The sequence below is a fragment of the Nocardia heshunensis genome (assembly GCF_054782115.1).
The window spans coordinates 225,969-277,318 of the sequence record NZ_BAAGTC010000027.1 but is presented as its reverse complement, the minus strand read 5'-3'; the positions used below and the strand labels follow the sequence as shown (position 1 = coordinate 277,318).

Annotated in this window: 53 protein-coding genes (1 of these 53 only partly in view); 34 read left to right on the top strand and 19 right to left on the bottom strand. The window is 67.8% G+C overall.

What is annotated here, in order from left to right:
• Positions 1-184: 184 nt before the first annotated feature.
• From ACYVN4_RS42275 to ACYVN4_RS42265, 3 genes are read left to right on the top strand one after another with little or no spacing between them, the layout of a single operon-like run.
• Entirely contained in the window at positions 185-919 is a 735-nt protein-coding gene (locus ACYVN4_RS42275) for a rhomboid-like protein (protein ID WP_460729423.1), read from the top strand.
• Positions 920-942: 23 nt separating this feature from the next.
• Complete coding sequence (nucS, locus tag ACYVN4_RS42270) at positions 943-1,620, top strand: endonuclease NucS (protein ID WP_460729422.1); 678 nt, start codon at positions 943-945, stop codon at positions 1,618-1,620.
• A 9-nt stretch (positions 1,621-1,629) separates the two neighbouring features.
• The gene (locus ACYVN4_RS42265) at positions 1,630-1,935 is read left to right on the top strand and encodes an ATP/GTP-binding protein (RefSeq protein WP_460729420.1); all 306 of its coding nucleotides are present in this window, start codon (positions 1,630-1,632) and stop codon (positions 1,933-1,935) included.
• A gap of 267 nt (positions 1,936-2,202) precedes the next feature.
• On the opposite strand, the gene ACYVN4_RS42260 is transcribed toward ACYVN4_RS42265, so the two are convergent.
• Together ACYVN4_RS42260 and mce are read right to left on the bottom strand one after the other, a co-directional pair.
• The gene (locus tag ACYVN4_RS42260) at positions 2,203-3,171 is read right to left on the bottom strand and encodes a coiled-coil domain-containing protein (RefSeq protein WP_379358247.1); all 969 of its coding nucleotides are present in this window, start codon (positions 3,169-3,171) and stop codon (positions 2,203-2,205) included.
• 86 nt (positions 3,172-3,257) lie between these two features.
• The gene (gene mce / locus ACYVN4_RS42255; protein ID WP_460729438.1) at positions 3,258-3,686 is read right to left on the bottom strand and encodes a methylmalonyl-CoA epimerase; all 429 of its coding nucleotides are present in this window, start codon (positions 3,684-3,686) and stop codon (positions 3,258-3,260) included.
• A 181-nt stretch (positions 3,687-3,867) separates the two neighbouring features.
• Between mce and ACYVN4_RS42250 the strand changes: the two genes are divergently transcribed.
• The 3 genes from ACYVN4_RS42250 to ACYVN4_RS42240 all read left to right on the top strand — a co-directional run bounded on the left by ACYVN4_RS42250 (position 3,868) and on the right by ACYVN4_RS42240 (position 6,589).
• Positions 3,868-5,052, top strand: coding sequence for an acetyl-CoA C-acetyltransferase (locus ACYVN4_RS42250; protein WP_460729417.1), 1,185 nt, complete (start codon positions 3,868-3,870; stop codon positions 5,050-5,052).
• Positions 5,053-5,301: 249 nt separating this feature from the next.
• Positions 5,302-5,673, top strand: coding sequence for a DUF3817 domain-containing protein (locus ACYVN4_RS42245; protein WP_460729415.1), 372 nt, complete (start codon positions 5,302-5,304; stop codon positions 5,671-5,673).
• 58 nt (positions 5,674-5,731) lie between these two features.
• A complete protein-coding gene (locus tag ACYVN4_RS42240) occupies positions 5,732-6,589 on the top strand; it encodes a tetratricopeptide repeat protein (protein ID WP_460729436.1) in 858 nt (285 codons plus the stop codon).
• 71 nt (positions 6,590-6,660) lie between these two features.
• Here ACYVN4_RS42240 and ACYVN4_RS42235 read toward each other — a convergent pair whose 3' ends face one another.
• Positions 6,661-8,022 (bottom strand): TrpB-like pyridoxal phosphate-dependent enzyme, encoded by a 1,362-nt coding sequence (locus tag ACYVN4_RS42235; protein WP_460729413.1) that lies wholly within the window; start codon positions 8,020-8,022, stop codon positions 6,661-6,663.
• 120 nt (positions 8,023-8,142) lie between these two features.
• On the opposite strand from ACYVN4_RS42235, the gene ACYVN4_RS42230 reads away from it, so the two are divergent.
• Entirely contained in the window at positions 8,143-8,763 is a 621-nt protein-coding gene (locus ACYVN4_RS42230) for a TIGR03086 family metal-binding protein (protein WP_460729412.1), read from the top strand.
• 50 nt (positions 8,764-8,813) lie between these two features.
• On the opposite strand, the gene ACYVN4_RS42225 is transcribed toward ACYVN4_RS42230, so the two are convergent.
• The 4 genes from ACYVN4_RS42225 to ACYVN4_RS42210 all read right to left on the bottom strand — a co-directional run bounded on the left by ACYVN4_RS42225 (position 8,814) and on the right by ACYVN4_RS42210 (position 14,002).
• Positions 8,814-9,026 (bottom strand): hypothetical protein, encoded by a 213-nt coding sequence (locus ACYVN4_RS42225; protein WP_379358240.1) that lies wholly within the window; start codon positions 9,024-9,026, stop codon positions 8,814-8,816.
• Between the two features lie 122 nt (positions 9,027-9,148).
• Positions 9,149-11,320, bottom strand: coding sequence for a 1,4-alpha-glucan branching protein GlgB (glgB, locus tag ACYVN4_RS42220; RefSeq protein WP_460729410.1), 2,172 nt, complete (start codon positions 11,318-11,320; stop codon positions 9,149-9,151).
• Entirely contained in the window at positions 11,317-13,320 is a 2,004-nt protein-coding gene (locus tag ACYVN4_RS42215) for an alpha-1,4-glucan--maltose-1-phosphate maltosyltransferase (protein ID WP_460729408.1), read from the bottom strand. The genes glgB and ACYVN4_RS42215 overlap by 4 nt, the downstream gene beginning before the upstream one ends.
• 22 nt (positions 13,321-13,342) lie before the next feature.
• Entirely contained in the window at positions 13,343-14,002 is a 660-nt protein-coding gene (locus ACYVN4_RS42210; protein ID WP_460729406.1) for a PaaI family thioesterase, read from the bottom strand.
• A 91-nt stretch (positions 14,003-14,093) separates the two neighbouring features.
• Here ACYVN4_RS42210 and glgP point away from each other — a divergent pair, with 91 nt between their 5' ends.
• Entirely contained in the window at positions 14,094-16,661 is a 2,568-nt protein-coding gene (gene glgP, locus ACYVN4_RS42205) for an alpha-glucan family phosphorylase (protein WP_460729404.1), read from the top strand.
• A gap of 14 nt (positions 16,662-16,675) precedes the next feature.
• On the opposite strand, the gene ACYVN4_RS42200 is transcribed toward glgP, so the two are convergent.
• Entirely contained in the window at positions 16,676-18,730 is a 2,055-nt protein-coding gene (locus ACYVN4_RS42200) for an AMP-binding protein (protein ID WP_460729402.1), read from the bottom strand.
• A 271-nt stretch (positions 18,731-19,001) separates the two neighbouring features.
• Here ACYVN4_RS42200 and ACYVN4_RS42195 point away from each other — a divergent pair, with 271 nt between their 5' ends.
• Both ACYVN4_RS42195 and ACYVN4_RS42190 read left to right on the top strand, forming a co-directional pair.
• Complete coding sequence (locus ACYVN4_RS42195; RefSeq protein WP_460729400.1) at positions 19,002-20,369, top strand: NCS2 family permease; 1,368 nt, start codon at positions 19,002-19,004, stop codon at positions 20,367-20,369.
• A 144-nt stretch (positions 20,370-20,513) separates the two neighbouring features.
• On the top strand, positions 20,514-21,041 hold the full coding sequence (locus ACYVN4_RS42190; protein WP_460729398.1) for a DoxX family protein: 528 nt from the start codon (positions 20,514-20,516) through the stop codon (positions 21,039-21,041).
• A 164-nt stretch (positions 21,042-21,205) separates the two neighbouring features.
• Here the strand turns inward: ACYVN4_RS42190 and ACYVN4_RS42185 are convergent, their stop codons facing one another.
• Positions 21,206-23,257 (bottom strand): ATP-dependent DNA helicase, encoded by a 2,052-nt coding sequence (locus ACYVN4_RS42185; RefSeq protein WP_460729396.1) that lies wholly within the window; start codon positions 23,255-23,257, stop codon positions 21,206-21,208.
• A gap of 90 nt (positions 23,258-23,347) precedes the next feature.
• Positions 23,348-23,917: an isochorismatase family protein gene (locus tag ACYVN4_RS42180; RefSeq protein ID WP_460729394.1), complete on the bottom strand. Its 570-nt coding sequence runs from the start codon at positions 23,915-23,917 to the stop codon at positions 23,348-23,350.
• Between the two features lie 114 nt (positions 23,918-24,031).
• Here ACYVN4_RS42180 and ACYVN4_RS42175 point away from each other — a divergent pair, with 114 nt between their 5' ends.
• Both ACYVN4_RS42175 and ACYVN4_RS42170 read left to right on the top strand, forming a co-directional pair.
• A complete protein-coding gene (locus ACYVN4_RS42175; RefSeq protein ID WP_460729392.1) occupies positions 24,032-24,241 on the top strand; it encodes a hypothetical protein in 210 nt (69 codons plus the stop codon).
• A gap of 40 nt (positions 24,242-24,281) precedes the next feature.
• Complete coding sequence (locus ACYVN4_RS42170; RefSeq protein ID WP_460729390.1) at positions 24,282-24,590, top strand: hypothetical protein; 309 nt, start codon at positions 24,282-24,284, stop codon at positions 24,588-24,590.
• Here ACYVN4_RS42170 and ACYVN4_RS42165 read toward each other — a convergent pair.
• The gene (locus ACYVN4_RS42165; RefSeq protein ID WP_460729435.1) at positions 24,520-25,830 is read right to left on the bottom strand and encodes a nicotinate phosphoribosyltransferase; all 1,311 of its coding nucleotides are present in this window, start codon (positions 25,828-25,830) and stop codon (positions 24,520-24,522) included. The genes ACYVN4_RS42170 and ACYVN4_RS42165 overlap by 71 nt on opposite strands.
• Before the next feature lie 138 nt (positions 25,831-25,968).
• Here ACYVN4_RS42165 and clpS point away from each other — a divergent pair, with 138 nt between their 5' ends.
• The 10 genes from clpS (at position 25,969) to ACYVN4_RS42115 (ending at position 33,092) form a co-directional block, all read left to right on the top strand.
• The gene (gene clpS, locus ACYVN4_RS42160) at positions 25,969-26,325 is read left to right on the top strand and encodes an ATP-dependent Clp protease adapter ClpS (protein WP_460729388.1); all 357 of its coding nucleotides are present in this window, start codon (positions 25,969-25,971) and stop codon (positions 26,323-26,325) included.
• 22 nt (positions 26,326-26,347) lie between these two features.
• The gene (gene aosR / locus ACYVN4_RS42155; RefSeq protein WP_460729386.1) at positions 26,348-26,917 is read left to right on the top strand and encodes an oxidative stress transcriptional regulator AosR; all 570 of its coding nucleotides are present in this window, start codon (positions 26,348-26,350) and stop codon (positions 26,915-26,917) included.
• A gap of 33 nt (positions 26,918-26,950) precedes the next feature.
• A complete protein-coding gene (locus tag ACYVN4_RS42150) occupies positions 26,951-28,012 on the top strand; it encodes a P1 family peptidase (protein WP_460729384.1) in 1,062 nt (353 codons plus the stop codon).
• An 89-nt stretch (positions 28,013-28,101) separates the two neighbouring features.
• Entirely contained in the window at positions 28,102-28,521 is a 420-nt protein-coding gene (locus ACYVN4_RS42145; protein WP_460729382.1) for a M67 family metallopeptidase, read from the top strand.
• 17 nt (positions 28,522-28,538) lie between these two features.
• Positions 28,539-28,817 carry a MoaD/ThiS family protein gene (locus ACYVN4_RS42140; RefSeq protein ID WP_460729380.1) on the top strand — a complete coding sequence of 93 codons (279 nt, stop codon included), beginning with the start codon at positions 28,539-28,541 and terminating at the stop codon, positions 28,815-28,817.
• Positions 28,818-28,819: 2 nt separating this feature from the next.
• Positions 28,820-29,782, top strand: a complete 963-nt coding sequence (locus ACYVN4_RS42135) for a PLP-dependent cysteine synthase family protein (RefSeq protein WP_460729378.1) — start codon at positions 28,820-28,822, stop codon at positions 29,780-29,782.
• Positions 29,783-30,116: 334 nt separating this feature from the next.
• Positions 30,117-30,809 carry a rhomboid family intramembrane serine protease gene (locus ACYVN4_RS42130; RefSeq protein WP_460729433.1) on the top strand — a complete coding sequence of 231 codons (693 nt, stop codon included), beginning with the start codon at positions 30,117-30,119 and terminating at the stop codon, positions 30,807-30,809.
• A 69-nt stretch (positions 30,810-30,878) separates the two neighbouring features.
• Complete coding sequence (locus ACYVN4_RS42125) at positions 30,879-31,643, top strand: cyclic nucleotide-degrading phosphodiesterase (RefSeq protein WP_460729377.1); 765 nt, start codon at positions 30,879-30,881, stop codon at positions 31,641-31,643.
• 73 nt (positions 31,644-31,716) lie between these two features.
• Positions 31,717-32,487, top strand: a complete 771-nt coding sequence (gene rph, locus ACYVN4_RS42120; RefSeq protein WP_379358203.1) for a ribonuclease PH — start codon at positions 31,717-31,719, stop codon at positions 32,485-32,487.
• Positions 32,484-33,092 carry a non-canonical purine NTP pyrophosphatase gene (locus ACYVN4_RS42115; RefSeq protein ID WP_460729374.1) on the top strand — a complete coding sequence of 203 codons (609 nt, stop codon included), beginning with the start codon at positions 32,484-32,486 and terminating at the stop codon, positions 33,090-33,092. The genes rph and ACYVN4_RS42115 overlap by 4 nt, the downstream gene beginning before the upstream one ends.
• Before the next feature lie 67 nt (positions 33,093-33,159).
• Here the strand turns inward: ACYVN4_RS42115 and ACYVN4_RS42110 are convergent, their stop codons facing one another.
• Genes ACYVN4_RS42110 through ACYVN4_RS42100 form a run of 3 tightly spaced genes read right to left on the bottom strand, consistent with a single transcriptional unit; the run spans position 33,160 to position 34,959 of the window.
• On the bottom strand, positions 33,160-33,570 hold the full coding sequence (locus ACYVN4_RS42110) for a DUF3817 domain-containing protein (protein WP_460729372.1): 411 nt from the start codon (positions 33,568-33,570) through the stop codon (positions 33,160-33,162).
• Positions 33,567-34,040 carry a transcriptional regulator gene (locus ACYVN4_RS42105; RefSeq protein WP_460729370.1) on the bottom strand — a complete coding sequence of 158 codons (474 nt, stop codon included), beginning with the start codon at positions 34,038-34,040 and terminating at the stop codon, positions 33,567-33,569. Before ACYVN4_RS42105 ends, ACYVN4_RS42110 begins: the two co-directional genes overlap by 4 nt.
• A gap of 43 nt (positions 34,041-34,083) precedes the next feature.
• Positions 34,084-34,959, bottom strand: a complete 876-nt coding sequence (locus ACYVN4_RS42100; protein WP_460729368.1) for an oxidoreductase — start codon at positions 34,957-34,959, stop codon at positions 34,084-34,086.
• A 122-nt stretch (positions 34,960-35,081) separates the two neighbouring features.
• On the opposite strand from ACYVN4_RS42100, the gene ACYVN4_RS42095 reads away from it, so the two are divergent.
• Together ACYVN4_RS42095 and ACYVN4_RS42090 are read left to right on the top strand one after the other, a co-directional pair.
• Positions 35,082-35,738, top strand: coding sequence for a TetR/AcrR family transcriptional regulator (locus tag ACYVN4_RS42095; RefSeq protein WP_460729367.1), 657 nt, complete (start codon positions 35,082-35,084; stop codon positions 35,736-35,738).
• A 76-nt stretch (positions 35,739-35,814) separates the two neighbouring features.
• On the top strand, positions 35,815-37,851 hold the full coding sequence (locus ACYVN4_RS42090; RefSeq protein ID WP_460729365.1) for an MDR family MFS transporter: 2,037 nt from the start codon (positions 35,815-35,817) through the stop codon (positions 37,849-37,851).
• Positions 37,852-37,906: 55 nt separating this feature from the next.
• Here ACYVN4_RS42090 and ACYVN4_RS42085 read toward each other — a convergent pair whose 3' ends face one another.
• Positions 37,907-39,106, bottom strand: a complete 1,200-nt coding sequence (locus ACYVN4_RS42085; RefSeq protein ID WP_460729363.1) for an FAD-dependent monooxygenase — start codon at positions 39,104-39,106, stop codon at positions 37,907-37,909.
• Positions 39,107-39,310: 204 nt separating this feature from the next.
• The gene (locus ACYVN4_RS42080) at positions 39,311-39,973 is read right to left on the bottom strand and encodes a PadR family transcriptional regulator (RefSeq protein WP_460729361.1); all 663 of its coding nucleotides are present in this window, start codon (positions 39,971-39,973) and stop codon (positions 39,311-39,313) included.
• Between the two features lie 122 nt (positions 39,974-40,095).
• Here ACYVN4_RS42080 and ACYVN4_RS42075 point away from each other — a divergent pair, with 122 nt between their 5' ends.
• A complete protein-coding gene (locus tag ACYVN4_RS42075) occupies positions 40,096-41,631 on the top strand; it encodes an FAD-dependent monooxygenase (protein ID WP_460729359.1) in 1,536 nt (511 codons plus the stop codon).
• Here the strand turns inward: ACYVN4_RS42075 and ACYVN4_RS42070 are convergent.
• Complete coding sequence (locus tag ACYVN4_RS42070; protein ID WP_460729357.1) at positions 41,628-42,428, bottom strand: helix-turn-helix domain-containing protein; 801 nt, start codon at positions 42,426-42,428, stop codon at positions 41,628-41,630. The genes ACYVN4_RS42075 and ACYVN4_RS42070 overlap by 4 nt on opposite strands.
• A gap of 121 nt (positions 42,429-42,549) precedes the next feature.
• On the opposite strand from ACYVN4_RS42070, the gene ACYVN4_RS42065 reads away from it, so the two are divergent.
• From ACYVN4_RS42065 to ACYVN4_RS42055, 3 genes are all read left to right on the top strand, one after another.
• Positions 42,550-43,593: a zinc-dependent alcohol dehydrogenase family protein gene (locus tag ACYVN4_RS42065; protein WP_460729355.1), complete on the top strand. Its 1,044-nt coding sequence runs from the start codon at positions 42,550-42,552 to the stop codon at positions 43,591-43,593.
• Positions 43,594-43,767: 174 nt separating this feature from the next.
• A complete protein-coding gene (locus ACYVN4_RS42060) occupies positions 43,768-44,271 on the top strand; it encodes a hypothetical protein (protein WP_460729352.1) in 504 nt (167 codons plus the stop codon).
• 42 nt (positions 44,272-44,313) lie between these two features.
• On the top strand, positions 44,314-44,730 hold the full coding sequence (locus tag ACYVN4_RS42055; RefSeq protein ID WP_460729350.1) for a hypothetical protein: 417 nt from the start codon (positions 44,314-44,316) through the stop codon (positions 44,728-44,730).
• Here the strand turns inward: ACYVN4_RS42055 and ACYVN4_RS42050 are convergent.
• Complete coding sequence (locus ACYVN4_RS42050; RefSeq protein ID WP_460729349.1) at positions 44,727-45,464, bottom strand: VIT1/CCC1 transporter family protein; 738 nt, start codon at positions 45,462-45,464, stop codon at positions 44,727-44,729. The two genes, ACYVN4_RS42055 and ACYVN4_RS42050, sit on opposite strands and share 4 nt — an antisense overlap.
• A gap of 97 nt (positions 45,465-45,561) precedes the next feature.
• On the opposite strand from ACYVN4_RS42050, the gene ACYVN4_RS42045 reads away from it, so the two are divergent.
• Positions 45,562-46,689: a calcium:cation antiporter gene (locus ACYVN4_RS42045; protein ID WP_460729347.1), complete on the top strand. Its 1,128-nt coding sequence runs from the start codon at positions 45,562-45,564 to the stop codon at positions 46,687-46,689.
• A gap of 16 nt (positions 46,690-46,705) precedes the next feature.
• Here ACYVN4_RS42045 and ACYVN4_RS42040 read toward each other — a convergent pair whose 3' ends face one another.
• Positions 46,706-46,921: a nuclear transport factor 2 family protein gene (locus ACYVN4_RS42040; RefSeq protein WP_460729345.1), complete on the bottom strand. Its 216-nt coding sequence runs from the start codon at positions 46,919-46,921 to the stop codon at positions 46,706-46,708.
• A gap of 395 nt (positions 46,922-47,316) precedes the next feature.
• Between ACYVN4_RS42040 and ACYVN4_RS42035 the strand changes: the two genes are divergently transcribed.
• The 5 genes in view from ACYVN4_RS42035 to ACYVN4_RS42015 are tightly spaced (at most 3 nt apart) and all read left to right on the top strand, a layout consistent with a single transcriptional unit that may run on beyond the window.
• On the top strand, positions 47,317-48,171 hold the full coding sequence (locus ACYVN4_RS42035) for an ABC transporter permease (protein WP_460729343.1): 855 nt from the start codon (positions 47,317-47,319) through the stop codon (positions 48,169-48,171).
• Positions 48,171-49,034, top strand: coding sequence for an ABC transporter permease (locus ACYVN4_RS42030; RefSeq protein WP_460729341.1), 864 nt, complete (start codon positions 48,171-48,173; stop codon positions 49,032-49,034). Before ACYVN4_RS42035 ends, ACYVN4_RS42030 begins: the two co-directional genes overlap by 1 nt.
• A 3-nt stretch (positions 49,035-49,037) precedes the next feature.
• Positions 49,038-50,066 carry an MlaD family protein gene (locus ACYVN4_RS42025; protein WP_460729339.1) on the top strand — a complete coding sequence of 343 codons (1,029 nt, stop codon included), beginning with the start codon at positions 49,038-49,040 and terminating at the stop codon, positions 50,064-50,066.
• On the top strand, positions 50,063-51,061 hold the full coding sequence (locus ACYVN4_RS42020) for an MlaD family protein (RefSeq protein ID WP_460729337.1): 999 nt from the start codon (positions 50,063-50,065) through the stop codon (positions 51,059-51,061). The genes ACYVN4_RS42025 and ACYVN4_RS42020 overlap by 4 nt, the downstream gene beginning before the upstream one ends.
• 2 nt (positions 51,062-51,063) lie before the next feature.
• Positions 51,064-51,350, top strand: partial view of an MlaD family protein gene (locus tag ACYVN4_RS42015; protein WP_460729335.1) — the 5' end (the start) only. The gene runs 718 nt beyond the window's last position; 287 of the gene's 1,005 nt are visible here — the first part of the coding sequence; it begins with the start codon at positions 51,064-51,066; its stop codon lies beyond the right edge, outside the window.

The following is a 51,350-nucleotide window of genomic DNA, read 5'->3' as shown; positions in this document are numbered from 1 at the left end:
ACTGCACTCGACAGGGTGTGGGAGAGTAGGACACCGCCGGAACATCATTCGCGAAACCCCCGACCTTCTGGTCGGGGGTTTCTGCGTATCCGGATACTTTCGTGTATCCCGGGTACATACCTAGATATATGGATCCACAGAAAGCTCACAGCGGACCGGCAGTTCCGTCTGGGATGGAACGACAATGATCGACAGCATGGTCCTCGAGGCAGCACCCGCCCCTCCGGCAGTCACCCGCCGGCGGTTTCGGCTGGGCGCGTTCTGGCTGCCCGCGACCTACAGCTATGTCGGCCTGCTGACGCTGGTCGCCGTGGCCCTCACCATGGTGAGCGCCAAGTCCGAGTCGCGAATCGTGCTGCATGCCAGCACGAATCTGCACAACCTGGCCAAGGGCCGCCTGGGCACGTTGTTCTCCAGCGCCTTCCTGGTGGGTGAGGGCGCGGCGACGGTCTTCATCATCGTCCCGCTGCTGGCCTGCCTGCTGGCCTTGGCGGAGCGCCGTTTCGGCGCGGTGAAGTTGGTGCACACCTTCTTCATCGGCCATATCGGCGCGACCGTCCTGGTGGCCGTCGGCCTGTGGGTGGCGGTGGCCTCGCATGTGATCCCCAGCAGTATCACCACCGTCGAGGACGTGGGTGTCAGCTACGGCGCGATGGCGGTGGTCGGCGCGCTGATCGCGGTGCTGCCGCCGCATCGCAGGTTCGTCTGGGCGGCAAGCTGGCTCACGCTGGCGCTGGGCGGCGTGCTGGTGTGGCACACCTTCACGAATGTCGGGCATTTCCTGGCGCTGTGCCTGGGCCTGGGTATCGGCCGGCTGATGATTCGCCGCCAGGTGGCCCCGTTGCACCCGTTCAACTGGCCGGATTGGGTACTGCTGGCGGGTGGTTCGCTTTTCGCCTGCCTGATGCTGTTGGGTTGAATCGCGCTTACTAGACTCGACCGGTGCGCCTTGTGATTGCTCGATGCCAGGTCGATTACGTTGGCCGTCTGACCGCCCACCTCCCCATGGCCCGTCGTCTGCTGATGATGAAGGCCGACGGTTCGGTGCTGGTCCATTCCGACGGCGGCTCCTACAAGCCGCTGAACTGGATGAGTCCGCCGTGCTGGCTGGAGGAGCGCGAAACCGACTCGGAGACAAGTCAACTCTGGGTGGTCACCAACAAGGCCGGTGAGGAACTCCGCATCACGGTGGAGGACATCGAGCTGGATTCCAAGCATGAGCTCGGCGTGGATCCCGGCCTGGTGAAGGACGGCGTGGAGGCGCATCTGCAGGCGCTGCTGGCCGAGCACATCGAAACCCTCGGCCCCGGTTACACATTGATCCGCCGCGAGTACATGACCGCGATCGGCCCGGTCGACATCCTGTGCCGGGATGCGGACGGCTCGACCGTGGCCGTGGAGATCAAGCGCCGCGGTGAGATCGACGGTGTCGAACAGCTGACCCGCTACCTCGAACTGCTCAACCGCGACCCGCTGCTGGCTCCGGTGGCCGGCGTCTTCGCCGCCCAGCAGATCAAGCCGCAGGCGAAGACGCTCGCCAACGATCGCGGTATCCGTTGCCTGACGCTGGATTACGATGCCCTGCGCGGCACGGAGTCCGACGAATTCCGCCTGTTCTAACCTCGAACCATGCCCCGTCGGAAACCCCGTCCCAAGGACTCCGCGCGTTCCCACCAGGAGCCGCGGCCCGTCGGCGATGTCTTCGGCCGCACCGAGCACGGCCCGGGAACCGACGAGACGTTCATCGTCCGCACGGTCCCCGGCACCCGCGCCACCAAGCCCTACCGCTGCCCCGGCTGCGACCAGATCATCCCGCCCGGCACCCCGCACATCGTGGCCTGGGCTGCCCACGACGGCGAGGACGACCGCCGCCACTGGCACACCGGCTGCTGGAAGGGCCGCAACACCCGAACCATCACCCGCCGCTGGTCCTGACCCCCGGTGCGGGAGTGGTATGCCGGGCATCCGGAGAACTCGGGTGGGCGGCGCACCATGTCGTTGCGACACAGTACAAGTCGGACGGATCGGTCCTCAGCACCATGTCCAGGGACGTGAACGTCGCTACGTTGCCGGGGCAGTCGACGAGCTGCGGGAGTGCCGGGCTGCCGTTCGGGTCCTGAGCGGGTCGGAGCAATAAGGAAGGCCGCTTCCGGATCTGGAAGCGGCCTTCGAACGGCTTCGGGTTGTCGCCCGGTTGATGAATTAGCTGGAGACGTCGGCGTTTTCGCGCTCGTCGACGTAGTCGTCGTCATCGCGGGCATCGGAGATGGCCTTGCGACCGCCCTTGAGGGAGCGTTGTTCCGGTGCGCCATCCAGCAGTTCGCTTTCGCGGTTGACGGCGGCGAGCATGGCCGGCACCGAATCGAGCTGGCCGCGGATGCCGAGCAGCTGGGCCAGGACGCGGCCGCGGAGGACGCGCATTTCCTCGGCAAGTTCCTTGGCGTGCGCGATCTTTCGATCGGCGGTGTTGGTCGCCGAGGTGATGAGGCGGTTGGCCTCGTCGGTGGCGTCCTTGATGCGCTGGGCGGCCTCGGCGCGCGAGGTGGCCTCGAGCTCCTCCATGGCGCGGGTCAGCTTGGTGCGACGCTCGGCCATGGTGACCTCGAAGTCCTGCTGCGTCGCCTTGCGCTTGGCGTCGGACTCCTTGGTGAGGCGGTCGGCCTCGGCATTGGCCGCTTCGACGATCTTCGCCGACTCGGAACGGGCATTGGCGAGAGTCTGCTCGAATTCGATTTCGAGCGCTTCGCGCTTCTCTTTGGTTTCAGAGAGGAGCGATTCGTACTTCCCACGCATTTCGGTCGCCTGCTGTTCGGCGATCGAGATCATCTCCGCGGCCTCGGCCTGGGCCTGCGCGCGCACCTCGGAAGCCTCGTCGGAGGCCAGGCGCAGCATGCGGGAGATGCGATCGGACATGCCTTCGGCGGTGGTCGGCGGCACCGAAAGCCGGTCGACCTCCTTACGGAGCTCGTCGATCTCGTCCCGGGCGTCCTCCAGCTGGGCCGCCAGGTTGCGGGCCTGGGCTGCGGCGGCATCGCGATCGGTAGCGGTGACCCTTAGCTCGGCATCGAAACGGTCGAAGTAGTTACGCACCTCGTCACGGTCATAGCCCTTCCGCACAACGGTAAAGGGCAGTGCAACGAAGCGATTACGATCGGGCTCAGTGGACGACATGACCCACAAACTACAGCGTGACGACCACTGATGGTGACCCGACCGCGAATGTTGTTACAGCCTCTTTAGGGGGCCGGAACCCGGTACTAGTGGGTAGTTTTCGCCGCCGGTTCGACGAGTTCCACCAGCACACCGCCAGCATCCTTGGGGTGGATGAAATTGATGCGGGAACCGGCGGTTCCGCCGCGCGGCTCGGCGTACAGCAAACGCAAGCCCCGTTCACGAAGTTGCGCGGAAACCGCCTCGACATCGGTGACCCGATACGCGAGCTGCTGCAGGCCAGGCCCGTTTCGATCGATGAACTTCGCGATCGTCGACTCCTCGTTCAGCGGAGCCAGCAACTGCAGAGCAACCGACCCCGTCGGCGTGCCGGGCACGGACAGCATGGCCTCGTGCACGCCCTGCGCCGCATTGATCTCGCGATGCGTCTCGACCATGCCGAGATTGTCCCGGTACCAAGCGACCGCCGAATCGAGATCCGGCACAGCGATACCCACATGATCGACGGCGACGATGTATTCGGACGGGATGAATTCGGTGCTCGTTGACGGCACCGCCGTCGTGTTCTCGGTGTTGCTCACCCCACGAAGGTAGCGCGCACCCACATACCCTCGCCGAAGTGCTGCGAGTTACCGTGGAGTACTGCTCCGATGGTTGGCGGAGCGGCACCCATACGACGTAAGCGAGGCCCTCATCGTGTCCACCACCTCCGTCATCGTCTCCGGCGCGCGCACCCCGGTCGGCCGACTGCTCGGTTCGCTGAAGGACTTCAGCGGCTCGGATCTGGGCGGGATCGCCATCAAGGCGGCGCTGGAGAAGGGTGGGGTCGCGCCCGAGCAGGTCGATTACGTGATCATGGGCCAGGTGCTCACCGCGGGCGCCGGCCAGATCCCGGCGCGGCAGGCCGCCGTGGCCGCGGGCATTCCGATGGATGTCCCGGCGCTCACCATCAACAAGGTGTGTTTGTCCGGTATCAATGCAATTGCGCTGGCGGATCAGCTGATTCGCGCCGGTGAGTACGAGATCGTGGTCGCCGGTGGCACCGAGTCCATGTCCCAGGCCCCGCACCTGCTCGAGCGCAGCCGCGAGGGCTACAAGTACGGCGACGTGAACCTGCGCGACAGCATGGCCTACGACGGCCTCTACGACATCTTCACCGACCAGCCGATGGGCGCACTCACCGAGCAGCGCAACGACGTCGAGCCGATCAGCCGCGAGGACCAGGACGCCTTCGCCGCCGCCTCGCACCAGAAGGCCGCTGCCGCTTGGAAGAACGGCGTCTTCGCCGACGAGGTCACCCCGGTCTCCATCCCGCAGCGCAAGGGTGACCCGATCGTCTTCGCCCAGGACGAGGGCATCCGCGCCGACACCACCGCCGACTCGCTGGGCAAGCTGCGCCCCGCCTTCCGCAAGGACGGCACCATCACCGCGGGTTCCGCCTCGCAGATCTCCGACGGCGCGGCCGCGGTCATCGTGATGTCCAAGGCGAAGGCCGAGGCGCTCGGCCTGAGCTGGATCGCCGAGATCGGCGCGGCCGGTGTGGTCGCGGGCCCCGACTCGACCCTGCAGGACCAGCCGGCCAATGCCATCGCGAAAGCCTGTGCCAAGGAGGGCATTTCGCCCACCGATCTGGACCTGGTCGAGATCAACGAGGCCTTCGCCGCGGTCGGCATCGCCTCGACCCGCAAGCTGGGCATCGACGCCGACAAGGTGAACGTCAACGGCGGCGCCATCTCCATCGGCCACCCGCTCGGCATGTCCGGCGCCCGCATCGTGCTGCACCTCGCCCTCGAACTGAAGCGCCGCGGCGGCGGCGTCGGCGCGGCCGCCCTGTGCGGTGGTGGCGGCCAGGGCGACGCCCTCATCATCCGCGTGCAGTAAGCGGATTCAGCTATGAATGAACGGCCCCGGCTCGAAAAGAGCCGGGGCCGTTCGGCTTTGGGTCGCGCGCGGCTCGGTGCTCGGGGATTGGCAGCGCAGGGGCTTGGTCGTGGGGGTTTGGGGGCGGAGCCCCCGAAATCTCTTCGTGGGGGTTTGGGGGCTTGCCCCCAAGAATCCTCCCCACCCGCAGAAAGCGGGTGTGACCAGCTCCACTACGGAGCGTCGTAGCCGTGCGGCAGAATAGACCGCATGGGTGACTTGTTCGACCTGTCTACGGTCGCGAAGCGTGTGCGGTTCTTCGGTCTGCTGGAAGTGCCGTCCTGGGTGCTGCTGTTCATCGGCTCGGCGCTCAAGCGCGCGGATGCGATCGGCATTGCCGATCAGCCGATCAAGTGGCCGGTGATGGTGTTCGGCATGCTGCACGGCATCGTCTTCCTGGCTTACGCCATCAACTGCCTGTTGGCCTCACGCGAATTCGAATGGCCCGGCAAGACCACGGGTCTCGCCCTGCTGTCGTCCGTGGTGCCGTTCACCTCGGTGTGGTTCGAGCGCTGGGCGATCAACTCCGGTCAGCTGGGGGAACTGAGCGCAGCCGCGGCACCCGCCGCCGCGCGTTCGTGACAAACTGGATGTCGTGACTCGACCCGCACGCCGTCCCTCAGCCGCCGCAGCCGCCGCCATGTCGGGCGCGGTTGACCTGTCCGCCCTCAAGCAGCCCGCCGCTTCCGCCGCGGATGTTCCGGGTGATCACGCCGTCACCGAGGCCAATTTCGAGGAGCGAGTGCTGCGGCGCTCCACCCAGGTGCCGGTGGTGGTGGCGCTGTACTCGCAGCGCAGCCCGGGCAGCATCGATCTGGTGAAGCTGCTCGAGAAGCTGGTCGCGCAGGGCGGCGGTGACTGGGATCTGGCCACCGTCGAGGCCGAGGCCAATATGCGCATCGCGCAGGCCTTCGGCGTGCAGGGCATTCCGACCGTGGTGGCCGTGGCCGCCGGTCAGCCGCTGGCCGACTTCACCGGCAATCAGCCCGAGGAGCAGGTCACCCAGTGGATCGCCGCCGTGCTCGACGCGGTGCGCGGCAAGCTCCCCGGTGTCGGTGCGGGTGAGGCCGACGAGCCCGAGGTCCCCGAGGACCCGCGCTTCGTCGCCGCCGAAGAGGCCTTGGAGAACGGCGATTTCGACGCCGCCATCACCGCCTACCAGGCCATCCTGACCGCCGAGCCGAACAATGCGGAAGCCAAGGCCGCCCTGCGTCAGGTCCAATTCCTTTCTCGCGTCCAGGAACTCGACCCGGCCGCCACCGCCAAGGCCGACGCCGACCCGTCCGACCTGGACGCCGCGATCGCCGCCGCCGACCTGGACATGTTCAACCAGCAGCCGGAAGCCTCCTTCGACCGTCTCATCGCCCAGGTCAAGCGCACCGCCGGGGACGACCGCACCCGCGTCCGCACCCACCTGCTGGAACTCTTCGAACTCTTCGACCCCGCCGAGCCAATCGTCATGGCCGCCCGTCGCAAGCTCGCCGCGGCCCTGTACTGAGTTTCAAGATCAGGGAGTGCTCAGCGAGGAAATTCGGACAGAATTCCGCGCTGAGTGCTCCCTGATCTTGTTCAGACCTTGGGGAGGGCGGCGAGGGCGGCGTCGATGCGAGGCTGGGGGAGTTCGAAGTCGGGGATTTCGCCGGCGAGGTAGCGCTCGTAGGCGGTCATGTCGAAGTGGCCGTGGCCGCACAGGGCCGTGAGGAGGACCTTCTCCTCGCCGGACTGCGTGCAGCGGTTCGCCTCTTCGATGACTGCCGCCAGTGCATGCGAGGGTTCCGGGGCGGGGAGGATGCCCTCGGTCTTGGCGAATAGGACTGCCGCCGCGAAGCATTCGCGCTGCTGCTTGGCGATCGCCTCGAACAGGCCGAGCTCGTACATGTGCGACAGCAGCGGGGACATGCCGTGGTAGCGCAGCCCACCCGCGTGCACCGGGTCGGGGATGAAGTCGTGGCCCAGCGTGTGCATCTTCATGAGCGGGGTGAAGCCCGCGGTGTCGCCGAAGTCGTAGGCGTAGATGCCCCTCGTGAACGACGGGCAGGCGGCGGGCTCGACGGCGCGGATGACGGGATCGGCTCGGCCCGCGAGCTTTTCGCGCAGGAACGGCAGGAACAGCCCCGCGAAGTTGGAGCCGCCGCCGGTGCAGCCGACGATCAGGTCGGGCAGGCGTTCCCCGGCCGATGCGAACTGTTTCAACGCTTCCTCGCCGATGACGGTCTGATGCAGCAGCACGTGATTGAGCACGCTGCCCAGTGCGTAGCGGGTGGTCGGATCGGCGGCGGCGACCTCGACCGCCTCGCTGATGGCGATGCCCAGGCTGCCGGGCGAATCCGGGTGGTCGGCAAGGATTTTCGCGCCCGCGGCGGTGAGCGGGGACGGGCTGGCGTGCACGGTCGCACCCCAGGTCTGCATGAGGGTGCGCCGGTGCGGCTTCTGGTCGTAGGAGGCGCGGACCATCCACACCTCGCAGTCGATGCCGTACTGCGCGCAGGCGAAGGCGAGCGCGCTGCCCCACTGGCCCGCGCCGGTCTCGGTGGTGAGGCGGCGGGTGCCCTCGGCGGCGTTGTAGAACGCTTGCGGCACAGCGGTATTCGGCTTGTGCGAACCGGCGGGTGAAACCCCCTCGTATTTGTAATAGATGTGCGCGGGCGTGCCGAGTGCCTTCTCCAGTCGTCGTGCCCGGAACAGCGGCGTCGGCCGCCACAGCCGGTACACGTCGATGACCTCGTCCGGGATGTCGAGGTAGCGCTCGGCGCTGACCTCCTGCCGGATGAGTTCCATCGGGAACAGCGGGGCGAGATCGTCGGGCCCGACCGGCTGTCCGGTGCCGGGATGCAGGGGAGGCGGAGGTGGAGCGGGGAGGTCCGGGATGACGTTGTACCAGCGCCGGGGGATCTCGGATTCGTCCAGTGTGATTTTTGTGCGCTCGTCCACGGGAGGCCTCCCGGCTAGATCGGCTGTCTGTCCAGGGTGCGCTCGAGAACAGACCGGTGGTGTCGAATTCGCCGGATTTCCCTCTGTTGCTCGACGGCTCCAGTTAGTAAGCTGGCGCGTATGATAAGCACGTACGAACAATTGCTGGCGTCGGGATCCGAGCTTCTCTCGTTCGACGCCCGGGCGGTCCGCACCAGCATCGAGGTGGTGGCAGACTTGACCGCCGCCGATCTGGAACGGCCTACGCCCTGTGTGGGATGGAATCTTCGAGACCTGTTGGAGCACTGCATTGTTCAGCACCACGGCTTCGCCGCGTCCGCGCGTGGTGAGGATGATCTGGCGCTATGGAAGCCGCAGCCGTTGAGCGATGATCCGGTCGCCGAGTACACGGCGGCGGCCGAGGGGGTGCTGGCGGCGTTCGCGGAGCCGGGTGTGCTGGAACGGCAGTTCCCGTTGCCGGAGATCCAGGGCGGCATCGTGATTCCCGCGCCGCTGGCCATCAGTTTTCACTTCATCGACTACATCGTGCACACCTGGGATCTCGCCCGCGCGCTCGGCAAGACCGTCGAATTCGACGACGATCTCCTCGCGGCGGGTCTGCCGGTGGCCGAGGCGGTGCCGCAGGGCGAGCACCGTGAGCAGCCGGGTTCGTCGTTCGCCCCGGTCGTGGACGCTCCGGAGGCGTCCGGGCTGGATCGGATTCTCGCGGTCCTGGGTCGTTCGCCCGCCTGGCCGGAGTAACCGAAGCCCGCGGTTCCCCACACTCCCCGCAGGGTGGGGAACCGGTGGTGCTACTTGGCGGGTCCGGCCTTATCGCTGCCGGTGAAGATGTCGGACAGGCTCTTCACGATCTGGGAGGATCCGGTGCCGGTCGGGTCCGGTTCGCCGGGCGCGATGATCGGCGTGGCGCTGACGTGATCGTCAGCGGCAGCGATGCCCGCGCCCGCGGTCAGGATTCCGGCCGCGGCCGCACCGATGAGGGCGAAGGTTCCCAGCTTCTTCATGCAGATTCATTCCTTCGGTGTAGATGGCAATTCGGTTGCGACGCCGCTGGTTCCAGTCGTACCCGCTTCCATTCGGAAATGGTTGACCTTGATTTCCCTGCCCCGATCGCTGGGGGCAGGGTTCAGTCGTGCGCGGCGGGCGGGGTTGTCGACAACCAGAGGGCGCTGTGCGGCGCGAGAGTCAGGACCGCGGAGATCGGTCGGCCGTGCCACGGCACCGGCTCTGCGGAGATTGCCTCCGCGCGGCCGATTCCACTGCCGCCGTAGGCGAGGGCATCGGTATCGAGTACCTCGTACCACGAATCCGGTTCGGGCCCCGGCAATCCGATGCGGTAGTCGTCGTGGCGGCGGCCCGAGAAGTTGTAGACGCAGGCCAGGATCGATCCGTCGGTGCCGTAGCGCAGGAACGACAGCACATTGTTGTCGCGGTCGTCGGCGTCGATCCAGGCGTACCCGCCGGGCGAGGTGTCCTGGCTCCACAGCGCGGGGGAGGCCACGTAGAGCCGGTTGAGATCGCCGACCAGGGTCTGAATGCCTTGGTGCAGTGGGTTTTCCAGTTCGTGCCAGTCGAGGCCGCGATCGTGGTCCCATTCCCGGAACTGCCCGAACTCCTGGCCCATGAACAACAGCTGCTTGCCCGGATGCGCCCACATGTAGGCCAGCAGCGCCCGCACCCCGCTCGCCTTGGTGAAATCGTCACCGGGCATGCGGGTCCACAGCGTGCCCTTGCCGTAGACCACCTCGTCGTGGCTGATGGGCAGCACGTAGTTCTCGCTCCAGGCATAGGTCAGCGAGAAGGTGACCTCGTTGTGGTGCCAGGTCCGGTACACCGGGTCGTGGGCGAGATACCCGAGCGTGTCGTGCATCCAGCCCATGTTCCATTTCATGGTGAAGCCGAGACCGCCGACGTCGGTGGTGCGGGTGACGCCGGGCCAGGTGGTGGACTCCTCGGCAATGGTCAGGACGCCCGGATGGTGTTTGTGGACGGTCGCGTTCATCTCCTGCAGGAACGACACGGCCTCCAGGTTCTCGCGGCCGCCGTGAATGTTCGGCTCCCAGTCGGGGCGCGAGTAGTCCAGGTAGAGCATGGCGGCGACGGCGTCCACGCGCAGGCCGTCGAGGTGGAACTCCTCGATCCAATACAGGGCGTTGGCGACCAGGAAATTGCGGACCTCGTGGCGGCCGAAGTTGAAAACGTAGGTGCCCCAGTCGAGTTGTTCGCCGCGACGCGGGTCGGAGTGCTCGTAGAGGGCGGTGCCGTCGAATCTGGCCAGCGCCCATTCGTCGCGCGGGAAATGCGCGGGCACCCAGTCGAGCAGTACGCCGATTCCGTTGCGGTGCAGGTGATCCACCAAATACCGGAAGTCGTCGGGGGAACCGAAGCGGGCGGTCGGTGCATAGTAGGAGGTGACCTGGTAACCCCAGGAACCACCGAACGGATGCTCGGCGACCGGCAGTAGCTCGACATGGGTGAAGCCCTGGGCGACAACGTATTCGGCGAGCTGCTCGGCGATCTCGCGATAGCCGAGCCCGGGCCGCCACGAACCCAGGTGCACCTCGTAGACGCTGACGGGTGCGCGCAGTGGATCGGTGGCGGTGCGACGGCGCAGCCAATCCCCGTCGCCCCAGGTGTATTCGCTGGCGGTGATCACCGACGCGGTCGCGGGCGGCACTTCGGTGGCGAAGGCCATCGGGTCGGCGTGATCGACGGTGCGGCCGTCGGCTCCGTGCACGCGGTACTTGTAGAGCGCCCCCGGGCCGAGGCCGGGCACGAACAGCTCCCAGATCCCGGAATCGCCGAGTTTCCGCATGGGCGCGGTGTTTCCGCTCCAGCCGTCGAAGTCGCCGATCACCGCGACGCCGCGCGCATTGGGGGCCCAGACCGCGAAGGCGGTGCCGGTCACCTCGCCGTCGAGGGTCGGGTAGCGGCGCGGGTGTGCGCCCAGCACGTCCCAGAGTCGTTCGTGGCGGCCCTCGCCGAGCAGATGTAGGTCGATGTCGCCGAGGGTGGGCAGGAAGCGGTAGCCGTCCGCGTCCACCACCGTGCGCCCGCCGGGATAGGAGGTGACGATGCGGTAGTCCCACAGCTCCGGGAACGGGACGACCACCTCGAAGACGCCGTGTTCGGTATGGGCCAGTGGATGATCCACCCCGCCGATCCGGGCCGCGACCGTCTCCGCGTGCGGCCGCAGCACCCGGATGATCGTCCCGTCCGGATGCGGGTGCGCGCCCAGCACGGTGTGCGGATCGGGATGCGTGCCCGCCGCCAGCAGCAGGAGGTCGCGTCTGTTCATCGGAAAGATCTGCGATGCGCGAGTTCGGTGCGCGCGGCGGCCGGGACCGGCGGCAGCGCGAGAATGTGCGCCACCGCGCGCGCCGGGTCCAGGCGCACGTAATTGCTCTGGCCCCAGTGGTATTCCTCGCCGCTGATCTCGTCGTACACCACCGGCCGGTCGTGCCATTCGCGGCCGATCGCGGGCAGATCCAGTGAGACGTGGCCCTGCTGTGCGCCGAACGGATCGAGGTTCACCACCACCAGCACCGCGTCACCGGTGGTCGGGTCGAGCTTCGAGAATGCCAGCAGCGCATCGTTGTCCACGGCATGGAAGTGGATGCAGCGCACCTGCTGCAGCGCCGGATGCGCGCGCCGGATCTCGTTGAGCCGAGTCAGCCACGGCTCCAGGGATTCCCCGCGCGCGGCCGCCTCGGCAAAGCGCCGCGGCCGCAGCTGGTACTTCTCCGAATCCAGGTATTCCTCGCTGCCCTGCTGCGCCGCCTGATGCTCGAACAGCTCGAATCCGGAGTACACGCCCCAACTGGGGCCGAGGGTGGCCGCGAGCACCGCGCGGATCGCGAACATGCCCGGCCCGCCGTGCTGCAGACTCTCGTGCAGGATGTCGGGCGTGTTCACGAACAGATTGGCGCGCGCCTCATCGGCCTTGGCGGCCAATTCCCTGCCGAATTCCTCGATTTCGTGTTTGTGGACGCGCCAGGTGAAATACGTATAGGACTGCGTGAATCCGCGCCGCGCCAATCCGTACATGCGGGCCGGGCGGGTGAATGCCTCGGACAGGAAAATAATGTCCGGGTGTTTCCGGTGCACGGCGGCGATCAGCCATTCCCAGAAATCCGCGGGTTTGGTGTGCGGATTGTCGACCCGGAATATGGTGACGCCCAACCCGATCCAATGCCGCACCACCCGCAGTACCTCGGCGTAGAGCCCGTCGGGATCGTCGTCGAAATTCAACGGATAGATGTCCTGATACTTCTTCGGCGGATTCTCCGCGAAGGCGATGGTGCCGTCCGGCAGCGTGGTGAACCATTCCGGATGCGTGATCACCCACGGATGGTCCGGTGCGCACTGCAGCGCCAGATCCAGCGCCACCTCCATGCCCAGTTCCCGTGCCGCCGCGACGAAATCGAGGAAGTCGGCCTCGGTGCCCAGCAGCGGGTGAATGGCGTCGTGGCCGCCCTCGGCCGAGCCGATGGCCCATGGCGAGCCCACATCCGTCGGCCCGGCCGTCAGGGAATTGTTGGGCCCCTTGCGATTCACCGTCCCGATCGGGTGGATCGGCGGCAGGTACACCACGTCGAACCCCATGGCGGCAATGCGTGGCAGTTCCTTGGCAGCGGTGGCGAAGCTGCCGTGCACGGGCACGCCGTCGGCGTCCCAGCCGCCGGTCGAGCGCGGGAAGAATTCGTACCAGGCCCCGTACAGCGCACGCTGCCGCTCGACCTGGACGATGTGCAGCGGGCCGTGAGTCACCAACTCGCGCAGGGGTGTTGCCCGCAGGATCGCGCTCACCTCGGCGCTGAACGCCGCGGCCACCCGGGCCGGCAGTTGCGCGTCGCTGCGCAGCGCGGCGGCAGCGTCGCGCAGGATCTCCCACTGCTGCCGGGGCACCGCCTGCGCGGCCCGATCCAGCAGGCGCGCGCCGAGCTCCAGATCATTGGCCAGATCGGCGGCGCTCTGCCCGACCGCGAGCTTGGCCTCGACACCGGAGCGCCAGGTGGCGATGGGATCGCCCCAGCCCTCGATCCGGAAGGTCCAGCGACCGGGCTTGCCGGGGGTGAAGACAGCGTTGAATACGTCCGGCTCGTATTCCGGCGTCATGCGAATGCGCTGTGTGCGAGCCGAACCCGGGCCGCGCACCGCGAGCGTGGCGGCGACCGCTTCGTGGCCCTCGCGCCAGACCACCGCGCGCACCGGGATCACCTCGCCGACCACGGCCTTGGACGGCCGGCCGCCGGGAATCGCGGGGGCGGTGTCATCGATTGCGATGCGGCCGGTCACGCCCCCGAACTTACCGGAGTGACTACTGCTGGCCCGGCTTGAGGAGTACGAACAGGCCGTGCGCCTCGGCGCAGAGCCGGTCGCCGTCGTGCAGGGTGGCACGCACGAACACCTTGCGGCCCTCCTGCCGCTCGACCCAGCCGTGCACCTGCAGCTCGGTGTTCAACGGCGTGATCGCGCGGTAGTCGACGTGCAGGAAGGCGGTGCGGGTGGCCTGCTTGGTGTAGATGGCCGCGGTCATGCCGAGTAGATCGTCGAAGCCGAGCGCGATGTGGCCGCCGTGCGCGGCGGCATTGCCGCCCAGATGGAAGGTGCGGAAGGTGATGCGCGCCCGCACTCCTTCCTTGCTCGCGGAGTCGACCAGGAACGGCGGCAGCGTGATGTTGCCGCGCGAGGGCAGGTCGTTGCGATGCCAGGACGGCGCGTTCCACTCGTCGACCTGCGCCTCGTCGAGCTTGGCGTTGAGCTCCTTCAGCATGGCGATGGCATCGAGAGCTTGCGCGTCGGACGGGTCGGCCAGCCGCACCCGGTCCATCAGCCCGCGCACCTGGTCGATGAACTCCCCGTAGTGGACGCCGCCTCGGGTGTTGTCGCGCCCCAGCTCTCGGATCGGCCGGAAGCCACCCTCGTGATGCTCCTGGGTGGGCTGGTCCTCGACCGCCTCGATCTGCTGCTCGCTCATATGAAACACGTTATCGGTTGCTTAGCGCTTGCTCACGTCGGGGCGGTGTTAGTGAGCTGCGGCAACACCTCCACAGGTAGGGTCTACAGGGGTGAAGGCACTGCGTCGATTCACCGTTCGCGCCCATTTGCCGGAGCGGCTCACGGCACTGACCGAGCTCGCGACCAATCTGCGTTGGTCTTGGCATGGGCCCACCCAGGACGTTTTCGCCGAGCTGGATCCGCGGCTGTGGGTCGAGGTCGGGCACGATCCGGTGCGGATGCTCGGCGAGGTTCCGGCCGCGCGGCTCGACGAGCTGGCGGGGGACGACGCCTACACGCGGCGGGTCGATGCGGCAGCGGCGGACCTGAGTGATTACCTGGCCCGGCCGCGCTGGTTCCAGAAGCAGCAGCGCGGACCGCGCGGAATCGCCTACTTCTCCATGGAATTCGGCGTCACCGAGGTACTGCCGAACTATTCGGGCGGCCTCGGAATTCTCGCGGGCGACCACCTGAAAGCCGCGTCGGATCTCGGCTTGCCGCTCATCGGCGTCGGATTGCTGTATCGCTCCGGCTATTTCCGGCAGTCGCTGACCGCCGACGGCTGGCAGGCCGAGCACTACCCGGCACTCGATCCGATGGGTCTGCCGCTGCGCATGCTCACCGAAGGCGGTGCGCCGGTGTTGATTCACGTGGCCATGCCCGAAGGCAGGGTGCTGCGGGCCCGGGTATGGATCGCCCAGGTCGGCCGGATTCCCTTGCTGCTCTTGGACTCCGATATCGCCGAGAACGATCCGGAACTGCGGGCCGTCACCGACCGGCTCTACGGCGGCGACCAGGACCACCGCATCAAACAGGAGATCCTGGCCGGGATCGGCGGCGTACGGGCGGTACGCGCCTACACCCGCGCCAACGGGCTGCCGGACCCGGACGTCTTCCACATGAACGAGGGCCACGCCGGATTCCTCGGCATCGAGCGCATTCGCGAATACATGTCCGCCGGAATGGATTTCGACTCCGCGCTGACCGCGGTCCGGGCCGGGACGGTGTTCACCACCCACACCCCGGTGCCCGCCGGTATCGACCGCTTCGCCGGTGCACTGGTCCGCCGGTACTTCGGCGGCGCGCACGGCGAGCGGGAATCGCTGGTGCTGCCCGGTGTTTCGGTGGACCGCATCCTGGCCATGGGTCGTGAGGCCGACCCCTCGGTGTTCAACATGGCCCACCTCGGACTGCGACTCGCCCAGCGCGCCAACGGTGTTTCGAAACTGCACGGCGAGGTCAGCCGCGCCATGTTCGCGCCGCTGTGGCCCGGCTTCGACACCGCCGAGGTGCCGATCGGCTCGATCACCAACGGCGTCCACGCACCCACCTGGGCGGCGCGCGAATGGATCGACAAGGCCCGCGAACTCATCGGCGACGAACTCGTCGAGGAGGCCCGCGGCTGGGAACGCCTCTGCGATGTGGACCTGCGCGAACTGTGGTCCACCCGGAACGCCCTGCGCGGCATCCTGGTCGACGAGGTGCGCCGCCGCGTGCACGCCTCCTGGCTCGAGCGCGGGGCCGCCCCGGCCGAACTCGGCTGGATCGACGAGGTTTTCGACCCGAACGTGCTGACCGTCGGCTTCGCCCGCCGCGTCCCCACCTACAAGCGGCTCACCCTGATGTTGCGCGATCCCGAACGCCTGCGCGCCATGCTGCTGGATCCCGAGCATCCGGTGCAGCTGGTAGTGGCGGGCAAATCCCATCCCGCCGACGACGGCGGCAAGGCGCTCATCCAGCAGATCGTGCGCTTCGCCGACGACCCGGCCGTGCGGCATCGCATCGTCTTCCTGCCCGACTACGACATGTCCATGGCCCGCTACCTGTACTGGGGTTGCGATGTCTGGCTCAACAATCCGCTGCGCCCGCTGGAGGCGTGCGGCACCTCCGGCATGAAGTCCGCGCTCAACGGTGGCCTCAACCTGTCCATCCGGGACGGCTGGTGGGACGAGATGTACGACGGTGAGAACGGCTGGGCCATCCCCACCGCCGACGGCGTGCGCGACGACCATCGCCGCGACGACCTGGAAGCCTCGGCGCTCTACGAACTGCTGGAACGTGCGGTGCTGCCGCGCTTCTACGACCGCGACCACGACGGGCTGCCGGTGCGGTGGATGGAGATGGTCCGCCACACGCTGCAGACCCTCGGCCCGAAGGTGCTGGCGTCGCGCATGGTTCGCGACTACGCCGTCGACTACTACGCGCCCGCCGCCGCGGCCTTCGGTGCGGTGTCGGCCGACGACTTCAAGGGTGCGCAAGAGCTGTCGGTGTATCGCCGTCGCATCGAATCCGCTTGGCCCGGTGTGAAAGTCCTGCAGGTGGACAGCTCCGGCCTGCCGGATATCCCGGTGATCGGCGCGGAACTCGCGCTGCGTGCCCGCATCGATCTGGCCGGACTCACTCCCGCCGACGTGAGTGTGCAGGCGGTGCTCGGCCGGGTCTCACCCACCGACGACCTCACCGACACCCACAGCTTCCCGATGCGGCATCACGGAACCGATTCCGGGGCAGAGGTTTTCACCATCTCCACCCCGGTCCCGATTTCCGGCGCGGTCGGCTACACGATTCGCATCCTGCCGCATCATCCGCTGCTGGCCTCCGACGCCGAACTCGGCCTGATCGCTACTCCCAGCCCGTAGCGATCAGGCGCGAATCAGGCGGGCGCGATGAGCGTCCGCTTGAGGACCTTGCCGGTCGGGTTGCGCGGCAAGGAATCCAGGAAGGTGACATCGCGCGGCACCGAGAAGCGGCTGACCCGGTGGCGGATGTAGTTGCGCACCATGTCCGAGTCCAGCCCGGAACCGGGCCGCTTGACCACGAAAGCGGCCAGGCGCTGGCCGAATTCGTGATCCGGGACGCCGACCACCGCCACCTCCGACACCTGCGGGAGATGCGAGAGCGCCTCCTCCACCGCCCGCGGGAAGACGTTCTCGCCGCCGGAGATGATCATCTCGTCATCGCGCCCGGCCACGAACAGCTTGCCCGCCGCGTCCAGGAAACCGACATCGCCGGTGTCGAGCATGCCGTCGGCCTCGTCCGGCGGGGTGGCGTCGGTGTAGCCGTCGAAGAGCATGTGATTGCCGACGAAGATGCGCCCCGTCGCGCCGACCGGCACCGGCCGCCGATCCGCGCCCAGCACACCGAGTTTCGTGCCCAGCGGCGGCCGCCCCGCCGTGGTGGGAGACATGCGCAGATCCGCCGGATCGGCGATCGACGCCCACGACACCTCGGTGGAGCCGTACACGTTGTAGAGGATGTCGCCGTAGGTCTCCAGGAACTTCAGCACCGTCGCACCCGCCAGCGGCGCCCCGCAACTGGCCACGATGCGCAGGCTCGACAGGTCGTAGCGGGCGCGAACATGGGTGGGCAGGTCCAGGATTCGGTTCACCATGATCGGCACCACGATCAGCGCCGTCACCTTGTGCTCGGCGATGCGGCGCAGACAGTCCTCGGCGTCGAAGCGGTCACCCAGCAGCACCGTGGCCCGGATGGCGGTGGAGATCTGCAGCGCGCCCAGACCCCAGGTGTGGAACAGCGGGGCCGGGATGAACATGGTCTCGTTGGTGCCGAACGGAATTCGCGACAGCAGCGCCGCCACCGTCCCGAAACCCTTGGGGTGCGGGCGGCGTGCGCCCTTGGGCGTCCCGCTGGTCCCCGAGGTGAGCACCACCAACCGCCCCGGCCGCGGCGGCTTGCGCGGCGGCTCCTGCCGCATGGCGATCAATTCCTCGATGGTGGTGCGGCCCGGATCCGGCGGGATGTCGTCGCTGGTGAAGCGGGGCAGCTCGGTGGGCAGATACCGCACCAGATGCTCGAACTCGCTGTCCACGAACAGGGCCGAGAGTTGATGGCGCGCCACGATCTCCTCGACCTGACGCGCGGGCAGGCCGGTGTTGAGCAGCACCGCGTCCGCGCCCGACTTGCCCGCCGCCACCATGCACTCGACCATGCCGGTGTGGTTGCGGCACAGCAGCCCGATCGCGGTGCCCGGACCGAAGCCGAGCGCGGTGAACGCGCCCGCCAATGCGCTGGTGCGCGCATGCAATTGATCGAAGGTGCTGGCGTACCGGTCGTCGATGACGGCCGGGCGCTGCGGTGAGTGCGCGGCCGCGGCCGCATACCCGCCACCCAGGCTGAAGCCCCACTTGGCCAGCCCGCCGATCTGTTTGAGCCCGACATCGGGCCGGTAGGTGCGCACCACGCCGGAGGCCACCATCTGCTTGACCACCCCGGCCTGCAGCTTCATCGGCGAGTCCTCGCCATTGACGATGAGCGAGCTAGGGGTGCCCGCGATCAGATCGCCGGCCCGCTTGAGCCCGGCCTGCGTCCAGGAGACCACCGAGGAGTTGGGGAGTTGGGCCAGGACCGGATGTATCTGTCCGGCCTTGAAATACGTGACATAGACCCGGGTCCGCTCACCGTCGCCGCGCAGCCGGAGCGCGACGAAGCTGCCGTGATCGGGGCAGTGCAGCTCGAAGCCCTCGCCGGGCTTGGTGATGTGCAATTGCACGCGCAGCACCTGGATATCGATGCCGTGGCCACCGACTCGCAGGAGCAGGGTCGGATGGGTGTCGACGGTGTCGAGTTGTTCGCACGCGCCGATTCCGGAAAATAGCCGGGGGTAGGTCTGCGGGTCGAGCAGCACATCCCAGATCGCTTTGCGGGGGGCCGCGAACTCCGCGACCGCGTCGATGACATCGGTAACCACTGGCGTACTACTTCTGCCTGGCCGGTTCCCCTGAAAACCCCCGGCTGATTACGTATTTGTAACGTCCCAGACAGTAAGGGTCAAGAGGCTTAAATTACCGGCCAGTAATTATTTGAATAGCCCGATAATTGCGCAGGTAAGGCCGCTGAAAGAAGGCTCTGGCGGGTGCAGTAGCTCACGATTCGCCGGGTCGGTTCATGTGGGGACATACAGAACCAGTACGGTGCCCAGGGCAACCTTTGTACCTTCCTCCGACTGGAGACCTCCACACATGACCACCGACGTCCTCACGCGCACCAAGGGGCGCGTCGACGCGTACTTCGGCATCAGCGAACACGGATCTACGTTCCGGCGCGAGCTCATGGCCGGAACCGTGACCTTCCTGGCCATGTCCTACGTGCTCGCCGTGAACCCGCGCATCCTGGGCGACGGCCCGGCCGGCGACCTGCACGAGAAGGGCATGCCGCTGCAGGCGGTGTTCACCGCGACCGCCATCGCCGCCATCTTCGGCACCCTGGTCATGGGCCTGTGGGCCAAGTACCCGGTGGCGCTCGCGCCCGGCATGGGCCTCAACGCCTTCTTCGCCTACACCGTCGTGCTGCACATGGGCATCCCGTGGCAGGAAGCGCTCTCGGGCACCTTGCTCTCCGGTGTCATCTTCTTCGTGCTGGCCGTCACCAAGGTCCGCGAGAAGATCATCGAGGCCATCCCCATGCAGATGAAGCTCGCCGTCGGCGCGGGCATCGGCATGTTCGTGGCCTTCCTGGGGCTCAAGAGCGCGGGCATCGTGACCGCCGACCCGAATACCTTTGTGCACCTGGGCAACTTCCACCACGGCACCACCCTGCTGGCGCTGTTCGGCCTGGTCGTGACCGTCGTGTTCCTGGTGCTGGGCTGGCACGGCGCGGTGCTCTACGGCATTCTCTGCACCACCGTGCTGGGCATCGTCACCGGTCTGGTCAAGCTGCCCAGTTCGGTCGCGGCCATGCCGCACGGGCTGGATCAGACCTTCGGCCAGGCCATCATTCACCTGCCCGACGCCTTCACCGGGAAAATGGTGGTGGTCGTGCTGACCATGCTGTTCGTCGACTTCTTCGACGCCTCCGGCACGCTGATCGGCGTCGCCAATCAGGCCGGGCTGCTGAGCAAGGACGGCAAGCTCGAGCGCGCGGGCAAGGCGCTGGCCGCCGACTCGGTCGGCACCGCCGCGGGCGCGATCATCGGCACCTCGTCCACCACCGCGTATGTCGAATCCACCGCGGGCGTTTCGGCGGGCGGCCGGACCGGGCTGACCGCGGTCGCCACGGCGGGCTGGTTCCTGGTCGCCCTGTTCTTCTTCCCGATCTTCGCCACCTTCGCCGACGTCTCGGCGGTGACCGCCCCGGCGCTCATCGTGGTGGGTGTGCTGATGGCGCGCGCGCTGGGCGAGATCGACTGGAGCAAGCTGGAATACGCGGTCCCGGCGTTCATTACCGTGATCATGATGCCGCTGACCTACTCGATCGCCAACGGCATCGCCATGGGTCTGCTGTTCTATCCGATCGTCATGGTGGCCAAGCGCCGCGCCAAGGAGATCCACCCGATCATGTGGGTGCTCATGGCGATCTTCCTCTACTACTTCTGGTTCCTGGCGAAGTAACGTCCGGGAGCTGCGAAACGCGGGCGCGAGGCTGGAATAGCCTCGCGCCCGCTGTCGTTGGGGACCTCCTGTAGGCTCAAAGCGGACCACGGTCCGGTTGAAATCGCCCCAGAGCCGTAAGACCCGAGAGACGAGGAACCCGACATGACCGCAATCCTGAACGCCGCCAGCGCGCGCGAGACCACCGCTACCGCCACCGGCGTCACGGGCACCGATGTCGGCCTGCTCGTCGCCCGCGTGGGCTTCGGCGGCCTGCTGGCCGTGCACGGCACTCAGAAGCTGTTCGGCTGGTTCAACGGCTACGGCCTGGACGCCACCGGGCAGGCCTTCGGGGGCATGGGCTACGACCCCGGCAAGTTCTTCGCGACCCTCGCGGGCCTGAGCGAGATCACCGGCGGTCTGCTGCTGGTGTTCGGTTTGCTGACTCCGCTGGCCGCGGCGATCGCGTTGGGCACCATGCTGAATGCCATCAACGCCACCCGGGGCGGCGGCTTCGCGATGTGGGAGCTGCCCGCGGTCTACGCGATCGCGTCGGTGACGTTCGCCTTCGCGGGACCGGGTCGCCTCGCCCTCGACCACGGCCGCCCGTGGCAGCGTCAGGGTCTGGTGTGGGGTGCGGCGGCGGTGCTGCTGGCCGTGGTGGCCGCGCTCGTCACGCTCGCGGTGAAATAGGGCGAAAGCCCTGGAAGTTTGAGTGTCCCCGCGCCGCGTGCAGGGCTTGGCGCGGGGACAACGGACACATCCGATGTGGGAATTGGGGGGTTCACCGGAGTATCGAAAGCCAATTTAGTTCCGATCAGAAGTAGAAACCACCCCTGTGACTGTTCTCACAAACGTCATTTCATTTGTGCGACACTATTTGTCAGTCTTTCGAGAGCTTTTGTCACAACTTGGGGATCGGACGTTTCCCAATAGGGCGGCAAAGATGCTCGGAGATAACCGCCGTAGCGTGCCGTGGCGAGTCGCGAATCCAGAATTGCGATAACACCGCGATCATCCACACTGCGCAGCAAACGGCCCGTTCCCTGTGCTAGCAGCAGCGCCGCGTGATTGGCGGCGACCGACAGGAAGCCATTCCCACCACGCGATTCCACCGCGCGTTGCCGGGCCACCAGCAGTGGATCATCCGGCCGCGGGAACGGAATGCGGTCCAGGATCACCAGACTCAGCGACGGGCCCGGAACGTCCACGCCCTGCCACAGCGAAAGCGTCCCGAAGAGTGAGATTTCCGGGTCGTCGGCGAATTTGCGGACCAGGGCGCCGGTGGCGTCGTCACCCTGACACAGGATTGGCGTATCGAGGCGCTCACGCAGAATTTCGGTGGCCGCCTTGGCCGCTCGCATCGAGGAGAACAGGCCCAGCGTGCGCCCGCCCGCCGCGGTGATGAGCCGCTCGATCTCGTCCAGGTAGGCCTGCGGCAGCCCGTCGCGGCCCGGCGCGGGCAGATGCTTTGCCACGTACAGGATTCCGGACTTGGCGTGGTCGAACGGCGAACCGACGTCGACCGAATTCCAGTGCAGGGACTTCTCGTCCGACGGGGCCTCCTTGCCGGTGGCCAGCGCCGGATCCACGGTGGCCGCCGAGCGCGGCGGCAGGCCCCAGGTCACCGCCAGATTGTCGAAGGAGCCGCCGATCTGCAGGGTGGCCGAGGTCAAAACCACGGTGGCCGTACCGAACAGGCGGCTGCGCAGCAGACCGCCCACCGACAGCGGGGCCATGTGCAGCGTGCGGCGCGCCACCCCGCGCACGTCCTCCGACGCCAGCCAGATGACATCGCGGTGCGCGGCCGGGTCGGGCTCCTCGAAGGTGGTGAGCACGCGGACCGCCGCGTCGTGCACCTCCTCGACGGCCGCCAGCGCTTGATTGCGGGCCGCCGCGCCTTCCGGATCGCTCGCGGCCGAACTGCCGCCCTGCGGGGCCAGCGCGGTGCGCGCGTTCCAGGCGGCGTCGCGGATGAGAGCGAGCACCGGGGCCGCGCCGTCGGGCATGCGATCCCAGCGGCCGGGGTTCAGATCGTCCAGCAGGCCGTGCCACGCCTCCGCGGCGTTCTCGAGCCGGTCCACCTCGCGCTCGTCGATGAGCTTGGCGCAGCGCTTGGCCGCGGCGGAGATGGCGGCGGTGGACAGTTCCGCGGTGGCCACGCCGGTGACCCGGTCGACCAGTTCGTGCGCCTCGTCGATCACCACCACGTCGTGTTCGGGCAGCACCTGAATTCCGCTGATGGCGTCGATGGCCAGCAGCGCGTGATTGGTCACCACCACATCGGCCTGCCCGGATTCCGCGCGCGCCTTCTCCGCGAAGCAGTCCTGCCCGAACGCGCAGCGCGACTTGCCCAGGCATTCCCGCGAACTCACGCTCACCTGCCGCCAGGCCCGATCGCTCACGCCCGGGGTGAGCTCGTCACGATCACCGGTCTCGGTATCGGACACCCACTCGTTGAGGCGCTGGACCTCACGACCCAGCTTCGAGATCGCGAAGGCGTCGAACAGCTCCGCTTCCGGCTCCTCCGGAATCGCGCTATTGATCTTGTTGAGGCACAGATAGTTGTTGCGCCCCTTGAGAATCGCGAACTGCGCCACCCGGCCCAGCTGCGGGGCCAACGCCTCGGACAGGCGCGGCAGATCCCGATCCACCAGCTGCCGCTGCAAGGCGATCGTCGCCGTGGACACCACCACGGTCCGCCCGGTCCGCACCGAATGCCGCAAGCTCGGCACCAGGTACGCGAGCGACTTACCGGTCCCGGTCCCGGCCTGCACCGCAAGGTGCTCGCCGGTGTCGATGGAGTGCGCTACCGCCGCGGCCATCGTCTGCTGTCCCGACCGCTCCTTACCCCCCAACGCCTCGACAGCGGTGGCCAGCAACTTCGGTACGGGAGGCAGTTCGGGCACGGCGGCCAGATTACTGCGCCACGCTGACAAGCCCCGCGCAAACCTCGCCGCCCCGCCCGTCGGGACCGATTTCCGCCGATCGGGCGGTGGTTACTTCTCCAGGGTTCCGGCGAGTTCCACACCCGCCGCGCGCAGCTTGTCCAAAGCGGTGGCGAGGGTGGCGGGGGAGACGGCGGCGGTGAGGCCGAGCAGGACGCGGGTGTCGAAGCCCTCGGCGCGGGCGTCCAGGGCGGTGGCGCGGACGCAGTGGTCGGTGGCGATGCCGCAGACGTCGACGGCGGTGATGTCGCGGGCGCGCAGCCAATCGCCCAGGGTGGTCTCGCCGTCGGTGGCGGTGCCCTCGAAGCCCGAATAGGCCGCGGTGTAAGCGCCTTTGGAGAAGATCTCCTGGACGGGTTCGGTGTCGAGGGCGGGGTGGAAGTCCGCGCCCGGGGTGCCGACGCGGCAGTGCGGGGGCCAGGTGTCGACGTAGTCGGGGGTCGCGGAGAAGTGCGCGCCCGGGTCGATGTGGAAGTCGCGGGTGGCGACGACGGCGGTGTAGTCGGACACATCCAGGTATTCGGTGATGCGCTCGGCCACCGCCGCGCCGCCCGCGACGGCCAGCGATCCGCCCTCACAGAAATCGTTCTGCACATCGACGACGATCAGGGCTCGGCTCATGGGCTGACCTCCCGGAATCTGCTGATGAACCACGGCGGCATACCGCTCGTATTGCATTGTGCCGCCCGGCCGTCGGCCGGTCCACGCGGCACCCGATCCGTCCAGGGGTATTTCATGAGGCGCGCGCTCGTCATGGCCGTACTGCTGTTCGTGGCCTTCTCCGTCGCCAATGTGCTCAGCGCGCTCATCGACGGGCGAGTGCACGCACAGGTGGGGGAGATGTTCCGTTACGCGTTGCACCATCCGGTGCTTCCCGCGATAACAGCGGTGATCGTCGCCGCACTCTGGTTCCTGCTGCAGCGGCGGTTCGCCGCTCGGCACTGACCGCGGCGGCGTGATTCCGCATCGGTAGGGAGGCCGATCGATGAACCGTGTCACGGTCCGGAAAGCACTGGTATGCGCCCTGATCGCGGCATTCGTCGCGACCCTGGTGTCGCTGGACGGCTGGGAATGGGTGGGCAATTCGGCGCACGCGCTCGCGCACGTCAAGGTGTTCGCCGCGCTCGAGCACGCCCTCGGGTGGCTGGGCGCGGCGGGCAAGGTGGCGTTGATCACGACGGTCACCGCGTCCGTCGCGGTGACCAACTGGTGGCGGCGCCGGGTCAGCCCTGGAACGTCGTCGGAATCGCCGGGTCACCCGCCGACAGTTTCAGGCCCTCCCACGGCAGGCTGATCAGGCCCTTGGCGACCAGTTCCCGGCTCTGCGCCAGCGTCGGCTGATCGGGCAGCACCTCGCCGTCGCGCACCAGCGGCACCTGGAGCTCGCGCAGTTCGAAGCCGTTGGTGTCGGGGCTGGAAGCGGAAGCGGGGTAGACGATTTCCTCGACGACGGTGCCGGTGCGCCGGGCCAGCCGGACCGCGCGTTTGGTGCCGCCGCGAGACTCCTTGTGGGAGCTGCGCTTCGCCACCGGGATGCCCTCCACCTCGACGAGCTTGTAGACCATGCCCGCGGTCGGCGCGCCGGATCCGGTGACCAGCGAGGTGCCGACACCGTAGGCGTCGACCGGTTCGGCGCGCAGCGACGCGATCGCGTACTCGTCCAGATCCCCGGACACCACGATGCGGGTGCGGATCGCGCCGAGCGCGTCCAGCTGATCGCGCACCTGCCGGGCCAGCACGCCCAGGTCACCGGAATCGATACGCACGCCGCCCAATTCGGGCCCGGCCACCTCGATGGCGGTGTCGACGCCGCGGGTGATGTCGAAGGTGTCCACCAGCAGCGTGGTGCCCACCCCCAGCGCCTGCACCTGGCTGCGGAAGGCCGCCGCCTCGTGCGAGCCGTCCGCGCCGCTGTGCAGCAGGGTGAAGGCGTGCGCGCTGGTACCCGCGCTGGGCACGCCGAAGCTGCGGGCGGCCTCCAGATTGGAGGTGGCGTCGAAACCGGCCAGGTAGGCGGCGCGGGCGCTGGCGGGGGCGGCCAGCTCATGGGTTCGGCGCGAACCCATTTCGATCATGCGGCGGCCACCGGCGGCGCTCACCATGCGGGCGGCCGCGGCGGCGATGGCGCTGTCGTGGTTGTAGATGGACAGGATGAGGGTTTCCAGCAGGACGCATTCGGCGAAGCTGCCGCGCACCGTGAGGATGGGGGAGCCGGGGAAATACAGCTCGCCCTCGCGGTAGCCGTCGATCTCGCCGCGAAAGCGGTAGTCGCGCAGCCACTCCAGGGTGCGGTCGTCCAGGAACCGCGCCGCGACCGCGAGTTCCGGTTCCCCGAAACGGAATTCGCGCAGTGCGGCCAGCACCCGCCCGGTGCCCGCGACCACGCCGTACCGGCGGCCGTTCGGCAATCTACGGGCGAATACCTCGAAGGTGCACTGCCGCTGGGCCGAACCATCGGCCAGCGCCGCGGCCAGCATGGTCAGCTCGTACTGGTCGGTGAGCAGCGCAGTACTGGTCAGTCCGTCAGCGATCATCACGAGGACCACTCTAAGCACAGTCGGGCAGTGTCTTCAGGTCACGCGCCACGCCCGGGTGTAGATCACTCGAGACCGACCGGACGGCGTGTCGCCTGGGCTGTTGTTTCTACGATGTCAGGTCGTACCCTGGACGTTATGGGTCTGTGTAATCACGACGTTGTTCTGAGCGCCGCCGGTCCAGGCGGTGCGACGGTGACACTGTCGGCTCCACAGGCGACACCGGAAGCCATCGAATACTCCGAGATTCTGGAGGCCGAGGATCGGCCGTGGGTCACCGTCGTTTGGGACGATCCGGTCAACCTCATGCATTACGTGACCTACATCTTCCAGAAGCTCTTCGGCTACAGCAAAGGCAAGGCAACCGAGCTCATGCTGAAGGTGCACAACGAGGGCAAGGCCGTGGTGTCCGCGGGGTCGCGCGACAAGATGGAACACGATGTGCAACGGCTGCACGCCGCGGGGCTGTGGGCCACCATGCAACGTGACAGCTGAACGGGACGACTACGGTTACCCCGTGCGGAAGTGGAGCAGGAAGAACTCCCTGAGCGGGTTGAAACTGCGTTCGGAAATGGACGCCCACGAAGCGGACATCTTGCGTTCGCTGGTCGGGGCGGTGACCGGACTGCTCACCGATCGAGCCCGCTCGGCGCCCGAGGACGAACTCGCCGCCCTCACCGGGCTACAGCTGGGCAACACCACCCCGCCCGATGATCCGCGGCTGGCCCGGCTGTTGCCGGACTTCCACCGCCCCGAACCCGGATCCCCCGACGCCGAACGCGCCGACCTCAACAGCGCGCTGCGCAGCCTGCACGAACCGGAGATCATCGAGAACAAGGTGGCCGCGGGGCTGGTCATCCTGGAAACGCTGCCGCCGCAGGGCGGCAAAATCGTCATCAGCCCCGAGCAGGCCGACGCCTGGCTCAGCGCGCTCAACGATGTGCGGTTGGCGTTGGGTACGGCCCTGGAGATCGGGGCCGACACGCCCGAGCATTTCCCGGAGGACGATCCACGCGGGCCGAGCCTCGAGGTCTACCACTGGCTCACCTGGATGCAGGATTCGCTGATCCAGGCCCTCGCGCCCTAGCTCGGTATCGTGGTCCACCAAGGAGGAGCTGCTGTGAACAGTGTTGCGGGACCACGTAATTCGATCACCGACGTCGCCGGGGTGCTGGTCGGCCATCATCACGAACTGGACCCCACCGCCACCCTCGGCGCGGGCGCGGCCACCGGCTGCACCGTGGTGCGGATTCCGGGCGGCGCGGTCGCCTCGGTGGATGTGCGCGGCGGCGGTCCCGGCACCCGCGAGACCGACCTGTTGGATCCGGGAAACACTGTGCGGCAGGCGAATGCGATCCTGCTCACCGGCGGCAGCGCCTACGGTCTGGCCGCCGCAGACGGGGTGATGCGCTGGCTGGAGGAGCACAAGGAGGGGATCCCGATGGATCCCGCCGATCCTTCTCGCGTGGTGCCGATCGTGCCCGCCGCGGTCATCTTCGATCTTCCGGTGGGGGCGTGGGACATTCGGCCGAACGCGGACGCGGGCTTCATGGCCGCCGAATTCGCCGCCGCGGATTTCGCACGCGGCTCGGTGGGCGCGGGCACGGGGGCGCGGGCGGGTTCGCTCAAGGGCGGAATCGGTAGCGCCAGTGTGCGTTTCACCGACGGTCCGGCGGCCGGAATCACCGTCGGGGCGGTGATCGTCGCCAATCCGGTGGGCTCGGTCTTCGACCCGCGCACCGGAATCCCCTGGGGCGCGGGCACCGACGGCCCCGAGTACTTCGGGCTGGGCCCGGCCACGCCGGAGCAGTTGGCGGCCGCCAATGCCCTGGCGGTCAAGGGCACCGTGCTCAACACCACCATCGGCGTGGTCGCCACCGATGCCGCGCTGGATCCGGCCGCCTGCAAGCGGCTCGCCGCCACCGCGCACGACGGTCTGGCCCGAGCCATCCGCCCCGCGCATTCGCCGCTGGACGGTGACACCCTCTTCGCCCTGGCCACCGGCACCGCCGAGCAGCAGCCGAATTTCCCGCTGCCCCCGGCCTTTCCGGCGGATCTGCTGATCCTCGACCAGTTGTGTACCGCCGCCGCGGTCGTGGTCGAGCGCGCGATCGTGGACGCGATCCTGTCGGCGACCTCGGTGGCGGGCATTCCGGCCTACCGCGACCTGTTCGGGGTGTGACCGGTTCCACCGGGAATAGCCGCATATTGTCACCTTGTTGACGACAGCGTTTCGGCCGTTCGGCCGGGGTCGAGCGGAAGGATGCGACTGTGCTGGTGATCAGGGCCGATCTCGTGGAGGCGATGGTCGCGCACGCGCGCGCCGACCACCCCGATGAGGCGTGCGGTGTCATCGCCGGTCCCGAGGGTTCCGATCGCCCCGAGCGCTTCATCCCCATGGTCAATGCGGCGCGCTCGCCCACCTTCTACGAGTTCGACTCGACCGAGCAGTTGAAGCTGTGGCGTGAGATGGATGCCGCCGACGAGGAGCCGGTGGTCATCTACCACTCGCACACCGCGACCGAGGCCTACCCCAGCCGCACCGACATCTCCTTCGCCTCGGAGCCGAACGCCCACTACGTGCTGGTCTCCACACGCGAACCGCACGACCACGAACTGCGCAGCTACCGGATCCTCGAGGGCGTCGTCACCGAGGAACCCGTCGAGATCGTCGCCACCTACCCCGCATAAACAAGGAGTCCCCCCTCATGTCGGTCACCGTGTCCATTCCGACCATCATGCGTCCGATCACCAAGGACCAGAAGCGAGTTCAGGCCGAGGGCGCGACCCTGGCCGCCGTCATCGCCGACCTGGAGGCCAACTACCCGGGCCTGGAGGCGAAGCTGCTCAAGGACGGCAAGCTCAACCGCTACGTCAACATCTACATCGATGACGAGGACGTGCGTTTCACCGGTGGGCTCGCCGCCGAGGTCACCGACGGCGGCACCGTCACCATCCTCCCGGCGGTCGCCGGCGGTTCGCGTTAATCGTGGCGCGCTACGAGTCGCTGATCGCGACGCTGGGCAATACCCCGTTGGTGGGGTTGAAGAACCTCTCGCCGCAGTGGGACGGTGAGAATCACGTGCGGCTGTGGGCCAAGCTCGAGGACCGCAACCCGACCGGATCCATCAAGGACCGTCCGGCGCTGCGCATGATCGAGGCGGCCGAGGCCGACGGACGGCTCACCCCCGGCTGCACCATCCTCGAGCCCACCAGCGGCAATACCGGCATCTCGCTGGCCATGGCCGCCAAACTCAAGGGCTACCAGCTGGTGTGCGTGATGCCGGAGAACACGTCGGTGGAACGCCGTCAGCTGCTGACCATGTTCGGTGCCGAGATCATCGACTCCCCGGCCGCGGGCGGCTCCAATCAGGCTGTGGCGCTGGCCAAGCAGATCGCCGCCGAGCATCCGGACTGGGTGATGCTCTACCAGTACGGCAATCCCGCCAACGCGCTGGCGCACTACGAGACGACCGGCCCGGAGATCCTCGCCGACCTGCCCGAGATCACGCATTTCGTGGCGGGTCTGGGCACCACCGGAACCCTGATGGGCACCGGCCGTTTCCTGCGCGAGAAGGTCGCCGACATCGACATCGTCGCCGCCGAACCGCGCTACGGCGAACTCGTCTACGGCCTGCGCAATCTCGACGAGGGCTTCGTCCCCGAGCTCTACGACGAGTCGGTCCTCACCTCCCGCTTCTCCGTCGGCCCCTACGACGCGGTCCGCCGCACCCGCGAATTGGTCCTGGAAGAGGGCATTTTCGCGGGCATCTCCACCGGCGCGATCCTGCACGCCGCCCTCGGCGTCGCCAAGAAGGCCCACAAAGCCGGACAGCGTGCCGACATCGCCTTCGTCGTCGCAGACGGCGGCTGGAAGTACCTCTCCACCGGCGCCTACGACGGCACCCTCGAAGAGGCCGAGGAAAGACTCGACGGCCAACTCTGGGCCTGACCCGGAGACCACACCGACCGCGCCCGCTGCGAAACCGCAGCGGGCGCGCGGCATTCGTGACCGGATACCGGCACGAGACGGTGACATCGCCCAGCGGACCTTCGGCATCCGGCATGCGGACCGCCCCGTCATCCCGGTGCGCCTTTGGCCGGGATCCACACCTGCCGCGTTGGATTCCGGCCAAGAGCATGCCGGAATGACGGAGGGCTCCAGGCGCTGCGGCGCCGACCATCGCGCGGTCTCAGGGAATTCCCCGAGGCGGCGGGGCCGGAACCGGCGGTACGCTCGGGTGCAGGGGCGCCTAGGAGGTCTTGCTATGAGCGGCGGCAGCGGGATGGGATCGTTCGATCCGGATCGGATCGCGCGGTTGCAGGGGCAGTTGGCCAAGCCGGCGGGCGGGGTCGAGCGGGCAGGCGGCAATGCGGCGGTGAAGCTGCTGTGGCAGCGGGCGATTGTGCTGACGCTCGGATTCACGGCGTTGCTCTATGTGATCGAGGCGATCAACAGCGCGACCAACGGTGAACTCGACAATGCCGGGGTGAAGCCGCGCAGTGAGGCCGGGCTGTCGGGCATTCTGTTCGCGCCTGTGCTGCATGCCAATTGGGGGCATCTGTTCGGGAACACGCTGCCGGTCATCGTGCTCGGGCTGCTCGCCCTGCTGACCGGGATCGGGCGGGGGCTGACCGCCACCGCCATCATCTGGGTGATCGCCGGGTTGGGGCAGTGGCTCACTGCGCCCGCGCACAGTGTTTCGGTCGGCGCCTCGGTGCTGGTGTTCGGCTGGCTCACCTATGTGATCTGCTGGGGCTGGTTCTCGCGAAATGTGCTGCAGATCGTGGTCGGCTTGGTGGTGCTGGTGTTCTACGGGTCGATCCTGCTGGGTGTGCTGCCGGGCAACCCGGAAATCTCTTGGCAAGGACATCTTTTCGGGGCGATAGGTGGAGTGGTTGCCGGGTGGGTACTCTCTGGGAATGAACGTCGTCATCGTCGCGGGGTTGAAGCCGGCCGTACCGCGTCGCAGGGGTGACGCTGGACGCGGTCGGCGATTTGGGGGATCCCTCCTTTGAGTGAGAATGCAGCGTGGCAGCATGGGGGAATGCGCCTCACCGTGATCGGGTGCTCGGGCAGCGTGTCCGGCCCGGATTCTCCGGCCTCGGGTTACTTGCTGACCGGCCCGGATATGACACCGACCGTCATCGATTTCGGTCCCGGCGTGCTGGGCGCGCTGCAGCGGTACCTGGATCCGGGTGAGGTCGACATCTTCCTCACCCATCTGCACGCCGACCACTGCCTGGATCTGCCGGGCCTGCTGGTGTGGCGGCGCTACCACCCGAATCCGCCCTCGGGGAAGGCCATCGTCTACGGCCCCACCGACACCTCGCTGCGGATCGGCAACGCCTCCGCCGAGATCGGCGGCGAGACCGACGACTGGTCCGACGTCATCGACATGCGGGTCTGGCAGCCGGGCACGCCGACCACCTTCGGCCCCGGCCACACCGTCGAGGCACGGCGCATGTACCACCCGCCGGAGTCCTACGGCCTGCGCATCAACACCGCCGCGGGTCGCACCTTCGTCTACACCGGCGACACCGCCCTGTGCGACGAGGTCTTCGAGTTGGCCAGCGGCGCAGACGTTCTCCTGTCCGAAGCGTCCTGGACCCACGACCCGGCCAACCGTCCGCCGGGCATCCACCTGTCGGGCCACGAGGCCGGTCTGATCGCCGCCCAGGCGGGCGTCGGCGAACTGCTGCTGACCCACATTCCCCCGTGGACTTCCCGCGAGGACGTCATCGCCGAAGCCAAGGCCGTGTTCTCCGGTCCGGTGCACGCGGTCTCGCCCGGCGAGGTCTTCGACATCTGAGCTGATTCCGCGCCCCGATGTCGTTCAGCGGGGCGCGGACGGCGGCTGTTCGCGGCCCGTTACGCTTACGGCCGTGTCGAAACGAGCCGATGGCAGGGCGGATGACGAACTCCGCGACGTACGGATCACCCGGGGTTTCACCTCGCACCCGGCGGGGTCGGTGCTGGTGGAGTTCGGCGGGACGCGGGTGATGTGCACCGCGAGCGTCACCGACGGTGTGCCGCCGTGGCGCCGCGATTCCGGATTGGGCTGGCTGACGGCCGAATACGCCATGCTGCCCGCCGCCACCCACACCCGTTCGGGGCGAGAGTCGGTGAAGGGCAAGGTCGGTGGCCGCACCCAGGAGATCTCGCGCCTGATCGGCCGTTCGCTGCGCGCCTGCATCGACCTGGCGGCGCTGGGCGAGAACACCATCGCCCTGGACTGTGACGTGCTGCAGGCCGACGGCGGCACCCGCACCGCCGCCATCACCGGCGCGTACGTGGCGCTCTCGGACGCCATCACCTATCTGGGCGCGGCCGGGAAACTGTCCGACCCGCAACCGATCTCCTGTGCCATCGCCGCGGTGAGCGTCGGCGTGGTCGACGGCCGGGTGCGCCTGGACCTGCCGTACGAAGAGGATTCGCGCGCCGAGGTCGACATGAACGTGGTCGCCACCGACACCGGCACCCTGGTCGAGATCCAGGGCACCGGTGAGGGCGCGACCTTCCCGCGCTCCACCCTCGACAAGCTGCTGGACTCCGCGCTGGCGGGCTGCGAGCAGCTGTTCGTGGTGCAGAAGGAAGCCCTGGCGCTGCCGTACCCGGGCGTGCTGCCGGAGCCCGAGGAATCCAAGAAGCGATGACCCGTCGCGTCCTGGTCGCCAGCCGCAATGCCAAGAAGCTCAACGAGTTGCGCCGCATCCTGGATGAGGCGGGTGTCGCGGGGATCGAGATCGTCGGGCTGAACGACGTGCCGGAGTATCCGGAGGCCCCCGAGACCGCCCCGGACTTCGAGGGCAATGCCCTCGCCAAGGCCCGCGATGGTTTCGCTGCCACCGGATTGCCCTGTGTCGCAGACGATTCCGGCCTCGAGGTGGATGCCCTCAACGGTATGCCCGGCGTGCTGTCGGCCCGCTGGTCCGGCACCCACGGCAATGACGAGGCCAACAACGTCCTGCTGCTGGCCCAACTCGGCGACGTGCCCGACGAGCGCCGCGGCGCGCGTTTCGTCTCGACCTGCGCCCTGGTGGCCGACGGTGTCGAGGAGGTCGTGCGCGGCGAATGGCCCGGCGTCATCGGCCGAAAGCCGGTGGGCGACGGCGGTTTCGGCTACGACCCGCTGTTCTTCCCGGACGGCGGGGAGGTGTCCTCCGCCCAGCTCACCCCGGCCGAGAAGGACGCGGCCTCGCACCGCGGCCGTGCCTTGCGTCAACTGCTTCCGGCCTTGGCAGCACTGGCCGAAGGCTGAGAAAGCACCGAAAACGACCGCGCCCCGCCGATTCCTCGGCGGGGCGCGGTTTTTCGTTCGAGCGGTCTCAGAGACCGAAGGTGGCCTTCACCTCGCGCGTGCGGTAGTGCTCGAAGAAGAAGGACGCGAACGGAATCGTGCCCGCCAGGCAGGTGAGGAACGTGGTCAGCGGCTTCCAGCGCGCCTTGATCCCCAGGTCGATGGTGAAGACCAGGTAGATCATGTAGAAGATGCCGTGCACCTGGCCGATGTAGAACAGCCAGTGCGGGGCGCTGTGGCTGTCGTCGAGAATCCCGTACTTGTAGATCATCTCGCCGCACAGCACCAGCAGCCAGACACCGGTGATGTAGGCCAGCACGCGGTAGCGCGCCAGCGCGCCGCGGATCTTCTCGGGCGTCGCGGCACCGAGCGGGCGGGGAGCCAGCGTGGTGGTCTCACCGGCGACGGGGGTTTCGGCGGAGTTGTCGCGGGTGCTCAACCGGCGTTCCTCTCGGTGTGGTGCAGCCCCGCGTCACGGACCTTGTCGTCCATGTCCTGGGCGTGCAGATCGGCCAGGTATTTGTTGTATTCGGCGAGTTCGGGATCTTCGTCCCGGGCCGCCTTCGGACGCTCCGGCAGCAGGCCCGCCGGAATCTCGCGCGGCGCGACCGACTTCGGCCTACGCGGCCGAGCGGCGGGAGCGCTGTTCGATGCGGACTCCGCGACCTCGGGACTCGGAGCCTCTTCCTCGACCGCTTCCTGCTCCAGACGCACGAAGCGGACATAGGCCCACACCACGAATCCGGCGAACAACGGCCATTGCAATGCGTAGCCGAGATTCTGGTACGTGCCGCCCCCGGATTCGAACCGGGTCCACTGCCAATAACCCAATCCCAGGCACGCCAGGAAGGCCACGACCACGAAGATAATCAGGGCCGGACGGCGATGGGGAGCGGACACGACCTCCACGGTACCTGCCTACTACGGCTCGCGTAGTAGGCAGGTCTGCTGATCAGAACTTGTATGTGACGCCCGTCAAACGCTCGGACTCTTCCCACAGGCGACGCTGGAGGTCGCGGTCCTGGGAGGTCTTGCTCGACGGCGACGCCTCGACCGGGCCCTGGCTGCCGAACCAGCGGGTCGGACCCCAGTAGATGTTGGGGTCGGCGTCGGGGGAGGTGGCCGCGAACATCGAGGAGTAGGCCGCGTGGAACGGCGACTGGCCGACGATGCGAATGAACGGCTTGGAGATTTTGTCCAGGGGGGTTTCGGTGCGGGCGAACAGATCGGTCGCCGAGACGCCGGGGTGCACGGCGTAGGACCGCTTGGTCGAGCCCGCGGCCTCGAGTCGGTGCTGCAGTTCACGGCCGAACATGAGGTTCGACAGCTTGGACTGCGCGTAGGCGAGATTGCGCTGGTAGCGGCGGTTCTCGTAGTTGAGGTCGTCGATGTACAGCTTCGGGGTCTGCTTGTGCGCGATCGAAGCCAGCGAGACCACGCGGTCGCTGATCTTGTCCAGCAGCAGCCCGGTCAACGCGAAGTGGCCGAGATGGTTGACGCCCCACTGGGTTTCGAAGCCGTCCTTGGTGCGTGAGAACGGAATGTTCATCAGCCCGGCGTTATTGATGAGGACATCGAATTCGCCGGTGTTCTCGGCGAACTGCCGCACGGAGGCGAGGTCGGCCAGGTCCAGGGCCGCGACCCGCACGTCACCGTCGATGCGGTCGGCGACCTCCTGGGCCTTGGCGGCATTGCGGCAGGCCATGATGACGGTGGCGCCCTTGCTCGCCAGCACCTTGGTGGTCTGCTCGCCGAGACCGCCATTGGCTCCGGTGATCACGAACGTGCGCCCGGACTGGTCCGTGATTTCGCTTGGCTTCCATGCCATGGCTGTTGACCTCACAATTCGAGTCGTTTGTTCGACCTTACTTCAGAGTAAGTTCTAGCGATAGCCCGCCGCTCCGAGCCTCGAACTTGTGACAGTCATAAAAAAATGATCATAATGATTTTATGACACCGTCGTCGACCGGCGCACCGCAGGGCCTGCGCGAGCGCAAGAAGCTGCAGACCCGGCAGAACATCTCCGACACCGCCACGCGGCTGTTTCTGGAACGCGGGTACGACACGGTCACCATCGCCGAGATCGCGGTGGCCGCCGAGGTCGCCAAGATGACGGTGACGAACTACTTCCCGCGCAAGGAAGACCTGGTGCTAGATATTCGCGAGGCCTTCGTCGCGGGCCCGGCGGACACGGTGCGTGAGCGAGAGCCGGGGGAGTCGGCGCTGGCCGCGCTGCGCCGCGCGTATCTGGCGGGGGTCGCCGCGAAAGATGCCGTGCTGGCGGGCTTCTCGGGTCCGGACTTCGCCGCCCTGATCACCGGCAGTCCGGCCCTGGTGGCGCGGATGCGGGAGTTCCACGAGGACCGTGAACGCCTGCTCGCGGCGGTCCTGGCCGAGGAAACCGATGCTCCCGCAGAAGATTTCACGGCCCGGGTGGCGGCCGCGCTGCTGGGCGGCGTGCATCGGACGCTGTTCGAAGAAGTGCTGCGTCGCACGGTGGCGGGCGAGTCGAACGAGGCCATCGCGGTGGTGCTGGCCGAGCGGGTCGCCACCGCCTTCGACACCCTCGAACCTGCGCTCGGCGACTACGCGGTCCGGGCGAACTGATCGGTCTGCTGCCGGGAATGACCGGTTAGCCGTGTCGTTGCCGTATCTCGGCTGGTGAGCGCAACATACTGGGCCGATGACCGGTGCCAGCGTCACCGCAGAGAAGCCCATGCCGCCGCAGCCGCTGAGCCGGGCCCGCAGAAACGTCGTCTTCGGAACCGTCGCCCTCGGCATGCTGATGGCCGCGCTCGACTCCACCATCGTCTCCACCGCCCTGCCGACCATCGTCGCGGACCTGGGCGGGGCCGGGCACATGGCCTGGGTGGTCACCTCGTACCTGGTGGCCGAGGCCATCGCCACCGCCCTGTCGGGCAAGTTCGGCGACCTGTTCGGCCGCAAGCTGGTGTTCCAGCTCAGCGGCGCGATCTTCATCATCGGCTCGATGGTCGCCGGGCTCGCGCACGGCATGACGCTGCTGATCTTCGCGCGGGCCGTGCAGGGCCTGGGCGCGGGCGGGCTCATGGTCACCTCCATGGCCCTGATCGCCGATGTCATCCCGCTGCGCGAGCGCGGCAAGTATCAGGGTGCGCTGGGCGCGGTGTTCGGCATCACCACGGTCATCGGACCCACCCTGGGCGGGCTGTTCACCGACCATCTGAGCTGGCGCTGGTGCTTCTACGTCAATGTCCCCATCGCGATCGTCATGATCGCGGTGGCGGCCCGCACGATTCCGATGACCCGCTCGGTCGTCAAGCCGATCGTCGACTACCTCGGCATCGCGCTGGTCGCCATCGGCGTCACCTGCCTGATCCTCGGATTGGAATGGGGCGGACAGGAATACGCGTGGGGCTCCTCGATGATCCTGGGCCTGTTCGGAGCCGCGGCGGTGGCACTGGCCAGCTTCGTGTTCGTCGAATTCCGCGCCGCCGAGCCCATGCTGCCCATGCACCTGTTCCGCAGCAATGTGTTCACCGTCTGCTCGATCCTGAGCTTCATCGTCGGCTTCGCGCTGCTGGGTGCGATGACCTACCTGCCCGCGTATCTGCAATACGTGGAAGGGGTTTCGGCGACGGCTTCCGGGGTGCGCACGCTGCCGCTGGTGGTGGGTCTGTTCTGCACCTCCATCCTGTCGGGCAATATCGTCGGCAAGACCGGGCACTACAAGATCTTCCCGATCCTGGGCTGCGCGATCATGGCGGTGGGCCTGTTCCTCATGTCGACCATGGGCCCGCACACCGGGTTCTGGCTGATGTCGCTGTACATGCTGATCCTGGGTCTGGGCGTGGGTCTGGCCATGCAGGTGCTGACCATCGCGGTGCAGAGCAGCGTCCCGTACTCGGATCTGGGCACCGCCACTTCCGGTGTCACCTTCTTCCGGACCATCGGCAGCGCGTTCGGCACCACCGTGTTCGGCACCCTCTACTCCAATCAGCTGCGCCCGAATCTCGAAGCGGCGCTGATCGAATCGCGGGTGCCGCCGGAGGTGGCGCAGAACCCGGCGGCGTTGCGTGACCTGCCGAAGGCGCAGGCCGCACCGATCGTGCAGGCGTACGCGGACTCCATCGACTTCCTGTTCCGCTGGGTGGTGCCGGTGGCGCTGCTCGGCTTCGTGGTGGCGTTCTTCCTGAAGCAGGTCAAGCTGCGCGACAGCGTGCGGGCCGAGGCCACCGACGTGGGGGAGCAGTTCGCCATGCCGGACTCCTCGGACCGGCTGGTGCAGTTGGAGCGGGCCATCGCCCGGGTGCTGCGCAAGCAGCGCGACAATGCCGTGCCGGATCCGGGAATCCTTGCGGCGGCGGGCAGTTCGCTCGGCCGCGACGAGGCGTGGGCGCTGGGGCAGGTCCGCATGTACAACCGCCTGCGCGGCACCGCGACTCTCGACGACATTGCTCGAACCCATTGGATTCCAGCGGAATTGATCGGTCCCGTCTACGACAAGGCCGAGCGGGACGGGTTGCTGCTGCGGGAGGGCGACGAGCTCACCCTCACCGACAAGGGTGTGGCCGAGGTGGATCGGGTGCGCGGGGCGTGGAAGCGCTGGCTCGCCGGTCAGCTCACCGACTGGGATGCCGCCGACCCGGCCGACCGCGCGCTCCTCGATCAGGCCATCGACAATATCGCCACCAAGCTGCTCGACGAGGCCGATCACCCGGACGTGCTGCCGGTCCGCTGACGAGCGCGTAGCAATGCCCGCCACGATTTCTCGTGGCGGGCATTGTTTTTCGTGATCAGGCGGAGACGGCGGCCGGGCGCACCGTCGCATCCCAGTCGATCCGGAAGCGCTGCTCCGCGCCGAGATACTTCTCCGGATCCATGCGCTTGAACATCAGCGGCATCATGAGCTGCATGGCCTTGCGGGTCACCGGCCCGGCGGCCTTGGTGTGGTTCATCCGGGCGACCCGGGCCGCGATCCCCTCCACCCGCGGTCGGCGCAGCGCCTCGTAGGTGGCGAAAGCCCGTGCCGGATCGTCGATATCGCGCAGGCAGCGGGCCAGCTCGACCGCGCTCTCGATGGCCATCGACGCGCCCTGCCCGGAGGTATTGCTGGGTGCGTGGATGGCGTCACCGGTGAGCACCATCCGGCCCCGGTGCCAGTGCGGCACCGACGGCATGATGTGCAGGGCCCCGATCACGGCCAGCTGCTCGGGGGCGGTGTTGCGGGCCAGCAGCTCGCCCGGGGCCTCCCCGGCGTAGGCCTCGCGCAGCTTGCCCAGCCACTGTTCGACGGGCACGGCCCGGGCCTCGGTCAGCGAGTAGTACTGCGGGCTGGGCAGATTCGCGCCCCACGACACGCGACCGTCGGGCATGACCCAGTACAGGTAGTAGGCCCGCTTGCCGAAGGCGAAGGTCATGGCCTCCGGTTCCAGCTCGAGGTCGCAGTCGATGTACGCGCCGAAGCTGAGCATGCGCAGATAGGTCGGGCCGGGCGCCTTCGGGTCGACCAGGGTCCGCACGGTGGAGCGAATGCCGTCCGCGCCGATCAGGACGTCCGCGGTGGCGCCGCTGCCGTCGGCGAAGACGGCGGTCACGCCGCCCGCGTGCTCCTCGACCTCGACGAGCCGCTTGTTGTATTCGAATGTCACTCCCGCGGCGACCGCGGTGTCGTGCAACACCTCGTGCAGGTCGGCGCGGTCGATCACCCGCAGCGGCTCGATGTTCGTCATCCCCGGCAGCTCGAAACGTTTGCCGTTGACCGACATCGACGACTTGCTGATCGGTGCCGTGTGGGCGCGCACGGCGTCCCCCGCCCCGACGATGTCCAGGGCGGCCACGCCGTTGGGGGCGAGTGCCAGGTTGGAGCCGATGCCGTAGGCGGGACCGGGATAGGACTCGAAGACGGTGACATCGATGCCCGCCTTGCGCAGGGCGGTGGCGGTGACGGGGCCGGAAATGCCGCCGCCGATGACGATTGCAGAGTTGATAGGCATGGTTCTCTCCCGAGAAGTGTTCGAAGGCTTACGAAAAACCCCGAACCGGCGCGCGTATGGAGAACCCAGTTATCCTGTAGTTGCCAAACTCGGTGCCGGGTTCGCCTGCACGGACGCGGTTCGAGACGGTGTGTTCCCGGGCTTCGGTGGCGGTGTTGCAGCACCCCCGCCGGGGCCCGGTTCAGTAGGGACCGACGGTGTGGATCAGTCGGTCGCGGTGGGTGTTTCGGGTGCCCCCCTTTCGGCGAGTTCGACGAGTTCGGGTGGCATGGCGCCGTCGCGATGCCAGGACCGCCAGCCCTCGACATCCGGGAAGCTGCCGTCGGCCAGCGAATCCCGCAGGCCGCGGGCCCAGGTGGACTCCGCCGCCAGCATGTTCAGCGCGTAGTCCTCCTCGACCAGGAAGAGCCACGGCACCGTGCCCTCCAGCGCTGCCAGTTGAGCCCGGATTTCCGCGACGTTCTTGTCCAGCTTGGCGATTCGGCTGGTCAGCAGCTCGACGACCTCGTCGGGCGGCAGCACCGCGAGCACCGAGAGCCCGGCCACGAAACGCCGCTGCTCCGGTTCCGGTTCGGCGATGAGTTCCCTTGTCCAGTCGGTGAGTTCGGCCCGCCCGGCCTCGGTGATCGTGTAGATGGTGCGTTCCGGGCGGGCGCCGTCGCGCTCGCTGCCGGTGATCTCCAGGAAGCCGTGCTTGGTGAGGTTGTCCACGACCGTGTAGAGCGATCCCCATTTGATGCTCATATCGGCGTCCTTGCCCCAGGTCCGCAACCTGGCAGCGATCTCGTACCGGTGCATGGGCTGGACGACGACCGCGGAGAGCACCGCCAGACCCATGAGATTCGCGACCTTGCGCTTGCGGGCCATCCGGCACCTCCTTACTCGTCTACGAATATACGTCTGCGAGTATTCGGGCACAAGCATTCAAGCGAAATGGACATAACACGCCGTCATTGACGGTTTCCGGGTCGCGGACGCACACTCGGGGAATGGCAGACGCCGAGATCGACGTGCTGATCGTGGGGGGCGGTCCGGTCGGACTCACCGCCCGAGCCCTGCTGGCTCGCTGGGGCGTGCGGACCCTGCTGGTGGAGCGGCACCACGAACTCTCACCGTTCCCGAGATCGCGACTGGTCAATGTGCGCTCGATGGAGATCTTCAGGCAACTCGGATTCGCCGACACCGTCCGGAGCCGGGCCTTCGGACCCGAGTTCGGTCGGGTGCGGTTCCGGGAAACCCTGGGCGGCAGCGACTTCGGTACCGAGGCGATGGTGGGCGTCCGCGCTCCGATACCCGAGAGCCCCGAGACCGGTGCGATCACGTCACAGGATCGGCTGGAACCGATCCTGCTCGCGGCCGCGGATACGCCGCTGCGGTTCGAGGTCGAACTGGTGGATCTGATCGAGGAGGGCGAGTACGTGACCGCCGTGCTCACCGACCGGGGCGACGGTACGCAATCGTGGGTGCGAGCCCGGTATGTGATTGCCGCCGACGGTGCGAATTCCACTGTCCGGCAACGGCTGTGCCTCGGTACCAGTGGCCCGGGCGCGCTCGGCGAGGTCACCACCGTGGTCTTCGACGCCGACCTCGGGCGCTGGTGCGCCGACCAGCCCGCCGGGGTCTACTTCACGACCTACGGATCGTTCACCCCGCTGTATCCGGAGGGCGGCTGGGCGTGGTTCGGTACCACGCCGAGGGATCCGGACGTCGACTGGTCCGCCCAGGTCACCCATGCCCTCGGCCCCGGCATCGACACCCCCGTGGAGGTGCTGCGCATCCAGCACTGGGTGATGAATGCCTTTGTGGCCGAACACCTTCGCCACGGCCGGATATTCCTGGCGGGCGATGCCGCGCACGCGGTCCCCGTACTCGGCGGCCTGGGCATGAACGCGGGCCTGGCCGATGTCCACAACCTGTGCTGGAAGCTGGCGGGCGTGCTGCACGGATGGGCGGCACCGGGATTGCTGGAAACCTATGAGACCGAACGATTTCCGGTCGGGCAGCGCACGCTGCGGCAGGCGGTGGCCAATGCCGAGCGGCTGCGACACGCGCAGGAGGCGCGGCGGTCGTCGCGGAGTTCCGGTGCCGTGGCCGGCAACGAAGTCGAATTGCCCTGGTCCGACCGCTTTTTCGACCAGACCGGGCTGGTGCTTGGCGTCACCTACGATTCCGGGGCCGCCCGGACCGGTGCTGGTACGCCACCGCCCGATCGAGACACGCCACCGGTCGACGGCGACGGCCGCTATCTGCCGAGTGGTCGGCCGGGCAGCCGCATGCCGCACCTGCGACTCGACGACGGTCGCTCTACCCTGGACGCCCTCGGCGAGTGGTTCACCGTGTTCACCCCCGAGCCCGGGGCGTGGGAGAAGCTGATCGACACCGGGTCTCCACTTCGCGTCGAGCGACTACCCGCGGCGCATACCGCCGGCTGTGGCATCGGCGCGGATGGCGCGCTGCTCGTGCGGCCCGACGGGCACATCGGCGCGCGGTGGGCCGAGCGGCCGGATGATCGGGTGAATGTCTAAGTGTGCGAGAACCTTTCGCGCAGATAGTCGGAGGTGGCCTGGTCCGCGGGGAGGAAGGCTTCCAGGTGCAGCTCCGAGAGCGTGATGTCGGTGGCCGTCGCGAAGGACGTGACGGTGGTGATCAGGCGCAGCTCGCCGACGTCCGAGGTGAGGCGCAGCGGGACGGCGAAGCCGAGGTGGCCTGGGCCCGGATCGACCGGCGGGAGATAGCCGTCCAGCTCCGCGATGAGGTCGTTCAGGCCGGGATCGGGGCTGCGGCCCGCGCGATTGCGCAGACTGTCGGTGACGTGGCGGCCCCATTCCGGCATGTTGAGCACCCGTCGCCCCAGCCCGTCCGGGTGCAAGGCCAGGCGCAGCACATTGATCGGCGGCTGCAGCAGCTCGGGCGCGCAGTCCTCGGTCAGCAGCGTGAACGCGGGATTGGCCGCGACCAGCACGCCGAAGGGCCGCGTCACCACCGCCGGATAGGGGAGGTGGCCCTGCAGGATGGTGCTCAGCGCGTGCCGTACCGCGTCGAGTTCCGGTGCGTCCAGCGAGGATTCGGGAAAGATCGGCGCGTACCCGGCGGTCAGCAGCAAGGCGTTGCGTTCCCGCAGTGACAGTCCGAGCACCTCGGCCAACCGGACCACCATGGTCCGCCCCGGATGCGAGCGCCCCTGCTCCAGGAAGCTGAGGTACCGCTGGCTGGTCTCGGCGGCGATGGCCAGATCGAGCTGACTGAGCCGTCGTCGCGTGCGCCAGCCCTTGAGTTGCTGTGCGAACGGGGTGCTCGTCGTCGCCACGGCCATGGTCGTCATACCTCCACTGTGCGGAAGCGAGTGCCGCTCCGCGATTCCCTCCAGGGAATCGTCACACGGCGCGACTTTCATTCCCTGCGGGGAATCGCCAGGGAACTCCGCGCCGCGCAGACTCGTCGTCATGAGTGATGGACAGAAGCAGAACGCGAATGGTGTTGCCTACCAACTGGAGCCGCTGCGTGGGCTCGCCGGTCTGAGCACCCGGCCCCAGCCGGTTCCGGTCCCCGGACCGAATCAGGTCCTGGTGCGGGTGCGGGCGGCCTCGCTGAATCGCCGCGACATCATGCTGATGGAGGGCACCTACCCGGTGTCCGCGCGGCCGGGTGTGGTGCCGCTGGTGGACGGTGTCGGCGAGGTCATCGCCCTGGGTTCGGACGTCACCCGGGCCGCGCTGGGCGACCGGGTGATGAGCACCTACTTCGTCGGCTGGGTCGACGGTCCGCAGACACAGGCGCTGACCGGGCAGCAGTACGGCGCGAACCACGACGGCTGGCTCGCTACCTATGCGCTGCTGGAACAGGAGTCGGTGGTCCAGGTTCCGGCGTACCTCACCGATGTGGAGGCCGCCGCACTCACCTGCGCCGGGCTGGTGGCCTGGGCGGGCTTGATCAAGCCGGTGCCGGTCGGCCCCGGGGACACGGTCCTGACCGTGGGCACCGGACCGGTCGGGCTGTTCGCGGTGCAGCACGCGAAAATGCTGGGCGCGCGGGTCATCTCGATCACCTCCTCCCCGGAGAAGGGTGAGCGGCTGCGCAAGCTCGGTGCGGACGAGGTGGTGGACCGCAAGGTCACCCCGGATTGGGAGCACGCGGTACTGGATCTCACCGGCGGCCTCGGCGTGCAGCGCGTGATCGAGGCGGTCGGCAAGCTGACCCTGCCGAAATCCCTTGCGGCGACGGCCTACAACGGTGAGGTGATCCTGATCGGCGCGTTCCCGGCCGGGCCCGGGCAGCAGCCGGCCGACCCGCTGGGCGGCAAGTATGTGGGCCTGCGCCGGGTCGCGGTGGGCAGCCGCGCGGACCTCGAGTTCATGACCCGCACCATGACCGAGCACGGTATGCGCCCGGTGATCGATCGGGTCTACCCGTTCGAGGCGGCGGTCGACGCGTTCCGCTACTTCGCCGAGGACGAACCCTTCGGCAAGGTGGTGATCACGCTTCCGTGATCGGCGCAACGCGGCAGGCGCAACTTATTGGCAATCGGTTCGAATAGATATCCACCTGGAACTATTTCCTTACCGTGTAGCCCATTAGAGCGACCGGCAAATCTGTGTACGGTTCCTTGAAGGAGAAGCTTTTCGGATCGGCGGGCGTGTGCTTCGACTCGAAGGAGTTCCCGGGTGACGGTGGGTGCGGTACGCGAGAAACCCGACGCGGCGCGGGAACAGCCCGCCGCCGAGTCCGTCGACGGCACCCCCGGCCTGGCCGCGCCGGGGGAGATGTCGTCCAAGGTGCTCGCCGGTCTCGTCATCCTCTCGATGGGCGTGGTCTTCGCACTGATCGGCGGCACGCTGCGGGCCGGTCTGGAAAACCCCGGTGGCGCCGAGGAAACCGGCACCCCGTCGTCGAGCACCACCCAGCCCGTCAATGCCCAGCCGCCGGCGCCGGCCCCCGCGCCGCCACCCCCTGCCCCGGCCGCGCCGGTGCAACTGCCCGCGCCCGCACCCGCACCGCAGACCCAGCAGTATGTGCCCGCGCCCGCCCAGGTCGAGGTGGCTCCGGAGACCGCGGCCGCCCCACCGGCCCCGCCGCCTCCGCCCGCGCCGCCGTCGCTGCCCGACATCCTGGCCCCGATCCTCCCGTTCCTGTTGCCGCCGCCTCCACCCCCGCCGCCCGCCCCCTGACGCCGCCGCACCGGGCGTCCCGGAAACCGAAGGAGGACAGCCATGCTCGGCACCGCCGACGAGATCCGCCGCGACGACGGCGATATCGACCCCCGCCGCCTGGGCCTGGTGCTCATGGCCGCGGTTCTGATGGCCATCGGGATCGGTGCGGGCGTCTGGCTCACCGCATCCGGCGAGCGCCCGATCGCCGACACCTCGATCGTCAATGTTCCACGGCTGCGCCATGATCCGATCGCGCCCGCCCGGCTCCCCGGCGTGGGCGGTCCTACCGTCGCTCCCGCCGCCGAGGTTCCGGCCCCGCCCGCGGTCGTGCCCGCCGGGCCGCCGCCCGCGCCGGTCGCACCGCATGCGGTGGATGTACCGGTGGTGATCGACCCGAACTACACCGGGCCGGTCGACGCGCCCGTGCCGGTGGATCTGCCCGCACCGCCGGAGGATTCGGCCCCGGTCGCCGACTAGAGCCCGGAAACGCCTGCGAGCTGCCCGATTCCGTAGGTGACCGCCATGGCCAGGGCGCCGCCGATGACGACCCGCAGCACGGCGCGGCGCGGATCACTGCCGCCCAGACGGGAACTCACCGAGCCGGTGACGGCGAGCGCCACCAGGACCGCGGCGAAACACACCGGGATGCGCCACTGGGTCGGGGGCAGCAGGATGGCCAGGATCGGCAGGATCGCGCCCAGGGTGAAGGAGACGGCCGAGGACAGCGCGGCATGCCACGGGTTGGTGAGATCGTGTGGGTCCAAACCCAATTCGGCCTCGGCGTGCGCGGCGAAGGCGTCGTGGGCGGTGAGCTCCTCGGCCACCACCCGGGCGGTCTCGGGGGACAGGCCCTTGTCCCGGTAGATCTGGGTGAGCTCGGCCAGTTCGTATTCCGGTTCCTCGGCCAGTTCGCGGCGTTCCTTGGTCAGCAGCGCGCGTTCGGTGTCGCGCTGGGTGCTGACCGAGACGTATTCGCCGACCGCCATGGAGATCGCGCCCGCGGCCAGGCCCGCGATGCCCGCGGTGAGGATGGCGTTCGAATCCGTGGACGCGGCGGCGACGCCGACCACCAGGCCCGCGGTGGAGACGATGCCGTCGTTGGCGCCGAGCACCCCGGCCCGCAGCCAGTTGAGCCGGGAGGCGAGACTCGCGTCGTGCGGCTCGTGCGGGTGCGTCGCGCCGGTGGGGTCCGCTGCGGGGGTGTCGTCCACGTGGGCAGCCTAATTCACCGGGCGACACTCATGCGGTAAGGCAATCGGGGGAGGCATGCCTCCCATTTCCGCGGTATGCGGACAGTTTGCTGCAACGATGGGGGTCATGGTGCGCTTCTGCAGTCAGTACTGGTCGGTCATCCTTCCCCTGGTTGGAGCCTTGGTACTGGCGGCCTCGTGGGGGCACTCGTTGAATCCGGCCCTGGCCGCGCTGGTGGCGGTGTTCCTGATGGGCGCGACGCTCTCGGCGGTGCATCACGCGGAGACCGTGGCGCATCGGGTGGGCGAGCCGTTCGGGTCGCTGATCCTGGCCGTGGCGGTGACCATCATCGAGGTCGGGCTGATCGTCACCCTCATGGTGTCCAGCGGTGAGAAGGCCGCCTCGCTGGCGCGCGATACCGTCTTCGCCGCCGTAATGATCACGTGCAATGGCATTTTCGGGTTGTCGCTGCTGGTCGGGGCGTTGCGGCGGCGGGTCGCGGTCTTCAATGCGGAAGGCACCGGGGCGGCGCTGGCCACCGTCGCCACCCTGGCCACGCTGAGCCTGGTGCTGCCGACCTTCACCACCAGCGAGCCCGGCCCGGTCTTCTCGGCCTCCCAGTTGATCTTCGCCGCGGTGGCTTCGCTGGTGCTCTACGGCGTCTTCGTGATGGTGCAGACCATCCGGCATCCCGACGATTTCCTCCCGGTCGAGGGCGGCTTCGCGCCGGGCGAGGGCGGTTCGGCCCGGGCCGACGATGACGAGGACGAGCACGACGAGCCGCCCACCAAGCGGCAGGCGCTGCTGAGTCTGGGTTTGCTGTTAGTTGCCTTGATCGGCGTGGTCGGGTTGGCGAAGGTGGTCTCGCCCAATATCGAATCCGGCATCGCCTCGGCCGGACTGCCGCAATCCGCAGTCGGTGTGGTGATCGCGCTGCTGGTACTCGCGCCGGAGACCATCGCGGCCGTGCGCGCCGCGCGCCGCGACCGGGTGCAGATCTCGCTGAACCTGGCCCTGGGTTCGGCCATGGCCAGCATCGGCCTGACGATTCCGGCCATCGCGCTGGCCTCGATCTGGATCGAGGGCCCGCTCATGCTGGGCCTGGGCGCGACCCAGATGGTGCTGCTGGCGCTGACCGTGGTGGTGGGCGCGCTGACCGTGGTGCCCGGACGCGCGACCCTGCTCCAGGGCGGGGTGCACCTGGTGTTGTTCTCGGCCTTCGTGTTTCTGGCGGTCAGCCCCTAGTCGGGACTTCCGGCGGTCAGGAGTTCCAGCGATAGACCTGACCGTCGCGTAGTTCGAAGGAGGTCGCCGGTTTCGTCGCGTGGTGGTGCGAGAGCAGTGTCATCACCTGGACCCGTCCGCGCGTAGTGACGCCGTCCTCGGTCCAATGCACGTACGGGTGCACCAGTTTCGCGAATTCCGCCCAGTCGCCGGTCTCGATCGTGTGCAGGACCGCCGACACCGTGTGTTCCACAGCCACAGTGAACACGCCGCGTCCGGATTACGCGCGGGTTCGGCGGTAAACCTCGGTTGCTGACAGATCACTCGATTCGTCTTCGGGTATGGCCGAGGCTATCGGAACCGTCTTGCGAGGGGTTCGCTCACGAGGTGTCGGAAACCATAGTGATAGCCGATCCGCTCTGATAACACGTTCTAGAATCCCAGGTCACATGGCCATTCGTCTCACTGACCGGTCATTACGTGGGGTGTACCAGACGGTAACTTAGAGGCTCCGATCACACCCGCAACCGATTTGTTGTAACTCGTCGTAACCATTAGCTTTGAGGGCGGGCAGTGTTGCCGATCACGGAGAAGAAATTTGAAGCTCGATACCCCGCGTCGGTTCCGTCCCGATGAAGGAGTTCCGCGTTGACCCGGGCGGTCAAGAGTCGTCCAGCGGTCAAGAGTCGTTCCGCCGCGCGCATCGTCCGTGACAACTTCTCCGGCACCACCGTCGCCTCGCTGCGTACCTTCGGCCGCGCGGTCGGCATTGCCGAGGAAGCGGTGATCGGCACCTTCACCGATATCGTGCGTCGCCAGTTCCAGTGGAAGGAGGCGATCCTGCAGGCGTGGCGGCTCATCACCGTCACCGCCATTCCGGCCGTGCTCATCGCGATTCCGTTCGGCGTCATCGTCTCGGTGCAGGTCGGCAATCTCATCCACACCCTCGGCGCGGACTCGCTGCTGGGCGCGACCGGCGGCCTGGGCGTGATCAAACAGGGCGCACCGCTGGCCACCGGCTTCCTGCTGGGCGGCGCGGGCGCCGCGGCGCTGGCCGCCGATCTGGGCGCGCGCACCATTCGCGAGGAGATCGACGCGCTGAACACCATGGGCATCAACCCGATTCACCGCCTGGTGATCCCGCGCCTGGTGGCCATGGTCTTCGTGGCCCCGCTGCTGAACGTGCTCATCATCTTCGTCGGCGTGCTGGCGGGCTACGGCGTCGCGATCGGCGGGCAGGGCGTGACGCCCGGTTCCTACTGGTCGACCTTCGGGTCCTTCACCACCACCGCCGATGTCTGGATCTCGCTGTTGAAGGCCGTCATCTTCGGCTTCCTCGTGGTAATCATCGCCTGCCAGCGCGGGCTGGAGGCCAAGGGCGGTCCGCGCGGTGTCGCCGACGCGGTGAACGCCGCGGTGGTGCTGTCGGTGGTGTCGATCGTGACGGTCAACCTGGTCGCCACCCAGATCACCGACCTGTTCCTACCCACGAGGCTGGCCTGATGTCCGCCACCTATGTGCCCAAGGGCTTGGGCTGGGCGGCGCGCGCCTATCGCCGCCGCGGATTGATCCTGCGCCGCGTCGAAGGACTCGGCTTCATCCTGTCGTTCGTCTGGCAGGTGCTCTCGTCGATCCCGTTGACGCTCAAGCGCTATCGCGACGAGACCATGCGCGCCATCTCCGATATGACCTGGGGCCGCGGCTCGGTCATCGTGGGCGGCGGCACGGTACCGATGATGATCGTGCTGGGTCTGGTCATGGGCGCGTCGGTGGCGGTGGAGTCGTTCACCACGCTGGACATGCTCGGTATGGGCCCGGTGTCGGGACTGGTGTCGGCGTACGCCACCACCCGTGAGCTGGCGCCGATCGCCGCGGCCATCGGTTTCGCCGCGCAGGCGGGCTGCCGCATGACCGCCGAGATCGGGTCGATGCGCATCTCCGAGGAGATCGACGCCATCGAATCCCTCGGTCTGCGTTCGGTTCCCTTCGTGGTGACCACCCGCGTCCTGGCCGGCGCGGTCGCCATCATCCCGACCTTCCTGATCGCGCTGATCCTGTCCTACGTGTCCTGCCGCGGGCTGATCACGCTGGTGCACGGGGCGTCCGCGGGCGTGTACGACCACTATTTCTTCCAGTTCGTGTCCGGCTTCGACGTGATCGCGGCCGTGGTGAAGGTGGCCATCTTCGCGGTGGTCGTCATCCTGATCCACTGCTACTACGGCTTTTTCGCGACCGGCGGCCCGGAGGGCGTGGGTATCGCCTCGGGCAAGGCGGTGCGCGCGAGTTCGGTGGCGATCATCGGCGTGGACATGGTGCTGTCACTGTCCCTGTGGGGCTTCAACTCGGCGATTACGTTCACGGGGTAGGGGATGCCGAATTACGGAATGCCGGGTGTGGCCGTCGATCGCAAGCGTGCGTTGACGGTCGGCGCGGTCGCGCTCGCGCTGGTCGTCGCCGTGGTGGCGGGCTGGGCGCTGTACCGGTCGCAGCAGACCGAGGACGGGCTGGCGATCTCGCTGCGCACCGAGCAGATCGGTGACGGCGTGCTGGTCGGCACCGATGTGCGCGCCAATGGCGTGGTGGTCGGCAAGGTCACCGATATCGCCCCGAATCAGCACGGGACGCAGCAGATCTCGCTGCGCCTGGACGACTCCAAACTGTTCGGGTTGGACGACAGCCTGTCGGTGGATTACGCGCCCGCCAACCTGTTCGGTATCAGCGAGATCGAATTGCGTAAGGGCGCGGGCGGTTCCCCGCTGCGCGCCGGGACCGTGCTGGACTTCACCGGCGCACGCGCCGCAGCCGTCTACGACGCCACCATGGGCTCGATTCTGCGCAGCGCCTCGCAGGTGGGCGGTTCGGTGCTGACCCCGCAGATGGCGTCGGTGATCGCGCAGGCCGCGGCCGACACCCAGGCGTTCACGCCGCTGGCGCAGGCATTGATCACCGCGCAGCGGACCATCACCAACAACCAGAAGATGCCGATGTCGGAGCTGTTCGGCAAGCTCGGCCCGGCCTTCGACGGCGGCGGCCAGTTCGCGGGCGCGACCGTGCAGGTGGTGGATCTGATCCGCAGCATGCAGCGCTTGCAGACCGACCGCGCCGACTACGACAAGAACGTCGCGATCGTGACCGGGCAGCTGCTGCCGATCCTGGCGAACACCTTCTCGCAGGCCGGAACTCAGCTCTCCGGTACCACCGACATGCTGGTGCCGGTCTTGACCGCGCTGGCGCAGATGGTGCCGCGGCCGCAGCAGTCGGCGGTCGAATTGCGGGAGCTGCTGCAGCGTTTGAGCGCGGCCATGCCGGACAACGGGCAGGGGCCGGTGCTGAATGTGCAGGTCGATCTGAAGGGTGTTCCGGCCATCGCGGTGCCACTGCTGGGAGGAGCGCGATGAGCGTCAAGGCCGCGGCGTGGCGGCTGGCCCTGTTCGCGGGCGTGATCGGGGTGGTGCTGATGTTGGTGCTCACCGCGATTCAGCGGCCGGTGTCCGGGAAGACCGAGTCGCACGATGCGCTGTTCACCGATGCCAACGGCCTCAAGGTCGGCGACGACGTGCGCATGTACGGCGTGCAGGTCGGCAAGGTGAAGGCCATCAACCTGGACGGTGCGCAAGCGCGGGTCCAGGTGGCGGTCAAGGACGATGCGCCGATCTACGACAACTCCAAGCTGGCCATTCGGTATCAGAACCTCACGGGGCAGCGGTACATCGATTTGCAGCAGCAGCCGCAGCCGGGCAACCGGATCGCGGCGGGCGCGCGCATCGGGACCGACCACACGGTGCCGTCCTTCGACGTGACGCAGCTGTTCAACGGCCTGAAGCCGGTGCTGCAGACCATCTCTCCGGAGGCCATCAACCAATTCAGCGCCAGCATGGTCGCTTTGATCGAGGGTGATGGCAGCGGAGTCGGACCGGCCATGGACGCGATCGGGAAACTGGCGTCGTACGTGGACAATCGGCAGCAGGTGATCTGGACGCTGATCCACAACATGTCGGATCTGTCGGATCGCCTGGGCGGGCGCGTCCACTACCTGGTGCCGCTGCTCAAGCAGCTCTCCGACATCTTCGAGGCGTTGCAGCAGAACATCGGCGGGCTGGCGCAATTCGCGCTAACCGCGCCGTCGGTGCTGCGGCCCATCGACAATCTGCTGAACTCGCTGGGCATCAACAGCGGGTCGGATGTGGACGCGCTGATCCGCCGGATCTTCCCCGATGCCAAGGAGGCGGTGGACACCTTCAGTCGCCTGCCCGCGGTGCTGGGCGCGGCCGACGTGTCGCTGCCGTCGAGCCCGTCGGGCTGGAAGCCGTTGTGCAGCAAGGGCAGTGCCGATCTGCCCGCGGTGGTCAAGGTGCTGGTCTCGGGACAGCAGGTGGCGATATGCAACGGATGACAATGCCCCGCTTCTTGAAGCGTGATGATCGGGTGGTCGACGACGCGACCAAGCAGAAGCGGCACCTGCGCAAGGGCATTCTCGGCGCGATCGCGCTGGTGATCGGCCTGCTGGCCGCCGGTGCGCTGTACGTGGTGCCGCTCGGCAAGCACACCTACACCGCGGAACTGTCGGAGGCGCAGTCGGTGAAGACCGGCGACGATATCCGCATCGCCGGAATCTCCGTCGGTTCGGTCAAGTCCCTGGAACTGAAGCCGGACAAGGTCGTCATGCGCTTCACGGTGAATTC

What these genes read in the sequence shown, in the direction of transcription:
- ACYVN4_RS42275 (WP_460729423.1), top strand. Translation starts at nt 185, where the DNA reads ATGATCGACAGCATGGTCCTCGAGGCAGCACCCGCCCCTCCGGCAGTC.
- ACYVN4_RS42265 (WP_460729420.1), top strand. Translation starts at nt 1,630, where the DNA reads ATGCCCCGTCGGAAACCCCGTCCCAAGGACTCCGCGCGTTCCCACCAG.
- ACYVN4_RS42260 (WP_379358247.1), bottom strand. Translation starts at nt 3,171, where the DNA reads ATGTCGTCCACTGAGCCCGATCGTAATCGCTTCGTTGCACTGCCCTTT.
- ACYVN4_RS42245 (WP_460729415.1), top strand. Translation starts at nt 5,302, where the DNA reads ATGGGTGACTTGTTCGACCTGTCTACGGTCGCGAAGCGTGTGCGGTTC.
- ACYVN4_RS42240 (WP_460729436.1), top strand. Translation starts at nt 5,732, where the DNA reads ATGTCGGGCGCGGTTGACCTGTCCGCCCTCAAGCAGCCCGCCGCTTCC.
- ACYVN4_RS42230 (WP_460729412.1), top strand. Translation starts at nt 8,143, where the DNA reads ATGATAAGCACGTACGAACAATTGCTGGCGTCGGGATCCGAGCTTCTC.
- ACYVN4_RS42225 (WP_379358240.1), bottom strand. Translation starts at nt 9,026, where the DNA reads ATGAAGAAGCTGGGAACCTTCGCCCTCATCGGTGCGGCCGCGGCCGGA.
- glgB (WP_460729410.1), bottom strand. Translation starts at nt 11,320, where the DNA reads ATGAACAGACGCGACCTCCTGCTGCTGGCGGCGGGCACGCATCCCGAT.
- ACYVN4_RS42210 (WP_460729406.1), bottom strand. Translation starts at nt 14,002, where the DNA reads ATGAGCGAGCAGCAGATCGAGGCGGTCGAGGACCAGCCCACCCAGGAG.
- ACYVN4_RS42195 (WP_460729400.1), top strand. Translation starts at nt 19,002, where the DNA reads ATGACCACCGACGTCCTCACGCGCACCAAGGGGCGCGTCGACGCGTAC.
- ACYVN4_RS42190 (WP_460729398.1), top strand. Translation starts at nt 20,514, where the DNA reads ATGACCGCAATCCTGAACGCCGCCAGCGCGCGCGAGACCACCGCTACC.
- ACYVN4_RS42180 (WP_460729394.1), bottom strand. Translation starts at nt 23,917, where the DNA reads ATGAGCCGAGCCCTGATCGTCGTCGATGTGCAGAACGATTTCTGTGAG.
- ACYVN4_RS42175 (WP_460729392.1), top strand. Translation starts at nt 24,032, where the DNA reads ATGAGGCGCGCGCTCGTCATGGCCGTACTGCTGTTCGTGGCCTTCTCC.
- ACYVN4_RS42170 (WP_460729390.1), top strand. Translation starts at nt 24,282, where the DNA reads ATGAACCGTGTCACGGTCCGGAAAGCACTGGTATGCGCCCTGATCGCG.
- ACYVN4_RS42165 (WP_460729435.1), bottom strand. Translation starts at nt 25,830, where the DNA reads ATGATCGCTGACGGACTGACCAGTACTGCGCTGCTCACCGACCAGTAC.
- clpS (WP_460729388.1), top strand. Translation starts at nt 25,969, where the DNA reads ATGGGTCTGTGTAATCACGACGTTGTTCTGAGCGCCGCCGGTCCAGGC.
- ACYVN4_RS42140 (WP_460729380.1), top strand. Translation starts at nt 28,539, where the DNA reads ATGTCGGTCACCGTGTCCATTCCGACCATCATGCGTCCGATCACCAAG.
- ACYVN4_RS42130 (WP_460729433.1), top strand. Translation starts at nt 30,117, where the DNA reads ATGGGATCGTTCGATCCGGATCGGATCGCGCGGTTGCAGGGGCAGTTG.
- ACYVN4_RS42125 (WP_460729377.1), top strand. Translation starts at nt 30,879, where the DNA reads ATGCGCCTCACCGTGATCGGGTGCTCGGGCAGCGTGTCCGGCCCGGAT.
- ACYVN4_RS42115 (WP_460729374.1), top strand. Translation starts at nt 32,484, where the DNA reads ATGACCCGTCGCGTCCTGGTCGCCAGCCGCAATGCCAAGAAGCTCAAC.
- ACYVN4_RS42100 (WP_460729368.1), bottom strand. Translation starts at nt 34,959, where the DNA reads ATGGCATGGAAGCCAAGCGAAATCACGGACCAGTCCGGGCGCACGTTC.
- ACYVN4_RS42095 (WP_460729367.1), top strand. Translation starts at nt 35,082, where the DNA reads ATGACACCGTCGTCGACCGGCGCACCGCAGGGCCTGCGCGAGCGCAAG.
- ACYVN4_RS42090 (WP_460729365.1), top strand. Translation starts at nt 35,815, where the DNA reads ATGACCGGTGCCAGCGTCACCGCAGAGAAGCCCATGCCGCCGCAGCCG.
- ACYVN4_RS42085 (WP_460729363.1), bottom strand. Translation starts at nt 39,106, where the DNA reads ATGCCTATCAACTCTGCAATCGTCATCGGCGGCGGCATTTCCGGCCCC.
- ACYVN4_RS42080 (WP_460729361.1), bottom strand. Translation starts at nt 39,973, where the DNA reads ATGGCCCGCAAGCGCAAGGTCGCGAATCTCATGGGTCTGGCGGTGCTC.
- ACYVN4_RS42075 (WP_460729359.1), top strand. Translation starts at nt 40,096, where the DNA reads ATGGCAGACGCCGAGATCGACGTGCTGATCGTGGGGGGCGGTCCGGTC.
- ACYVN4_RS42070 (WP_460729357.1), bottom strand. Translation starts at nt 42,428, where the DNA reads ATGACGACCATGGCCGTGGCGACGACGAGCACCCCGTTCGCACAGCAA.
- ACYVN4_RS42065 (WP_460729355.1), top strand. Translation starts at nt 42,550, where the DNA reads ATGAGTGATGGACAGAAGCAGAACGCGAATGGTGTTGCCTACCAACTG.
- ACYVN4_RS42055 (WP_460729350.1), top strand. Translation starts at nt 44,314, where the DNA reads ATGCTCGGCACCGCCGACGAGATCCGCCGCGACGACGGCGATATCGAC.
- ACYVN4_RS42045 (WP_460729347.1), top strand. Translation starts at nt 45,562, where the DNA reads ATGGGGGTCATGGTGCGCTTCTGCAGTCAGTACTGGTCGGTCATCCTT.
- ACYVN4_RS42030 (WP_460729341.1), top strand. Translation starts at nt 48,171, where the DNA reads ATGTCCGCCACCTATGTGCCCAAGGGCTTGGGCTGGGCGGCGCGCGCC.
- ACYVN4_RS42025 (WP_460729339.1), top strand. Translation starts at nt 49,038, where the DNA reads ATGCCGAATTACGGAATGCCGGGTGTGGCCGTCGATCGCAAGCGTGCG.
- ACYVN4_RS42020 (WP_460729337.1), top strand. Translation starts at nt 50,063, where the DNA reads ATGAGCGTCAAGGCCGCGGCGTGGCGGCTGGCCCTGTTCGCGGGCGTG.